Annotated in this window: 43 protein-coding genes; 27 read left to right on the top strand and 16 right to left on the bottom strand. The window is 65.4% G+C overall.

Annotation, left to right across the window (positions count from 1 at the left end; translation table 11 throughout):
* Positions 1 to 373: 373 nt before the first annotated feature.
* Together EPK82_RS23870 and EPK82_RS23865 are read right to left on the bottom strand one after the other, a co-directional pair.
* Positions 374 to 1,597, bottom strand: coding sequence for a CaiB/BaiF CoA transferase family protein (locus EPK82_RS23870; RefSeq protein WP_134678266.1), 1,224 nt, complete (start codon positions 1,595 to 1,597; stop codon positions 374 to 376).
* A gap of 57 nt (positions 1,598 to 1,654) precedes the next feature.
* Entirely contained in the window at positions 1,655 to 2,833 is a 1,179-nt protein-coding gene (locus EPK82_RS23865) for an acyl-CoA dehydrogenase (RefSeq protein WP_134678265.1), read from the bottom strand.
* Between the two features lie 180 nt (positions 2,834 to 3,013).
* Here EPK82_RS23865 and EPK82_RS23860 point away from each other — a divergent pair, with 180 nt between their 5' ends.
* From EPK82_RS23860 to EPK82_RS23820, 9 genes are all read left to right on the top strand, one after another.
* Entirely contained in the window at positions 3,014 to 3,910 is an 897-nt protein-coding gene (locus EPK82_RS23860; RefSeq protein WP_134678264.1) for a LysR substrate-binding domain-containing protein, read from the top strand.
* Between the two features lie 462 nt (positions 3,911 to 4,372).
* Positions 4,373 to 5,494, top strand: coding sequence for a Re/Si-specific NAD(P)(+) transhydrogenase subunit alpha (locus EPK82_RS23855; RefSeq protein ID WP_134678263.1), 1,122 nt, complete (start codon positions 4,373 to 4,375; stop codon positions 5,492 to 5,494).
* 11 nt (positions 5,495 to 5,505) lie between these two features.
* The gene (locus tag EPK82_RS23850) at positions 5,506 to 5,820 is read left to right on the top strand and encodes an NAD(P) transhydrogenase subunit alpha (protein WP_037054628.1); all 315 of its coding nucleotides are present in this window, start codon (positions 5,506 to 5,508) and stop codon (positions 5,818 to 5,820) included.
* Between the two features lie 2 nt (positions 5,821 to 5,822).
* Positions 5,823 to 7,259 carry an NAD(P)(+) transhydrogenase (Re/Si-specific) subunit beta gene (locus tag EPK82_RS23845; protein WP_134678262.1) on the top strand — a complete coding sequence of 479 codons (1,437 nt, stop codon included), beginning with the start codon at positions 5,823 to 5,825 and terminating at the stop codon, positions 7,257 to 7,259.
* 358 nt (positions 7,260 to 7,617) lie between these two features.
* Positions 7,618 to 7,833 (top strand): DUF1127 domain-containing protein, encoded by a 216-nt coding sequence (locus EPK82_RS23840; RefSeq protein ID WP_037054622.1) that lies wholly within the window; start codon positions 7,618 to 7,620, stop codon positions 7,831 to 7,833.
* A 225-nt stretch (positions 7,834 to 8,058) separates the two neighbouring features.
* Entirely contained in the window at positions 8,059 to 8,262 is a 204-nt protein-coding gene (locus EPK82_RS23835) for a DUF1127 domain-containing protein (RefSeq protein WP_134678261.1), read from the top strand.
* An 83-nt stretch (positions 8,263 to 8,345) separates the two neighbouring features.
* Positions 8,346 to 8,669, top strand: a complete 324-nt coding sequence (locus tag EPK82_RS23830) for a DUF2388 domain-containing protein (RefSeq protein ID WP_134678260.1) — start codon at positions 8,346 to 8,348, stop codon at positions 8,667 to 8,669.
* A gap of 143 nt (positions 8,670 to 8,812) precedes the next feature.
* On the top strand, positions 8,813 to 9,133 hold the full coding sequence (locus EPK82_RS23825) for a DUF2388 domain-containing protein (protein ID WP_037054615.1): 321 nt from the start codon (positions 8,813 to 8,815) through the stop codon (positions 9,131 to 9,133).
* The gene (locus EPK82_RS23820) at positions 9,130 to 11,085 is read left to right on the top strand and encodes a DUF7844 domain-containing protein (protein WP_134678259.1); all 1,956 of its coding nucleotides are present in this window, start codon (positions 9,130 to 9,132) and stop codon (positions 11,083 to 11,085) included. Before EPK82_RS23825 ends, EPK82_RS23820 begins: the two co-directional genes overlap by 4 nt.
* Before the next feature lie 9 nt (positions 11,086 to 11,094).
* Here the strand turns inward: EPK82_RS23820 and EPK82_RS23815 are convergent, their stop codons facing one another.
* Positions 11,095 to 11,496, bottom strand: coding sequence for a GFA family protein (locus EPK82_RS23815; protein WP_134678258.1), 402 nt, complete (start codon positions 11,494 to 11,496; stop codon positions 11,095 to 11,097).
* Between the two features lie 70 nt (positions 11,497 to 11,566).
* On the opposite strand from EPK82_RS23815, the gene EPK82_RS23810 reads away from it, so the two are divergent.
* The 3 genes from EPK82_RS23810 (at position 11,567) to prfH (ending at position 14,436) form a co-directional block, all read left to right on the top strand.
* A complete protein-coding gene (locus EPK82_RS23810; RefSeq protein ID WP_037054608.1) occupies positions 11,567 to 12,469 on the top strand; it encodes an AEC family transporter in 903 nt (300 codons plus the stop codon).
* Between the two features lie 213 nt (positions 12,470 to 12,682).
* Positions 12,683 to 13,819, top strand: coding sequence for an RNA ligase RtcB family protein (locus EPK82_RS23805; RefSeq protein ID WP_134678257.1), 1,137 nt, complete (start codon positions 12,683 to 12,685; stop codon positions 13,817 to 13,819).
* Positions 13,819 to 14,436: a peptide chain release factor H gene (gene prfH, locus EPK82_RS23800; RefSeq protein ID WP_134678268.1), complete on the top strand. Its 618-nt coding sequence runs from the start codon at positions 13,819 to 13,821 to the stop codon at positions 14,434 to 14,436. The genes EPK82_RS23805 and prfH overlap by 1 nt, the downstream gene beginning before the upstream one ends.
* Before the next feature lie 26 nt (positions 14,437 to 14,462).
* Here prfH and EPK82_RS23795 read toward each other — a convergent pair whose 3' ends face one another.
* Complete coding sequence (locus EPK82_RS23795) at positions 14,463 to 15,197, bottom strand: substrate-binding periplasmic protein (protein WP_244230099.1); 735 nt, start codon at positions 15,195 to 15,197, stop codon at positions 14,463 to 14,465.
* Between the two features lie 166 nt (positions 15,198 to 15,363).
* Here EPK82_RS23795 and EPK82_RS23790 point away from each other — a divergent pair, with 166 nt between their 5' ends.
* Positions 15,364 to 16,491 (top strand): PilT/PilU family type 4a pilus ATPase, encoded by a 1,128-nt coding sequence (locus tag EPK82_RS23790; protein WP_134678255.1) that lies wholly within the window; start codon positions 15,364 to 15,366, stop codon positions 16,489 to 16,491.
* A gap of 85 nt (positions 16,492 to 16,576) precedes the next feature.
* Complete coding sequence (locus EPK82_RS23785; RefSeq protein ID WP_134678254.1) at positions 16,577 to 18,217, top strand: Na/Pi cotransporter family protein; 1,641 nt, start codon at positions 16,577 to 16,579, stop codon at positions 18,215 to 18,217.
* Position 18,218: 1 nt separating this feature from the next.
* Here the strand turns inward: EPK82_RS23785 and EPK82_RS23780 are convergent, their stop codons facing one another.
* From EPK82_RS23780 to EPK82_RS23760, 5 genes are all read right to left on the bottom strand, one after another.
* Positions 18,219 to 19,727 (bottom strand): NCS2 family permease, encoded by a 1,509-nt coding sequence (locus EPK82_RS23780; protein ID WP_134678253.1) that lies wholly within the window; start codon positions 19,725 to 19,727, stop codon positions 18,219 to 18,221.
* Between the two features lie 115 nt (positions 19,728 to 19,842).
* Positions 19,843 to 22,401 (bottom strand): TRAP transporter permease, encoded by a 2,559-nt coding sequence (locus EPK82_RS23775; RefSeq protein ID WP_134678252.1) that lies wholly within the window; start codon positions 22,399 to 22,401, stop codon positions 19,843 to 19,845.
* Positions 22,402 to 22,573: 172 nt separating this feature from the next.
* A complete protein-coding gene (locus EPK82_RS23770; RefSeq protein WP_047585207.1) occupies positions 22,574 to 23,545 on the bottom strand; it encodes a TAXI family TRAP transporter solute-binding subunit in 972 nt (323 codons plus the stop codon).
* Positions 23,546 to 23,625: 80 nt separating this feature from the next.
* The gene (locus tag EPK82_RS23765; RefSeq protein WP_134678251.1) at positions 23,626 to 23,985 is read right to left on the bottom strand and encodes a RidA family protein; all 360 of its coding nucleotides are present in this window, start codon (positions 23,983 to 23,985) and stop codon (positions 23,626 to 23,628) included.
* 39 nt (positions 23,986 to 24,024) lie between these two features.
* Positions 24,025 to 25,263, bottom strand: a complete 1,239-nt coding sequence (locus tag EPK82_RS23760; protein WP_134678250.1) for a D-amino acid dehydrogenase — start codon at positions 25,261 to 25,263, stop codon at positions 24,025 to 24,027.
* A 128-nt stretch (positions 25,264 to 25,391) separates the two neighbouring features.
* Here EPK82_RS23760 and EPK82_RS23755 point away from each other — a divergent pair, with 128 nt between their 5' ends.
* The gene (locus EPK82_RS23755) at positions 25,392 to 26,297 is read left to right on the top strand and encodes a LysR family transcriptional regulator (RefSeq protein WP_134678249.1); all 906 of its coding nucleotides are present in this window, start codon (positions 25,392 to 25,394) and stop codon (positions 26,295 to 26,297) included.
* A gap of 64 nt (positions 26,298 to 26,361) precedes the next feature.
* On the opposite strand, the gene EPK82_RS23750 is transcribed toward EPK82_RS23755, so the two are convergent.
* Complete coding sequence (locus EPK82_RS23750; RefSeq protein ID WP_037054586.1) at positions 26,362 to 27,333, bottom strand: TAXI family TRAP transporter solute-binding subunit; 972 nt, start codon at positions 27,331 to 27,333, stop codon at positions 26,362 to 26,364.
* A gap of 173 nt (positions 27,334 to 27,506) precedes the next feature.
* Between EPK82_RS23750 and EPK82_RS23745 the strand changes: the two genes are divergently transcribed.
* The 3 genes from EPK82_RS23745 (at position 27,507) to EPK82_RS23735 (ending at position 30,160) form a co-directional block, all read left to right on the top strand.
* Entirely contained in the window at positions 27,507 to 28,535 is a 1,029-nt protein-coding gene (locus tag EPK82_RS23745) for an AraC family transcriptional regulator (protein ID WP_134678248.1), read from the top strand.
* Between the two features lie 113 nt (positions 28,536 to 28,648).
* The gene (locus EPK82_RS23740) at positions 28,649 to 29,650 is read left to right on the top strand and encodes an LLM class flavin-dependent oxidoreductase (RefSeq protein ID WP_134678247.1); all 1,002 of its coding nucleotides are present in this window, start codon (positions 28,649 to 28,651) and stop codon (positions 29,648 to 29,650) included.
* A gap of 84 nt (positions 29,651 to 29,734) precedes the next feature.
* Positions 29,735 to 30,160, top strand: coding sequence for an OsmC family protein (locus EPK82_RS23735; RefSeq protein ID WP_134678246.1), 426 nt, complete (start codon positions 29,735 to 29,737; stop codon positions 30,158 to 30,160).
* A 15-nt stretch (positions 30,161 to 30,175) separates the two neighbouring features.
* Here the strand turns inward: EPK82_RS23735 and EPK82_RS23730 are convergent, their stop codons facing one another.
* Positions 30,176 to 30,595 (bottom strand): PA0061/PA0062 family lipoprotein, encoded by a 420-nt coding sequence (locus tag EPK82_RS23730; RefSeq protein ID WP_134678245.1) that lies wholly within the window; start codon positions 30,593 to 30,595, stop codon positions 30,176 to 30,178.
* Positions 30,596 to 30,730: 135 nt separating this feature from the next.
* On the opposite strand from EPK82_RS23730, the gene EPK82_RS23725 reads away from it, so the two are divergent.
* Together EPK82_RS23725 and EPK82_RS23720 are read left to right on the top strand one after the other, a co-directional pair.
* Positions 30,731 to 31,792 (top strand): aminopeptidase, encoded by a 1,062-nt coding sequence (locus EPK82_RS23725; protein WP_134678244.1) that lies wholly within the window; start codon positions 30,731 to 30,733, stop codon positions 31,790 to 31,792.
* A gap of 62 nt (positions 31,793 to 31,854) precedes the next feature.
* The gene (locus EPK82_RS23720) at positions 31,855 to 32,085 is read left to right on the top strand and encodes a DUF1161 domain-containing protein (RefSeq protein WP_037054573.1); all 231 of its coding nucleotides are present in this window, start codon (positions 31,855 to 31,857) and stop codon (positions 32,083 to 32,085) included.
* On the opposite strand, the gene EPK82_RS23715 is transcribed toward EPK82_RS23720, so the two are convergent.
* From EPK82_RS23715 to EPK82_RS23700, 4 genes are all read right to left on the bottom strand, one after another.
* Complete coding sequence (locus EPK82_RS23715) at positions 32,070 to 32,747, bottom strand: HAD family hydrolase (RefSeq protein ID WP_134678243.1); 678 nt, start codon at positions 32,745 to 32,747, stop codon at positions 32,070 to 32,072. The two genes, EPK82_RS23720 and EPK82_RS23715, sit on opposite strands and share 16 nt — an antisense overlap.
* A gap of 59 nt (positions 32,748 to 32,806) precedes the next feature.
* Positions 32,807 to 33,772 (bottom strand): hypothetical protein, encoded by a 966-nt coding sequence (locus EPK82_RS23710; RefSeq protein ID WP_134678242.1) that lies wholly within the window; start codon positions 33,770 to 33,772, stop codon positions 32,807 to 32,809.
* Positions 33,773 to 33,888: 116 nt separating this feature from the next.
* Positions 33,889 to 34,389 (bottom strand): GNAT family N-acetyltransferase, encoded by a 501-nt coding sequence (locus EPK82_RS23705; protein ID WP_208651177.1) that lies wholly within the window; start codon positions 34,387 to 34,389, stop codon positions 33,889 to 33,891.
* A gap of 2 nt (positions 34,390 to 34,391) precedes the next feature.
* The gene (locus tag EPK82_RS23700; RefSeq protein WP_047585228.1) at positions 34,392 to 34,928 is read right to left on the bottom strand and encodes a gamma carbonic anhydrase family protein; all 537 of its coding nucleotides are present in this window, start codon (positions 34,926 to 34,928) and stop codon (positions 34,392 to 34,394) included.
* Between the two features lie 130 nt (positions 34,929 to 35,058).
* On the opposite strand from EPK82_RS23700, the gene prlC reads away from it, so the two are divergent.
* The 3 genes from prlC to EPK82_RS23685 are packed head-to-tail and all read left to right on the top strand — an operon-like array spanning position 35,059 to position 38,482.
* Positions 35,059 to 37,107 carry an oligopeptidase A gene (gene prlC, locus EPK82_RS23695; protein ID WP_134678241.1) on the top strand — a complete coding sequence of 683 codons (2,049 nt, stop codon included), beginning with the start codon at positions 35,059 to 35,061 and terminating at the stop codon, positions 37,105 to 37,107.
* Positions 37,104 to 37,391, top strand: a complete 288-nt coding sequence (locus EPK82_RS23690; RefSeq protein WP_037054561.1) for a YheV family putative zinc ribbon protein — start codon at positions 37,104 to 37,106, stop codon at positions 37,389 to 37,391. Before prlC ends, EPK82_RS23690 begins: the two co-directional genes overlap by 4 nt.
* A gap of 26 nt (positions 37,392 to 37,417) precedes the next feature.
* Entirely contained in the window at positions 37,418 to 38,482 is a 1,065-nt protein-coding gene (locus EPK82_RS23685; protein ID WP_134678240.1) for a hypothetical protein, read from the top strand.
* Between the two features lie 52 nt (positions 38,483 to 38,534).
* Here the strand turns inward: EPK82_RS23685 and EPK82_RS23680 are convergent, their stop codons facing one another.
* Entirely contained in the window at positions 38,535 to 39,326 is a 792-nt protein-coding gene (locus tag EPK82_RS23680) for an AraC family transcriptional regulator (RefSeq protein WP_134678239.1), read from the bottom strand.
* Positions 39,327 to 39,407: 81 nt separating this feature from the next.
* Here EPK82_RS23680 and EPK82_RS23675 point away from each other — a divergent pair, with 81 nt between their 5' ends.
* From EPK82_RS23675 to EPK82_RS23660, 4 genes are all read left to right on the top strand, one after another.
* Complete coding sequence (locus tag EPK82_RS23675) at positions 39,408 to 40,394, top strand: bile acid:sodium symporter family protein (RefSeq protein ID WP_134678238.1); 987 nt, start codon at positions 39,408 to 39,410, stop codon at positions 40,392 to 40,394.
* A 76-nt stretch (positions 40,395 to 40,470) separates the two neighbouring features.
* Entirely contained in the window at positions 40,471 to 41,532 is a 1,062-nt protein-coding gene (locus EPK82_RS23670) for a PA0069 family radical SAM protein (protein ID WP_134678237.1), read from the top strand.
* A 61-nt stretch (positions 41,533 to 41,593) separates the two neighbouring features.
* Entirely contained in the window at positions 41,594 to 42,499 is a 906-nt protein-coding gene (locus tag EPK82_RS23665) for an AraC family transcriptional regulator (protein WP_134678236.1), read from the top strand.
* Positions 42,500 to 42,726: 227 nt separating this feature from the next.
* Positions 42,727 to 44,037: an ABC transporter substrate-binding protein gene (locus EPK82_RS23660; protein WP_037054551.1), complete on the top strand. Its 1,311-nt coding sequence runs from the start codon at positions 42,727 to 42,729 to the stop codon at positions 44,035 to 44,037.
* The last annotated feature ends 125 nt before the right edge of the window (positions 44,038 to 44,162 follow it).

The following is a 44,162-nucleotide window of genomic DNA, read 5'->3' as shown; positions in this document are numbered from 1 at the left end:
AAGAATTTTTTCTTTCTACTCAACCACTTGCGCTTTCGATCAGAGCTTCTTCTCTCCAGCGGGAGGCGCATTCTACAGCGTTCAAAACCGCTGTCAACCACCTCTTTTCTACCGCTTTCGATCCACTTGACCGAATCACCAACAGGACTCAACCACCACCCTGTCGACCGGCGCGCATTCTACACACCCGATCCAGCTTTGCAACCCCTCTTTTAAACTTAACTTATTGATTAACAAGAAGTTTTCGAAGAGCTTCATCGCTGAAGTGGCGCGCATTCTACAGCACCAGAACGCGCTGTAAAGCCCTGATATGCAAAAAGTTGCGCAGACTGTTCCAACGGCCTGCGCCTCTTCTATATAGAGAGCGCGAAACTCAGATCACCCCCGCCTCACGCAGTGCAGCGATCTGTCCTTCGCTCATGCCCAGCACCCTCTGCAACAGCGCATCGGTGTGCTGCCCGAGCAGTGGCGGCGCCGAATGGTAGGCCACTGGCGTGTCCGACAGGCGCAGGGGACTGGCGACCTGAGGCGTACGACCGCCAAGCGCATTGGGCAGGTCGAAGCTCAACCCACGCGACTGGACCTGCGGATCGGCGAACACCTGCTGCAGATCGTTGATCGGCCCACAGGGCACACCCGCCGCTTCCAGCAAAGCAATCCATTGCGCCGTGGTCTTGAACACGGTGGCCTGGCGCAGCTGCGGGATCAGCTCGGCCCGGTTGGCCACCCGTGCCTTGTTGGTGGCATAGCGCGGATCATCGGCAAGACCGGCGATACCCGCTACCTCGCAGAACTTGCGGAACTGCCCGTCGTTGCCCACGGCCAGGATGAAGTTGCCATCGGCGCTGGGGAAGTCCTGGTAAGGGACGATATTGGGATGGGCATTACCCAGGCGCTTGGGGGATACGCCCGTCGTCAGGTAGTTCATGGCCTGGTTCGCCAGACAGGCCACCTGCACGTCGAGCAGCGCCACGTCGATGTGCTGACCGATACCGGACTGCTCGCGCTGATTGAGCGCCGCCAACACACCCACCGTCGCATACAGCCCAGTGAGGATATCGGTGAGCGCCACGCCGACCTTCATCGGCCCCGCCCCTTCCTCACCCTCAGGGCGCCCCGTCAGGCTCATCAGCCCGCCAAGCCCCTGGATCATGAAGTCGTAGCCGGCACGCTTGGCGTAAGGCCCGGTCTGACCGAAACCGGTGATGGAGCAGTAGATCAGCTTCGGATTGATCGCCTTGAGCGACGCGTAATCCAGGCCATAGGCCGCCAGGCCGCCCACCTTGAAGTTCTCCAGCAGGACATCGCACTGCGCCACCAGCTCGCGGACCAGGCGCTGGCCCTCCGACTGGGTGAAATCCAGGGTCAGGGACTGCTTGTTGCGATTCGCGCTCTGGAAATAGGCGGCCTCGCGCGAGTCGTTACCCTCGGCATCCTTTATATAGGGAGGCCCCCAATGCCGGGTGTCGTCCCCCGCCCCCGGTTTTTCGACCTTGATCACCTCGGCCCCGAGGTCGCCCAGGATCTGCCCGCACCAGGGCCCGGCAAGTACCCGGGACAGGTCGAGCACGCGAATATGGGAAAGAGCACCGGACATGGAGATCCTCCGCATGGCGCGCCAAGCGCGCCATGGATCAGTGAGAGGCGCGAGCCTTTAGAAGAACGCCTGGATGCCGGTTTGCGCACGACCGAGAATCAGCGCGTGCACGTCATGCGTGCCTTCATAGGTGTTGACCACCTCGAGGTTGACCAGATGACGGGCGATGCCGAACTCGTCGCTGATGCCATTGCCGCCCAGCATGTCGCGGGCCAGGCGCGCGATGTCGAGCGCCTTGCCGCAGCTGTTGCGCTTCATGATCGAGGTGATTTCCACCGCGGCGGTGCCTTCGTCCTTCATCCTTCCCAAGCGCAGGCAGCCTTGCAGGGCCAGGGTGATTTCGGTCTGCATGTCCGCCAGCTTCTTCTGGATCAGCTGGTTGGCCGCCAGCGGACGGCCGAACTGGTTGCGATCCAGCACGTACTGCCGCGCGGTGTGCCAGCAGAACTCGGCGGCGCCCAGCGCCCCCCAGCTGATGCCGTAACGCGCAGAGTTCAGGCAGGTGAACGGGCCACGCAGGCCACGCACGTCCGGGAAGGCGTTCTCTTCGGGACAGAACACATTGTCCATGACGATCTCGCCGGTGATCGAGGCGCGCAGCCCGACCTTGCCGTGAATCGCCGGAGCGGAAAGCCCCTCCCAACCTTTCTCCAGCACGAAGCCACGAATCTCGCCGGCATCGTCCTTGGCCCAGACCACGAAGACGTCGGCAATCGGGCTGTTGGTGATCCACATCTTGCTGCCGCTCAGGCGGTAACCGCCCTCGACCTTCCTCGCACGCGTGACCATCGAACCCGGATCGGAACCGTGGTTCGGCTCGGTCAGGCCGAAGCAACCGATGTATTCGCCGCTGGCCAGCTTGGGCAGGTACTTCTGCTTGGTCGCTTCATTGCCGAACTCGTTGATTGGCACCATCACCAGGGAGGATTGCACGCTCATCATCGAGCGATAGCCCGAGTCGATGCGCTCCACTTCCCGGGCGATCAACCCGTAGCAGACATAGTTCAGGCCACTGCCACCGTAGGCCTCGGGAATGGTCGCGCCGAGCAGCCCGGTCTCACCCATCTCGCGGAAGATTCTCGGGTCGGTCTGCTCATGACGGAAGGCCTCCAGCACACGAGGTGCCAGCTTGTCATCGGCGAACTGTTGGGCGCTGTCGCGCACCATGCGCTCTTCTTCGGTCAGTTGCTGATCGAGCAGCAGCGGGTCGATCCAGTTGAAGCTTGCCTTGGCCATTGCGAGAAACCTCGAAACGATGAAGTGAGCGGCCGGCGCAACCGACCCCGTATAAGCATGATCCTAGGACGACCTGGCATGCAGGACAAACGCAGAATTCGCACAGACCTGTGCTTTTTCCTCACTTCGAGATAGCTTAACCATTAATTAACGCCACTTCCGTGTGAGGCTTTCGCATAAATGCGCCGTAAGATCCCCAGTACCGCCGCCTTGGTCGCCTTCGAGTCCGCAGCACGTCACCAGAGTTTCACCAAGGCGGCCGATGAGTTGAACCTGACGCAGAGCGCCATCTGCCGGCAGATCGGCGGGCTGGAAAGCTTCCTCAACGTCGAACTGTTCCGCCGCTCGCGCCGAGGCGTGGTGCTGACCGAGGCCGGCATCGCCTACAGTCGCAAGGTGGCTGCCCAGCTCGATGCCGTGGAACGCGACACCCTGGCCCTGATGGGCAACCAGGGCACCACCAGCATCGAGCTGGCGGTGGTGCCGACATTCGGTACCCAGTGGCTGTTGCCACGCCTGCGCGCCTTCCAGCGGCTGCACCCCGAGGTCACGGTGCACCTGACCAACCGCACCCGCCCCTTCCTGTTCGCCGACACCCACTTCGATGCCGCCATCTACTATGGCGATGCCGAATGGTCAGGCACCGAGGCGCACTTCCTGATGCCCGAGCACCTGCTGCCGGTGTGCAGCCCGGCGCTGCTGGAACAGGGCGAGATCGATGCGCAGCGTATCGCCACCCTGCCACTGCTGCAGCAGACCACCCGCCCCTATGCCTGGCGCCAGTGGTTCGCCGCGCAGGGCATGAGCGTCGCCCGCGACATGACCGGGCCTCGCCTGGAGTTGTTTTCCATGCTGGCCCAGGCTGCCCGCCATGAAATGGGTGTCGCCCTGATTCCCCCCTTCCTGATCCAGCGGGAGCTCGAAGAAGGCAGTCTGGTGATCGCCATGGACGCGGCCGTGCCGGACAACGACCGCGCGTACTACCTGATGGTACCGGAGCGCAAGGCCGAGTCGGCGGCGCTCAAGGCCTTCCGCGACTGGCTGCAAGGCGAGGCACGCGCCTACCGAGCCGAGTAGCCCTGCATCGACTTTTTTCGACCACGCGCAACGAAACAGAAGCCGGATTGAACACGTAGGGCGCTATCGGTCACACTACACGGCATTCTGCCCGATTCATTCACAAAAGCCCCTGCCTCCGGGGTGTTGCGTGATTTTGAACGCCTCGTTCATTACTTTTCACACCCCAGCCGATTCGACCAACGGTCATTCCGCTCATGAATACCGGCATGGCCGCCAAACCTGCATGAAACCTGCTGCCGACCGGGCGCCACGCGGGCTGCGCGCAGTATAAAAATCCCTCATAGACCCATTACTTGTAGTAATGCATTTTTTTTACTCCATAACTTCTTGTAAGGGTTTGCGTTCGACTGCACAATCGCCGCGCCCGCCATTCACTATCGGGTTATGTGCTGATCCCCAATCGCCGGCGCGCCAGCGCAGTGCACCGGTTCACAAAAAAGATCACGCAGGAGATTAGAAGTGCACATTGGTGTTCCTCTCGAAACCCATGCAGGGGAGACGCGGGTTGCCGCGACCCCCGAGACCATCAAGAAGCTGGTCGGCCAAGGTCATCAGGTGACCGTGCAAGCCGGTGCCGGCGTCAGCGCCAGCATTCCGGACAGCGCGTATGAGGCCGCTGGCGCAGCCATTGGCAACGATTCGGCCGCCTTCGGCGCCGACCTGGTGCTCAAGGTGGTCGCACCCACCGACGCCGAACTGACTCACATGAAGTCCGGCGCCGTGCTGGTTGGCATGCTCAACCCGTTCTGCAATGAAACCATTGCGCGCATGAATGCCCGTGGCATCACCGCCTTCGCCCTGGAGGCCGCGCCGCGTACCTCTCGCGCACAGAGCCTGGACGTGCTGTCGTCCCAGGCCAACATTGCCGGCTACAAGGCAGTGATGCTGGCGGCCAACCACTACCCGCGCTTCATGCCCATGCTGATGACCGCCGCCGGTACCGTTAAGGCGGCCCGCGTGCTGATCCTCGGTGCAGGTGTCGCCGGCCTGCAGGCCATCGCCACCGCCAAGCGTCTGGGTGCCGTGATTGAGGCATCGGATGTGCGTCCGGCAGTGAAAGAGCAGATCGAGTCGCTCGGCGCCAAGTTCGTCGACGTCCCCTTCGAGACCGACGAGGAGCGCGAGTGCGCGCAAGGCGTGGGCGGCTATGCCCGGCCGATGCCGCAATCCTGGATGGAACGTCAGGCCAAGGCCGTGCACGAGCGCGCCAAGCAGGCCGACATCGTCATCACCACTGCGCTGATTCCGGGCCGCAAGGCGCCGACGCTTCTGCACGAAAGCACGGTGACCGAGATGAAGCCGGGCTCCGTGGTCATCGACCTGGCTGCCGCACAAGGCGGCAACTGCCCGCTGACCGAGGCCGACCAGGTCGTGGTCAAGCACGGCGTCACCTTCGTCGGCCACACCAACCTGGCCGCGCTGGTGCCGGCAGATGCCTCGGCGCTGTATGCACGCAACCTGCTGGACTTCCTCAAGCTCGTGATCGACCAGGAAGGCCAGTTCCAGCTCAACCTCGAAGACGACATCGTCGCCGCCTGCCTGATGTGCAAGGACGGTGAAGTCGTGCGCAAGAACGGCTAAGGAGTAGGGACATGGATCTGATTTCCGACGGCATCTACAACCTGATCATCTTCGTGCTGGCTATCTATGTCGGCTACCACGTGGTCTGGAACGTCACCCCGGCCCTGCACACCCCGCTGATGGCGGTCACCAATGCCATCTCGGCGATCGTCATCGTCGGCGCCATGCTGGCGGCCGCACTGACCGTCACGCCGCTGGGCAAGGCCATGGGCACCCTGGCCGTGGCCCTCGCCGCCGTCAACGTCTTCGGCGGCTTCCTGGTCACCCGACGCATGCTGGAAATGTTCAAGAAGAAAGCGCCGAAAGCACCTGTGGAGAAACACTGACCATGAGCATGAACCTGATCACTGTTCTCTACCTCGTCGCCTCGGTGTGCTTCATCCAGGCGCTCAAGGGTCTGTCGCACCCGACCACGTCGCGGCGCGGCAACCTGTTCGGCATGATCGGCATGGGCATCGCGGTGGCCACCACCGTCGGCCTGATCTACAAGCTCGGCGCCGATCTGGCCGTGCAGGGTATCGGCTTCGTGGTCGTCGGCCTGCTGGTCGGCGGTAGCGTCGGCACCGTCATGGCCAAGCGCGTGGAAATGACCAAGATGCCGGAGCTGGTCGCCTTCATGCACAGCATGATCGGCCTGGCTGCCGTGTTCATCGCCATCGCCGCCGTGGTCGAGCCGCAGTCGCTGGGTATCGTCGCCGCCCTGGGCGATGCGATCCCGTCCGGCAACCGCCTGGAGCTGTTCCTCGGCGCGGCCATCGGTGCCATCACCTTCTCCGGTTCGGTGATCGCCTTCGGCAAGCTGTCGGGCAAGTACAAGTTCCGCCTGTTCCAGGGCGCCCCGGTAGTATTCAAGGGCCAGCACCTGGCCAACCTCGCGGTCGGCCTGGCGATCCTCGCCCTGGGCCTGTACTTCACCTTCACCGGCAACATCACCGCATTCGCAGTGCTGGTGGCGCTGGCCTTCGTCATCGGCGTGCTGATCATCATCCCGATCGGTGGCGCCGACATGCCGGTGGTGGTGTCGATGCTCAACTCCTACTCGGGCTGGGCGGCTGCCGGTATCGGCTTCTCGCTGAACAACTCGATGCTGATCGTCGCCGGCTCGCTGGTCGGCTCCTCGGGCGCCATCCTCTCGTACATCATGTGCAAGGCGATGAACCGTTCGTTCTTCAACGTCATCCTCGGCGGCTTCGGTGCCGACGCAGATGCCGGTGCGGCAGGCGGCAGCCAGGAGCAGCGCAGTGTGAAGTCGGGTTCGAGCGACGACGCCGCCTTCCTGCTGACCAACGCCGACACCGTGGTGATCGTCCCCGGCTATGGCCTGGCGGTTGCCCGTGCCCAGCACGCGCTGATGGAACTGGCGGAGAAGCTGACCCACCGTGGCGTGACCGTGAAGTACGCGATCCACCCGGTTGCCGGCCGCATGCCGGGCCACATGAACGTCCTGCTGGCCGAGGCCGAAGTGCCGTACGAGCAGGTGTTCGAAATGGAAGACATCAACTCCGAGTTCGGCCAGACCGACGTGGTCCTGGTGCTCGGCGCCAACGACGTGGTCAACCCGGCCGCGAAGAACGATCCGAAGTCGCCGATCGCCGGCATGCCGATCCTCGAGGCCTACAAGGCCAAGACCGTGATCGTCAACAAGCGCTCGATGGCCAGCGGCTACGCCGGCCTGGACAACGAACTGTTCTACATGGACAAGACCATGATGGTCTTCGGCGATGCCAAGAAGGTCATCGAAGACATGGTCAAGGCCGTGGAATAAGCCCTGACCAGTCAGACAGGAAACCCGGCCTCGCGCCGGGTTTTCCGTTTCTGGAACCGGTAAAAAAGCTGAATTTCAGGTCAAGCGCTACGGCAAGTCAATTTGCAACTGTACTGCTCGAAAGACCATGACGAACGGGTTGCACCTAGTTAAAAATCTCGCATAAATGGGTTGCACCCAGTTTTTTAACTTATGGCCAGTACAGTTCATTCATTTCCTGACCGAACAGTTACAAAGCAACCTATCTAATAGCACAACAATTTCATCCAGCTGTGACTACTGGACCACGCTCGCGCTCGGGATAATTTCCCCATCGAAAGCAAACACCAGACCCGCCACAAGCGGAAGGATGACCACCATGGAACGTACCCTCAGTTCCGCCCTGCTCCAAACTCACAGCGTTGCCAGTGACAAGTCTGCCTGGCCCCTGCGCCTGATCGCCACCCTCAGCCTGTGGCAGCGCCGCATCGTCAGCCGTCGTCAACTGGCTCGACTGGATGCCCGCCTGCTCGCTGACGCCGGCATCACCGAAAATCAGCGTTTCGTCGAACTGCAGAAGCCGTTCTGGCGCTGATTGACCGCTTTGCTCCATCCCAGAATTGGGATCTTCTGAGAGCTCCACCGTCTCTGCTGCGGTGGGGCTTTCGTTTTATCTGGAACAGTCGTCGCTCTGACGAGCAGTACAGTTGCCAGGTAATAGACACTGCCCCTGCACAATTCCCCCCGTTTGTATCTGCTCCTCGACAACCATTGGCGAGATCATGGACTGCCACACCTTGTCTCTGGACAGGAGCACGCCATGGACCGCACGCACTCCCCGCTCTCGCAGCGCGCACATCCCCATGCCCTGGACTCCCTGCGCCTCTACGCGCTGCTGCGCCATTGGCAGCGCAACCTGCGCACGCGCCGCCAGCTGGCCCAGCTGAATGCACAGCAGCTGGCCGACGCGGGCATCAGCCCGGCCCAGCGCGAGCAGGAACTGGCCAAGCCCTTCTGGCGCTAGGCCAGCAATGGAGTGCACAGGCCTTCTGGGCTAAGCTGCGGACGCGGGCAGTACCTTGTCCCGTAACCTCGGAGTGACCCCAGATGCCTCTCAACAAATCCTTCAGCGCTGCCCTGCTGACGATGCTGCTCGTCGGCAGTGCCAGCGCCAGTAGCCTGGTCGCCACCACGGATACCCTGGTGGGCGCCCTGGCCGGCACGGCCGAAGGCCTCTCGGATGCGACCAGCTCCCTGCGCGACATGAAGCAGATACGCGCCGCTCGCGAGGACGCCGCCAGCTTCGTCGCCAGCGACGGCGCCATCCGCAGTGCCAGGCTGGAAGCCGCCCTGCTGCAGATTCGCAGCCATGCCAGCAAGCTGGCGCAGGCCGATGACCTGACCCTGGCACAAGCCATTCTCAGCCTGTAGAAGGCTCCACGCCCCTGCCGGTCGACTCACTGCTGACCGGCTTCGCCGCGCCCCGTACACTTCCCCGAGCGACCGCGCACGGGGAACCGCGCAGGCTTGCCCACGTCAAATCGTCCGTTCTGCAGTTCTCGGAGCTACTCATCATGCGTCGTTCACTCGTCATCGCCCTTACCGCTTGTGCCCTGTGCAGTGGCCTCGCCCAGGCACAGACCCTGGTCGCCACCAGCAACATCGTCGTGCGCGCGCTGGATCGCAGCATCAACTTCACCTCCGATACCACCACCTCGCTGCGCGACATGAAGGCCGTGGTACAGGCCCGTGACGACGCGGCCAGCTTCGTTGCCAGTGCCGGCGAAATCCGCGGCGCGCAACTGGAAGCCGCCCTGCAGACCATCCGCCAGCAGTTGCCAGAGGCCCGACAAGCCAGCGACCTGCAGCTCGCCGAAGCCATCCTCGCCCTGTGACTCGCCTCGCCGCCTGGTGCTGCGGCGTTCTGCTGACGCTCGCCACGGGCCTCGCCCAGGCACAGCTGCGCCTGCTGCTGGACGACGACGCACTCGCTGCGGCCGAGCGCCAGGCCAGCCAGACACTGCTGGACGAGGCCATGGCGGCGTTACCGCCAAGTTTCATCGCGCGGCTGGATCGCGTGGTCGCTGTCAGCTGGCGTGCCGACATGCCGGCCGACGTCTACGGTCAGGTCGGGCGTTTCAGCGGTATCGAGCTCAATGCCGCGCTGCTGCCAAGGCTGGTGGACGGTTCGGCGGCCCGCAATCGCACCGGTCGCGCCCACGGCACCCAGCGCCAGGAGCTGCTGGCCACCCTGCTGCACGAGCTGACCCACCTCTACGATCGCGCCCGGCTCTGGCCCACCGCCGAGCGCCAGCGGATCAACCAGTGTCGGCAGCATGCCAGGTCGACCGGCCTGGTCGGGCTGGCGGACGAGTGCCGTGGTCAGACCGAGCGCCGCTTCACCCTCAGCGACGACCCACGTCTGCTCGACCTGGCCGGCTGGGCGCAGCGGGTCGGCAGGCGCGGCGCACGCGACACGGACAACGGCCAGGTGGCGCGCAGCCCGGACGACTACGAACTGCGCAACGCACTGGAGTTCGTTGCGGTCAACCTCGAATACTTCCTGCTCGATCCGAGCTACGCCTGCCGTCGCCCGTCACTGGCTCGCTACTGGCGCGAGCACTTCGACTGGACGCCAGCGACCGCGACCTGCGCCAGCGATTACCCCTACCTCAACGCCGGGCGCGACTTCGCCCGCCAGCCGCTGGGACGCCTGGACCCGGAGCGCGTGTACGAGGTCGACTACCTGCTCGCCGAAGCCAACGATGCCTGGATGAGCCGCTGGGGCCACAGCATGTTGCGCCTGGTGGTCTGCGCACCGGGCAGGCCGCGTGGCCCGGATTGCCGGCTGGATCTGGACCAGCACCTGGTGCTGTCCTATCGCGCCTTCGTCGGCGACCTGCAGCTCTCCAGCTGGGATGGCCTGACCGGCGTCTACCCATCGCGCCTGTTCGTCCTGCCACTGGAGCAGGTGATCGACGAGTACACCAAGGTCGAGCTGCGCAGCCTGGCCTCGGTGCCACTGCGCCTGTCACGCGACCAGCTCGAGCAACTGGTGACCCGTGCCTTGGAGCAGCACTGGAGCTATGACGGCGACTACTACTTCATCTCCAACAACTGCGCGGTGGAAACCCTCAAGCTGCTGCGCAGCGGCACCGGCAACCCGCAGCTGCAGGCGCTCGACAGCATCCTGCCCAACGGCCTGCTGCAATTGATGGACGCCCGCGGCCTGGCCGACACCTCGGTGCTGGACGACCCGCGCGAAGCGCTGCGCCTGGGCTACCGTTTCGACTCCTTCCGCGAGCGCTACCAGGCGATGTTCGGCGTGTTGCGCCAGCGCCTGCCGATCCCGCAGGGCAGCGTCGAAGCCTGGCTGGAACAACCCGCAGAGGAACGCCGCCAGTGGTTCAGCCAGGCCGATCTGCGTGCCAGCGCCGCCCTGCTGCTGCTCGAACAAGCCGCCTTGCGCCGCCAGTTGCTGCTCACCCAGGACGAACTCAAGCAGCGCTACCTGAGCGGGCGTGCCGCAGGCGACCCCAACCTGAACAAGGCCGGCAGCGCGCTGGAACAGATTCTCGCCAACAGCGGCTTCCTCAGTCGCCCCGCAGAATTGCTCGACGGAGGTTATGGCCTGCCGCAGCACAGCGAGTGGCAGGGGCTGGAGAACCGCAGCCGTGAGCGGCAGCAGCAGCTGCGCCAGCTAAGCGACGAACTCGATGGCGAGGTGCGCAAACTGCTGGAGCCCGGGCGTCTGCTCGAACTGGAGGCCAACGAGGCCAACCTCCTCGCCCTCGGTGAGCACCTGCGCGCGCTGCACAAGGCCAGCGGAGGCCTGGAGCTGCCCTGACGCCCCCCGCTACAGCAGCTCCTCATCTTCCTCCGGCAGCTGCGGATCGACGCTGAGCCATGGCAGACGCCTGCCCACCCAGATGTGTCGATTGGCCGGCGCTAGTTCCGGCGCATCGAGGGTGGCAACTGTCACGTCCAGCGTCTGCGGACTGAGCGTGGTGAACAACGCCAGGTGCGCGCCACAGTCAGCGCAGAAGTAGCGCGAGCAACTGGCCGATGAAGCGAAGGTGCGTGGCTGTCCCTGCAACCACTGGAAGCTCGTCCTGGGCACCGTGACCCAGGTGGTGAGAATGCCGCCGCTGCTGCGCCGGCAGATGGCGCAGTGGCAATGCGCACTGTCCGACAGGGACGCCTCGATCCGGTAACGCAGGGCACCGCACTGGCAGCCACCTTCATGCTGCTCGCTCATCTCTTCACTCCGTCTTGCATTGCCATGCGCCGCTGACCAAGATAGGCCCTCACCACCGTCGGGGGTTACCGTGATAGACCTGCTGCTGGCCTTGTGGCCGCTGTTCGCCATGATAGTCGCCGGCTACTGGCTGCGCCTGCGTGAGTTCCCCAGCGAGGCCTTCTGGCCCGGTGCCGAACGCCTCAACTACTTCATCCTGTTCCCCGCGCTGCTGTTCTCCAGCCTGGCCCGGGCGCCCCTGAACAACCCCGCCCTGCCGCGCCTGGCCCTGGCCGTCCTCCTGGCCCTGGGCATCGCCTGGATCGCCCTGCTGCTGGTACGCCGCCTGCGTGGCTGGCCGGCCGGGCGCTTCGGCGCCTTCAGCCAGGGCATCCTGCGCTTCAATACCTACCTGGGACTGGCAGCGGTGGGCAGCCTGTTCGGCCAGCAAGGCCTGACCCTGGCCGCGCTGATGCTGGCCCTGATGGTGCCGACGGTGAACGTGCTGTCGGTCTGGTCGCTGACCGCCGAACGCGGTGTCAGCGCCCGCAGCCTGCTGCTGCCCATCGCCAAGAATCCACTGATTCTCGCCTGTGTCGGGGGTGCCCTGTTCAACCTCACGGGCATCGGACTGCCTGGCGGCACGGATCGCCTGCTCAGCCTGCTGGCCGCCGCCAGCCTGCCGCTGGGCCTGCTCTGCGTCGGCGCGGCACTCAAGCCCGAGCAACTGGGCGCCGAGGTGCCCGCGCTGGGCTGGAACAGCGCGCTGCGCCTGCTGGTCATGCCCGTCCTGGCCTGGTGCGTGGCCTGGGCACTGGCGCTGCCGGCCATGGAGAGCGCCGTGCTGGTGCTGTTCTTCGCCTTGCCCACCGCCCCCACGGCCTACGTACTGACCCGCCAGCTGGGCGGCGACAGCCAGCTGATGGCCGGAATCATCACCCTGCAGACCCTGCTGGCAGCGGGCAGCCTGCTGCTGGTCATGACGCTGCTGTGAAATCCGCACTTGCGTGCATCCTACCTCCCGGCCTAGGATGCGCGCCTCTTCCCATCCACCGACAGCAAAGGAGAACCATCATGCGACTGCTGATCACCCTTTGCAGGTCGAGTCTGGTCTGACCCATCCCGCTGCCACCCTGGCGGCATGAGCTGACCGGCCCGGTCCTGCCAAATCCGAAATCTTTTCGTTTCAACCCATTTGGATTGGACCATGGGCACTCATATTCGCAATTTGTCTTCCGGCGTGACACTGGTCGCCGGGGATGACACCTGGATCGAAGGAAAAGCGATCCAACAACTCGAAACCACTGCACGCCTGCCAGGCATGCAACGGGTAGCCGGCATGCCGGACCTGCATCCGGGCCGCGGCTATCCGGTCGGCGCCGCATTCTTTTCCACACAGCGGCTATACCCGGCGCTGGTAGGCAACGACATCGGCTGCGGCATGGCGCTGTGGCGCAGTGATCTGCCAGTCGCCAAGCTGCACCTGGACAAGCTGGAAAAACGTCTGGGGAACCTCGACATACCGCTGGACGAGGACTGGGCCGAAGCGATCGCTGCATTCAACCTGCCGGCCAGCGGCCACGAAAGGGCGCTGGGCACCATTGGCGGCGGCAATCACTTCGCCGAGCTGCAACAGCTGGACCAGGCCTATGACACCGATGCCCTGAACAGGCTCGGTATCGACGGCAAGCACCTGCTCCTGTTGGTACACAGCGGTTCACGCGGTCTGGGCGAGGCGATCCTGCGGGAACAGGTCGATCAGTTCGGCCACGCCGGGCTGGAAGTCGACACGCCAGCATGCGCGCACTACCTCGAACGTCATGACGATGCGCTGCGTTTCGCCGCGGCCAATCGGCAGCTGATCGCCCGACGCATGCTCGAGCGCCTGCGCGCGAACGGTGAGCCGTTGCTGGACATCAACCACAATCTGGTTTCAGCGGCCCGCATCGACGGCGTGGACGGCTGGCTGCATCGCAAGGGGGCAACACCGTCCGATCAGGGCACACTGGTGATTCCAGGTTCGCGCGGTGACTACAGCTACCTGGTGGAGCCGTTGGCCGATCCACGCAGCCTGAACTCACTGGCGCATGGCGCTGGCCGCAAATGGATGCGTAGCGAGTGCAAGGAACGCCTCGCCAAACGCTACAGCGTCGAGCAACTGAGCCGTACTGCACTGGGTAGCCGGGTCATCTGCGCCGATCGAGGGCTGATCTACGAAGAGGCCCCCGAAGCCTACAAGGCCATCGATTCAGTGATTGGCGCCCTGCGTGACGCGGGCCTGCTGCGCGTGCTGGCACGCCTCAAGCCAGTGCTCACGTACAAGACGCGCGGGGGGTGCTGTTGATGCTGCTACTGCAACTTTCCGCGGGCCAAGGCCCGGCAGAGTGCGCACTGGCGGTTGCCAAGGCCGTGCCGATCCTTCATCGCGAGGCGACAGTACTGAAGGTGCGGTTGCAGCTCCTCGAGGAGGAAACCGGGCCACGGCCCGGCACCCTGCGCTCGGTATTGCTTGGCCTGCACGGTGAACAGGGCAAGGCACTTGCGGCAGCCTGGAGCGGCACAATGCAATGGGTGTGCCCCAGCCCCTTTCGCGCAGGCTACGGACGCAAGAACTGGTTCTTCAGCGGCACGCTTTACGAACTGCCTGAAGCCCTGCCGAACAGCCAGGTGCGTTTCGAGACCCTGCGCGCCTCTGGCGCTGGTGGACAGCACGTCAATACCACCGACTCGGCGGTACGTGCGACTCACCTGGCCACAGGCATCAGCGTCAAGGTCCAGAACGAACGCAGCCAGCATGCCAACAAGCGCATCGCGCTGATGCTGCTGGCCAAGCGGCTGAAAGACCTCGGCGAGCAAGCCAGCAATACGGCGCGAGCCGAGCGGCGCCTGCAGCATCATCAACTCGAGCGCGGCAACGCAATACGCAGCTTTCATGGGCCTGGCTTCGACGAGCGCAGCTGAACCGGGTGGTCGTCCTCGACGACCACCTATTCCACGTAACGGTCGACGATGCGCTGGTACTCACCACTCGCCTTGAGCGCGTCGAGGCCGTGGTCGAAGCGCTCGATCAGCTCCGCCGCCCGTGGATGGCGTCGAGGCACGATGAAATGCAGGGTGTTGCTGCCCAGGGCGTGCGAGCGGTGAAACCGCTCCGCACCGACACCGGTCGAGCTGAGGGCGCTTTCCCCCAGATTGCGGTCGGCGATGAAGAGGTCGTCACGCTGCAGCAGCAACAGCCGTGCACATTCCTTGAGGCCGAGCGGTGAATGGCGCCTGAGCGCGCCCTGGTCGATCAGGCGCTGGATCGCGACGGGAGGCTGCCAGCCCAGCGGATAGCAGAGACGAAGCCCCTTGTGGCGCGACAGGTCGTCGAGTTCGAGCGAGTCGCCGACGCGACTGAACAGGTGCTGTTCGGCCTTGTACAGAGGGGCCGAGTAGAGGAAGTCCTGCTCGCGCTGGGTGGAGTGCACGTAGGGAAAGGTGGCGTCGTATTCGCCGCGTGAGGCATTGAGATAGCCACGGTTCCAAGGCTGCCAATCGAGCGTCATGGCCAGCCCTTGCTCGGCCAGCGCGGCCTGCACCACCTGGGTGAGCATGCCCTGCCCCGGCAACGCCTTGCCCGTGAATGGCGCGTACTCATCCCCCGTGACCAGGTGGAGAACCTCGGCACGTAGCGATGTGCACAGCAGCAGCCCCAGCAGGGCAGCCCTCCAGAATCCCACCACCTTCCTCCCGTATCCGACGTTCAAGCACCAGGCCGTGCCGCAGTGTGGCCGGACGGCGATCCAGCTATAAGGCGACCAATCATCCCGCTCTCTTGATACAAAGCAATGGGCGTGTGCGGACGCCGACTATCCTTGCTGCAACGCCACGAACTGCGACCCGCCGATGAACGACACCAGCGCCGAGCAACCCGACGTCTTTCCCTATCTGCAGCTGATGCACCAGCATGCGGGCTCGGACCTGTTCTTCAGCGTCGGTGCACCGCCGCACATGAAAGTCGAGGGGCACAGCCAGCCGGCCGGCCAGCACGTGCTCAAGGCCGGCGAGGTGCAGCAGCTGGCCTACCAGCTGATGACCCAGAAGCAGATCGCCGAGTTCGAGCGCGACCTGGAGATGAATCTCGCGGTCAGCCTGCAGGGTGCCGGGCGCTACCGGGTCAATGTCTATTACCAGCGTGGCGAGGTGGCCATGGTGGTGCGTCTGATCAAGAGCCGGATTCCGGGCGTCGAGCAGCTCGGTCTGCCCAGGCTGCTGGAAAAGCTGGCCATGCAGGATCGCGGGCTGATCCTGGTCACCGGCGCGGCAGGCTCCGGCAAGTCCACCACTCTGGCAGCGATGCTGGACTTCCGCAATCGCCACAAGAGCGGCCATATCGTCTGCATCGAAGACCCCATCGAGTTCCTCCACAGCCACCAGCGCTCGATCATCGATCAGCGCGAAGTCGGCCTCGATACCCACAGTTTCGACGACGCCCTGCGCAACGTTCTGCGCGAGGCGCCGGACGTGATCATGCTCGGCGAAATCCGTGACGCCGCGACCATGCAGCACGCATTGCATTACGCCGAGACCGGCCACCTGTGCGTCGCCACCCTGCATGCCACCAGCAGCAGCCATGCAATCGAGCGGATCGCCCGTTTCTTCCCCGACGAGGCGCGCAAGCAGGTACTGGCCGACGTGGCGCACAACCTCCTCGCCGTGGTGGGCCAGCGCCTGGTCCCCGGCATCGCCCAGAAGCGCGTGGTAGCGGTGGAGCTGATGCTCGGCACGCCCTACATCCGCGACCTGATCCAGCGCGATCAGCTGGACGAGTTGCGCGAAGCCATCGCACGTGCGGCGGAACAGGGCCTGCAGACCTTCGACCAGCACCTGTTCGCCCTGCTCGAAGCCGGGCGCATCAACCTGGCCGATGCCCTGAAGTTCGCCGACTCGCGCACCGACCTCAGTCTCAAGTTCAAACTCGAACGCGGCTTCTCCGCCGACGACGCCGAACTCAAGGTGCTGCGCGACGGCTGACTGGCTTTCTGAACGATTTCGGCCGATGCTCAATACAGGCCGAAAGCATAATTCCTCATCGGCCGTCTTTCAGGGGGGCCGATTCATGCTGACCCTGCTGCATTTGCTGTCAGCCATTGCCTTGCTGGTCTGGGGCACACACATCGTACGTACCGGCATCCTGCGCGTGTTCGGCTCGCAGTTGCGCAAGGTACTCAGCCACAACGTCAGCCGACGACCGCTGGCCTTCGTCGCCGGTATCGGCGTCACCGCGCTGGTACAGAGCAGCAACGCCACCGCCTTGCTGGTCACGTCCTTCGTCGCCCAGGGGCTGATGGCCCTGGCACCCGGCCTGGCGATCATGCTCGGCGCCGATGTCGGTACCGCACTGATGGCGCGCGTGCTGACGCTCGACCTGAGCTGGCTGAGCCCTCTGCTGATCTTCATCGGGGTGATCTTCTTCCTCTCGCGTCGGCAGACGCGGGCGGGCCAGCTCGGCCGGGTAGCCATCGGCCTCGGCCTGATGCTGCTGGCACTGGAGCTGATCGTCGCCGCCGCCACGCCGATTACCGAGGCGCGCGGCATCCGCGTGCTGTTCGCCTCGCTGACCGGCGACCTGCTGCTCGACGCCCTGGTCGGCGCCCTGTTCGCCCTGCTGACCTATTCCAGCCTGGCCGCCGTGCTGCTCACCGCGACCCTGGCCGGCGCCGGCATGATCAGCCTGCCGGTGGCCATCGGCCTGGTCATCGGCGCCAACATCGGCAGCGGCCTGCTGGCGTTTCTCACCAGCAGCCTGCAGAACCCGGCCGGACGTCGCGTGGCGCTGGGCAGCCTGATCTACAAGCTGATTGGCCTGCTGCTGGTCCTGCCGGTGCTGCAGCCACTGGCCAACTGGCTGGACAGCCTGAACTGGCGGCCAGCCGAGCTGGTGATCTTCCTCCACCTGTTCTACAACAGCCTGCGCGCCCTGCTGATGCTGCCCAGCGTCGGGCTCATGGCGCGCTTCTGCAACTGGCTGCTGCCGGACCGCCACGACGACAGCGGCGTCGCCCGCCCGCGCCATCTCGACCCGACGGCGCTGGCCACGCCGAGCCTGGCACTGGCCAATGCGGTGCGTGAAACCCTGCGCGCCGGCGACCTGGTCGAGAGCATGCTCGGCCACCTGGGGCCGGTGCTGGAACACAACCAGCCGGCGCTGACCAAGGAGCTGCGCAGCCTCAATGACGACGTCGCCAGCCTGTGCCGGGCGATCAAGCTGTATCTCGCGCAGGTGCCCCGCGAGGCACTCAGCGACCACGACAGTCAGCGCTGGGCCGAGATCCTCGAACTGGCGGTGAACCTGGAGCAGGCCGGCGACCTGATCGAGCGCATGCTGGGCAAGATCCAGAGCGAGAAGACCGCGCAACGCCGGGCGTTCTCCGAGAAGGGCCTGGAGGAGCTGACCCACCTGCACAGCCAGCTGAGGGCCAACCTGCGCCTCGGCCTGAACGTCTTTCTCAGTGCCGACCAGGCCAGCGCCAGCCAGCTGCTGCGCGAGAAGCGCCGTTTCCGCGCGCAGGAACGGCGCCTGGCGCACGCACACATCGGCCGGCTGCAACGCCAGGTGGTGCAGAGCATCGAGACCAGCTCGCTGCACCTGGAGCTGATCGCCGACATGAAGCGGCTCAACTCGCTGTTCTGCGCCAGCGCCTACGTGGTGCTGGAAAGCCGGGACACCGGCGCCCTGCAGGCCGATGGCGGCGAGTGACTCAGTCCGCGCCGGGCGCCTGCGCCGGCTCTGACGGCGCCACCCCGCGCCAGGCGTACCAGGCGAAGAACAGCGCCATCAGCAGGTAGCCGTGGACGAAGTCCGGTGCGGCGTACCAGGCCAGCTTCGGCGCATGCATCAGGCCGACGAAGGCCATGCCGGCGGCCACCAGGGCGAAGACGGTGGCCTGGCGGAACTGTCGGTCGATCACCGTGACGCACATGGCGCCGAGCAGGATGGCGCTGAACATGGCGCCCTGCCCCAGCGCGCCGATGGCACTGGAAATGCCCTCGACCACCTCGGGCGCGCCGCGGTTGAAGCGGGTCATCAGGTAGTTGGCGAAGTACGGCAGCATCGCCAGCGCCACCGCCGGGTAGTAGCGCGCCTGATTGCTGTGGAACGCCGTGGCGATCATCGACATGCCGACGAACACCAGGATCGGTGCCACCACCGAGACCGGAATCAGCGCAGCGATGAAGGCGATCAGGCCGAACATGGTCGCCAGACCGTACACCGCGCCATTGAGCAGGCTGTAGCCACGCCCGGCGCCCATCCATTTCGAGCCGACGGTGGCGATGTACACGGTGGTCGGGAACACACCGCCAAACAGCGCGCCCAGCAGGGTGCCGACGCCATCCACCGCCTGGCATTCGCGCACGCTGTAGGTATCACCCGCAGCGCTCATGGCTTCGACGTTGTTCATGGTTTCGATGGCGTTGTACAGGGTGATCGGCAGGATCACCGTGATCAGCGCCAGCAGGCTGGTGAACAGCAGCCCCAGGCCTTCGTACCAGGCCAGGTTGGGCAACAGCGGGTAGAAGCCCAGGTGGGTGAAGGCATCGGCGAACTTGCCGCTGTCCGCCGCGCCGACCAGGTAGGCCAGCGCCGTGCCGACGATGATGGCGAACAGCGAGGCAGGCAGACGGAACGGCATGCTCACCCGCGCCACCAGGCCGACGATCATGATGGCCAGCACCAGCAGGCCGATCATGGGGATTTCCAGGGTCTTGAACAGCATTTCACCGGCGATGAACGTCAGCGCGACACCGGCCACGGCGCCGAGCATGGCGGCGCGCGGCAAGGAACGCTGGACCCAGTTGCCGATCAGGCTGATCGCCGCCTCGATGGCGCCGCTGATGAAGCAGGCGGCCACGGCCACCTTCCAGGCCAGCTCGGCATCGCCGGTGAGGTTCTTCGCCGGCAGCAGCACGCCGAACAGAAAGACGAACATCACCGGCGTGCTGATGCCGTAGGACAGCGCGGTGACATCCGCGCGATTCTCCTTGCGCGCCAGCCGCGCCGCGCTCCAGGCGTAGTAAAAATTGCCCGCCATCACCGCCACGGCCGCCCCCGGCAACACCTGGCCAAACACGATCTCGGCGGGAAAGCCCATGCCCAGCATGCTGATGGCGATGATCACGAAGTTGGCGATGTTGTTCTGGAACAGCGCGAAGAAGGCGTCGGTGTCCTCCTTCTTGTACCAGGGGTAATGCACGCGCGGCGTCGACATGACGGGCTGAATCCTTGTTGTCCGAATGGTCAGGCCGGCGAGTCTATCAACCTGGCCATCGGCCATAAACGAACAAGGCAGCCGAAGCTGCCTTGTCGTGGTCGGGTCGAGCCGGTTACGCCGCCTGCGGCACCTGGCGACGACGCTGCAGGAGCACGATCAGGCCGAACAGCAGGAAGGCCGGAATCCACATCAGCTCCTTGACCCAGCGGTCGGTCGGCGCACGCACCTTGAGGATCTGCTGATCGAATTCCAGGCCGGCATCGGCCGCCATGCTGCCGAAGGCGACGCTGTCGACCAGCACCTTGCCGTCCTCCTCGTAGAGGTTCAGGCCCAGCTTCTGCAGGCGTTCCTCACCCGTGGCACCGTCCGGTACCGGCAGCAGCAGGCTGAACTCGCGGGGATCGCCAACGGCATCCTCGCCACGGATACGCAGGCGCAGCGAGCTGCCATCTTCGACGCCATCGAGCGCCTGGGCCAACTGCGCCGGCGGGATGTCCTGATAGGGGTCGTGGACCATGTCCATCCAGAAGCCGGGGCGGAACAGGCTGAAGGCGACCACCAGCAGCAGCACGCTCTCGTACCAGCGGCTGCGTACCAGGAAGAAGCCCTGGGTGCCGGCGGCGAAGATCAGCATGGCGATGGTCGCGACGATGAAGATCAGCACGCCGTGCCAGAAGTCCACGTCGATCAGCAACAGGTCGGTGTTGAAGATGAACAGGAACGGCAAGGCGGCGGTCCGCAGGCTGTAGAAGAACGCCACCAGGCCGGTCTTGATCGGGTCGCCCTTGGACACCGCCGCCGCGGCGAACGAGGCCAGCCCCACCGGCGGGGTCACGTCGGCCATGATGCCGAAGTAGAAGACGAACAGATGCACCGCGATCAGCGGCACGATCAGACCGTTCTGCTGCCCCAGCGCCACCACCACCGGCGCCAGCAGGCTGGACACCACGATGTAGTTGGCCGTGGTCGGCAGGCCCATGCCGAGGATCAGGCTGAACACCGCCACCAGCATCAGCATCAGCAGCAGGTTGCCCATCGACAGCAGTTCGACCAGATCAGCCAGCACCAGGCCCACGCCGGTCTGCGAGACCGCGCCGACGATGATGCCGGCAGCAGCGGTCGCGATGCCGATACCGATCATGTTGCGCGCACCGGCGATCAGGCCTTCGCGCAGATCGACCACGCCGTCGACGAAGGTGCCGTGGTCATGGCTGCCATCGCGGCGCATCCAGCTCAGCAGCGGACGCTGGGTGAGCAGGATGATGATCAGCATCACGCTGCCCCAGAAGGCCGACAGGCCGGGCGACAGGCGCTCGATCATCAGGCACCAGACCAGCACCACCACCGGCAGCAGGAAGTGCAGGCCGGAGAGCAGCACCGCACGGGTCTGCGGCAGCTCTTCCAGCGGCGCGTTGGGGTCTTCGGCCGGCAGCACCGGCACACTGGCGGCGACTTTCAGCAGGGCCAGGTAGACCACTGCCAGCAGCACGCCGATCACCGGCAGGGCGTACTCGCCCAGCGCCGGCTTGAGCCAGCCGAGCCCGTAGTAGACGGCCAGCGACAGGCCGCTGATCAGCGCCGCACCGAAGGCGAACCCGGTCAGGCGACGCAGCCACGGCTTGGGCTGGTGCCCACCGATGGGCTGCAGGCCGAGTTTGAGCGACTCCAGGTGCACGATGTAGAGCAGCGCGATATAGGAAATCGCTGCCGGCAGGAAGGCATGCTTGATGATCTCGACATAGGGCATGCCGATGTACTCGACCATCAGGAAGGCCGCCGCGCCCATCACCGGCGGCATGATCTGGCCGTTGACCGACGACGCCACCTCGACCGCGCCGGCCTTCTCCGAGGAAAAGCCGGTGCGCTTCATCATCGGGATGGTGAAGGTGCCGGTGGTGACCACGTTGGCGATCGACGAGCCGGAGATCATCCCGGTCAGGCCGGACGCCAGCACCGCGGCCTTGGCCGGACCACCGCGGAAGTGACCGAGCAGGCTGAACGCCAGCTGGATGAAGTAGTGCCCGGCCCCCGCGCGTTCCAGCAGCGCGCCGAACAGCACGAAGAGGAAGACGAAGCTGGTCGACACACCCAGCGCGATACCGAACACGCCTTCGGTGGTGATCCACTGGTGGTTGGCCAGGGCATGGAAGCTCACTCCACGGTGCGCCAGCAGCCCCGGCATCCAGGGGCCGGCCACGCTGTAGACGAGGAACACCAGGGCGATGATCGCCAGGGGTGGGCCCAGCGCGCGGCGGGTCGCCTCCAGCAGCAGCGGGATGCCGATGCAGGCGGTGACCAGGTCGCCCGTGGTCAGGCTGCCGGGGCGCAGGGCCAGCTGCTGATAGAAGATGAACAGGTAGGCGGCGCTGGCGGCGGCGACCAGACCGAGGGCGATATCCAGCAGCGGCACGCGATCACGTGGCGAGGCTCTGAACGCCGGGTAGGCGAGAAACGCCAGCAGCAACGCGAAGGCCAGGTGAATGGCGCGGGTCTGGGTGTCGTTGAGCACACCGAAACCGAAGATGAACGGCAGGGGTGAGGCGATCCACAACTGGAACAGCGACCAGAGCAGCGCCAGGCCCGTGATCACCTGGGCCATCGGGCCGACGGGCAAACGCGCGCCGACGTCCTGGGCGATCAGTTCCTCGGTGGAGAGTTGTTTTTCGGCCATAGGGAGGTACACCTACGTTGTCATTCTGATAAAACGGCGAGCCCCTCGTTGACGGAGGGGCTCGGTTTTTCGACCCTGTGAACGGGTCTCTAGGCACGCAGTTTACCTATACAAACTCAACTGCGCCCGTTATCGAAGAGTTTAGAGCTCTGCCAGGTTCTCTCCACCCGGCCTAGAGCCAGCCTTTCTCCTTGTAGAAACGCAGTGCGCCCTCATGCATCGGTGCCGTCAGCCCCGCGCTGATCATGTCCTCGGCACGCAGATCGGCGAAGGCCGGGTGCAGGCGCTTGAAGCGCTCGAGGTTGTCGAATACCGACTTGACCAGCTGATAGACGACCTCGGGATCGGTCTTTGCCGACGTCGCCAGCACGGCCTTGCCACCGATGGACGCAATGGCCTCGTTGACGCCAGGGTAGAGGCCGGCAGGAATGTCCGCCCGGGTGAAGTAGCTGGCCTCGGCCAGGAGCTTGTCGACTCCCGGGCCGGTGACCGGAATCAGCCGCGCATCGACCGTGGCCATTGCCTCCTGAATGGCGCCGCTCGGATGGCCGACCACATAGGTGATGGCATCCAGATTGTTGTCCCCCAGGGCCGCCGCCATCTCTGCCGGTTTCAGCTCGGCCGCGAGCGCGAAGTCGGACTTGCCCCAGCCATTGGCCTGCATCACCTCATCGAAGGTGTCGCGACTGCCCGAGCCTGGCACGCCGATGTTCACCCGCTTGCCCTTGAGGTCCGCGAAGCTCTGAATGCCGCTGTCGGCACGGGCGACCACGGTGAGGATCTCGCTCTGCAGCGAGAACACCACGCGCAGGTCCGCGACCGCGCCGTCCTTGTCGAACGGCGCCTGGCCCGTCAGCGCCTTGTTCTGGTGATCGGACTGAATGAAGCCGAAGTCATAGTCACCGCTCTTGATCGAGGCGATGTTGCTGACGCTGCCCGCGGAGGATGGGGCGTTGCACTTGATGCCGTGCTCGGCACCGCTGCGGTTGAGGAAACGGCAGATCGACTGACCTGCGGTGTAGTAGACCCCGGTCTGCCCGCCCGTGCCGATGGTCACGTAGCGCTCTTCGGCGACCAGGGGACTGGCCAGCAGACTGCTGCCCAGCACGCACGCCAACAGACCCATGATTCGATGTTGCTGCATATCAACGTCCTCGTGTTTTTGTTTTTCGAACGGCAGACGGGCCGGCAGCGCCGGCGCCATCGATGGAACCAATGCGGCAGTTACGCGGGCTTGCGCACCGCTGTCAGCATGATCTCGACCAGTACGTCGGCGGAGGCCAGACGCGCTTCGACCGTAGCACGCGCCGGCGCGCAGCCGGCCGGCAGCCAGCGGCTCCAGACCTCGTTCATGGCGGCAAAGTCCTTCTCGATGTCTTTCAGCCAGATCTGCGCACTGAGCAGCAGGCTGCGATCCGAGCCGGCCTCGGCCAGCAGGGCATCGATCTTGTCCAGCACCTGGACCGTCTGGCCCGCGACATCCTGGCTGCGATCGGTCGGCACCTGACCGGAAAGAAACACCAGGTCGGCGAAAATCGTCGCGCCGGAAAGGCGCGCATTGGTCTGGATGCGTTGCACGGGCATGGCAAACTCCTACGGGGTCATGGGGTTGTTCAGGGGTTCTCAGGAGGCCAGCTTCATCCCCTCGAGAGAGATCGCCGGGCGCTGCCGGCCTATCAGCTGGGTCACGGCCTCGGCGCTGCCGCAGGCCAGGGTGAAGCCCAGGCTGCCATGGCCGACGTTCAGCCAGAGGTTGTCGATACCACTGGCGCCCAGCAGCGGCGTACCCTCCGGCGTCGCCGGACGCATGCCCGCCCAGGTCTCGGCGGCGGCATAGTCTCCCGCAGCGGGGAAGCTGGCCTGGGCCAAGCGCTGCAACGCGGCCAGCCGCCCCGGATCCGGGCTGGCGTCCCAACTGCCGATATCGACCATCGCCGCGACCCGCAGGCGCTGACCGAGACGGGCGTAGACCACCTTGTTGTCGTAGTCGGTGACATTGGTCTCCGGTCCCGCAGCGCGGTCGGCCAACGGCAGGGTGAGGCTGTAGCCCTTCAGTGGATAGATCGGCAGGCGCAGTCCCAGCGGGCGAAGCAGCTGGACACTGCCGATGCCCGCAGCCACCACCACCTGATCGACCGCCAGTTCCTCGCCCGCCAGCGCCACGGCCCGGACCCTGCCGCGCTCCAGCGGCAGCCCGCTGACGCGTTGCCCGGTATGCAGGCGGAACGTCGGATGGCCGCGCAGCTTGCGCAGCAGTTGGCGGCAGAACTGATGACAGTCACCGACCTCGTCGCCGGCGGCGAAGATGCCACCCTTGAAGCGTCCGGCCAGCGCCGCCAGGGCAGGTTCCAGCTCGATGCACTGCTCCGCACCGAGCAGACGCTGATGGGCCGGGTCGACCCCGGCCTGCGCCTTGTGCAGACTCGACGCGTTGCGATAGATCACCAGCTTGCCGTTGGCGCGCCAGGAGAAGTCGTCCAGCAGCTCGTGCTCACGCCATTCCTGCAGCACCGACTGGCTGTACAGCGCCAGGCGCAGGAGGTGCTCGGCATTGCGCTGGTTCACCGAGCGCCGGCACGCCAGCAGGAAACGCAGGCACCAGTGCCACTGACGGGGGTTCAGGCTGGGCCGGAAGCGCAAGGGGGCATTGCCCTGAAGCATCCACGACAACGCCTGCAGCGGCACGCCGGCATCGGCCAGCGGCGCAACGTAGCGATAGCTGAGCTGACCGCCATTGGCGAAGCTGGTCTCCAGCGCCACTTCATCACGCTGCTCGATCAAATCGACCCGATAGCCCTGGCGCACCAGCGCATAGGCGGTGGTCAGGCCTATCACGCCACCACCGATAACCGCGACCCGCATCATCCATCTCCCGCATCTGAATGGAATTCAGGGTATGGATGCCTGGCGCGGGCGACCAATGAAAAGATAGTGGCAGCCCATAACCCCAGGTTATGCTCCAGCCGGTCTCGCTGGAGCACGAACGGATCATGCGCCTACGTCATATCGAGCTGTTTCAGGCGGTCTTGCAGACCGGCAGCCTCACGGCTGCCGCCGAGCTGCTGCACATCTCGCAGCCGGCCGCCAGCAAGATTCTCCAGCATGCGGAGCAGCAGCTGGGGTTCGCACTCTTCAGCCGCGTGCGCGGCAAGCTGCTGCCCACCGCGGAAGCGCGGATACTGCAGCAGCAGACCGAGCGGCTGTCTGCCGAGTTGCAGGACCTGCGGCGGCTATCGGCCAGCCTGCGCCGTGGAGAAGAACGGGCGCTGCGCCTCGTCTGCACGCCCACCCTGGCGCAGACCCTGCTGCCCGATGTGGTGTGCGGCTGGCGCGCCGAGTATCCACAGACCCGCTGCGACCTCGCGACCCAGCACACCAGTGAAATCGTCCAGGCCCTGTTGCTGCGCGAAGCCGACCTCGGCCTGACGCTGCAACGCGTCGAGCACCCGGATCTGCATACGGAGGTCCTGACGCAGGGCCGGATGATGGCCATCGCGCCGCCGGGCTGGTGGAGCGACGCGGCCTGCTCGACATCGATACGCCTGCAGGACATGGCCGGCCTGAGCCTGATCGGCCTGGACACGCGAGACGCGCTGGGCGGTCTGTTGCGCGGACACATCGAGGAACTGCAGCCGCCCGCGCGCATCGATATCTCGGTGCAGACCTACCAGCTGGCCCGCATGCTGGTGGCGGCGGGACAGGGGCTGGCGCTGGTCGACCCCTTCACCGCACTGTCCGGCAACCTGGGCGATGTCCAGGCCCGCCCGCTGGAACCCAACATCCCGGTGACGCTGTACCTGCTGCGGCGTGTCGATGAAACACCCTCGGCCGCGCAGCAGGCACTGCTGACGCGCCTGCAGAGTCTGGCGACCGACCTGCTTGCCGCACAGGGCTGAAGCAGGTGCCGGAAAACGAAAAACCGCGGCCGAGGCCGCGGTTTTCGTTAGCCGCCAGGCAGGCTTACAGCCAGCCACGCTCCTTGTAGTAGCGTGCGGCGCCCTCGTGCAGCGGGGCAGTCAGACCGACCTTGATCATGTCGGTTTCCTTCAGGTCGGCAAATGCCGGGTGCAGGCGCTTGAAGCGATCGATGTTGTCGAACACCGACTTGACCAGCTGGTAGACCACTTCCGGGTCAGCCTTGGCGCTGGTGGACAGCACGGCCTTGCCGCCGATGGACTGAGTCGCCTGATCGTTGCCCTTGTACAGGCCACCCGGAATCTCGGCCTTGGTGTAGTAGGTCTTCTCGGCCAGCAGCTTGTCGATCTCGGGGCCGGTCACCGGAACCAGAACGGCGTCGGTGGTGGTGGTGGCTTCCTGGATCGCGCCGTTGGGATGACCGACGAAGTAGGTCATGGCGTCGATGTTGTTGTCACCCAGGGCGCTGGCCTGCTCGGCCGGCTTCAGCTCGGCAGCCAGGGCGAAGGCGGAGCGGTCCCAGCCTTTGACGGCGAGGATTTCTTCCAGGGTGTCGCGCTGACCGGAACCCGGGTTGCCGACGTTGACGCGCTTGCCCTTGAGGTCATCGAAGCCTTTGATGTTGGCGTCGCGACGGGCGAGGATGGTGAACACTTCGCTCTGCAGGGAGAAGACGGCGCGGATATCGCTCATCGCCCCTTCGGCTTCGAACGGTGCAAGGCCGTTGAGCGCCTTGTACTGGTGGTCGGACTGCATGATGCCGAAGTTGAATTCGCCGCTGCGAATGCCGTTGACGTTGGCGACGCCGCCGCCACTGGCCGGCGCGTTGCACTTGATGCCGTGCTCAGCCGAGCCACGGTTGAGGAAGCGGCAGATGGACTGACCGGCCACGTAATAGACGCCGGTCTGGCCGCCGGTGCCGATGGTGACGAATTTCTCTTCGGCCTGTGCCATGCCACTCAGGGCAGTACCCGCGAGCGCGGCGGACAGGACCCATGCCAAGGATTTGCCTTTCATGGGATATCTCCTTTTTTTCTCTGTTGTTTTGAGCGAGCGCGCCTTGTGAGCGACGTCCGGGTGGGAAGTCTAACCGCTCGCGGCGAATATGCACGCGCTGTCGAACAATCGCTGGTAACGGCGTGTGTGAAGCCGGGCTATCGCCCACTGCCGGCATTGGGCAGAATCGACGGATGTCGAACCCGTCCAACGCCCCCACGCAGGCCTCGGTCAGCGCCAGCCTGACCCAGGCGATCCTGCACGCCGCCACGCGCCTCGGCCTCGAGCGCCAGCCCCTGCTGGACGCCTGCGCACTGCACGACGAGCAGCTCATCGACCCCGATGCGCGCATTCCCTTCGCCGCCCAGCAAGCGCTGTGGCTCGAACTGGACAGGCGCCTGCAACATCCGGAACCGGGGCTGCTGCTGGGACGCAACCTGACGCCCGGACCCTTCAGCGTCCTCAGCTACCTGCTGCAAAGCAGTGCGACGCTGGGCGATGCGCTGACCGCCGCGCTGCGCTACCAGCGCCTCGGCGGCGAGGGTGGCGAGCTGCAGGTCGAGGAGCAGGACGACACGCTCTCGCTGCTCTATCGCCCGCTGTACCCCCAGCACCCGGCGACCCGCATCCGCGTGCTGGCGATGATGGCCTGCTGGGTACAGACCACCCTGCCGCTGCTGGACGGCTTTCGCCTGCTCGACGTGCGTTTTCGTCATCCGCAGCCGGACGACCTCGCGCCCTACGACGATGTGTTCGACTGTCCGCTGCACTTCACCTGCGACGACTACGCCATCGTCCTGCCACGCGACCTGTGCCAGTTGCCGCTGATCCAGGCCAACCCGCCGCTGCAGCAGTTGCTGCGCCAGCATGCCGAAGCCCTGCTCGCCCGCCTGCCCAGCGCCAGCCTGAGCGCCCGCGTGATCGGACTGCTGGGCGAACAGCTGGCCCACGGCGAGCCGGACCGCGCCGAACTGGCACGGGCACTGGCTCTCAGCGAGCGCACCCTGCAACGCCGCCTGGCCGACGAAGGCTGCAGCTACCAGCAACTGCTCGCCGACACGCGCCGGCAACTGGCCGAGCAGCACCTGCGTGACGGGCGCCTGCCCGCGACGGAAATCGCCTGGCTGCTCGGCTACTCCGAACCCAGCGTGTTCTTCCGCGCCTTTCGTCAGTGGACCGGCCTGACGCCGGGCGAGTATCGCGCCCGCTACGGCGCCGGGTGAGGTGACGCCCCGCTGCGCATCAGCCACGTCGATGATGACTATGCCCCCGCGTGGCGTGCGCCCCCGCAAACCGAGGGGTTAGAGTAGCCGGCCACGCATTGAGGAGACTCCCCATGAGCCGCTTGGCCTCGATCAAGCTCTCCACCCTGGACCTGGCGCCGATTCGTGACGACGGCGACGCTGCCCAGGCCCTGCACAACTCGCTGGCCCTGGCCCGGCATGTCGAACGTCTCGGCTTCGAACGCTTCTGGGTCGCCGAGCACCACAACATGGACGGCATCGCCAGTTCCGCCACAGCGGTACTGATCGGCTACCTGGCCGCCGGCACGTCGCGCATTCGCCTGGGCGCCGGCGGCGTGATGCTGCCCAACCATGCGCCACTGGTGATCGCCGAACAGTTCGGCACCCTGGCCACGCTCTACCCCGGCCGTATCGATCTGGGCCTGGGCCGCGCGCCCGGCGCCGACCAGTACACCGCCCATGCGCTGCGCCGCAGCCGCGATGGCAGCGCGGAAGACTTCCCCAGGGACGTCGAGGAGCTGCAGGCCTACCTGGGCCCGCGCGAGGAGGGCCAGCGGGTGATCGCCATGCCCGGGAGCGGCACCGAGGTGCCGATCTGGCTGCTGGGCTCCAGCCTGTTCAGCGCGCAGCTGGCCGGGATGAAGGGCCTGCCCTACGCCTTCGCCTCGCATTTCGCACCGCGCTACCTGCATGAAGCGATCCGGATCTACCGCAACCACTTTCGCCCGTCGGCGCTGCTGGACAAACCCTACGTGATGCTCGGCGTGCCGCTGCTGGCCGCCGACAGCGACGAACAGGCGCAGTACCTGGCGACCTCCGCCTACCAGCGCATCCTCGCCCTGGTCCGTGGCCAGAGCCTGGTGCAGCGCCAGCCGGTCGCCAGTATGGAGGGCCTCTGGCTGCCGCACGAACGCCAGGCCGTCGGTGAATTCCTCGGCCTGGCCGCCATCGGCGGTCCGGACACGGTGCGCCAGCGCCTGGAGCAGCTACTGGAGCAGACCGAGGCGGACGAGCTGATCTTCACCTGCGACATGTACGACTTCGCTGATCGCCTGCATGCCTTCGACATTCTCGCGCAGTTGCAACGCGACTGAGTTCGAACTTGTGCGCATGCGCGCCCTCTGAATGCAGGAAGGCCGCCAGACCGGCGGCCTCTTGCAGGCAATGGGAGAGCGCACATGAAAAAGACTGCATCGGCCCACTGGCAGGGCGGCATCAAGGACGGCAAGGGCACCCTTTCCACCCAGAGCGGCGCGCTCAGGGATTCGCCCTACGGCTTCAACACCCGCTTCGCCGACCAGCCCGGCACCAACCCCGAGGAACTGATCGGCGCGGCCCACGCCGGCTGCTTCTCCATGGCGCTGTCCAAGGAGCTGGGGGACGCAGGGATGACCGCACAGAGCATCGATACCCAGGCAGAAGTGACGCTGGACAAGGTCGATGGCGGTTTCGAGATCAGCGCCGTGCACCTGTCGCTGCGGGCGAAAATCCCCGGCGCCGACCGCGCCGCCTTCGAACAGGCCGTGGCGACCGCCAAGAGCGGCTGCCCGGTGTCCAAGGTGCTCAACGCCAAGATCACGCTGGAAGCGGTGCTGGAGGACTGAGCCAGCCGCTTGCGGCTAGATCCCTGTGCCGCAGCGCAGCACCTCGCCTCGCGCCAGCACGTTGCGCTGATCGTCGTACAGCCAGGCCTGCGCCTTCATCAGCAGCGGCCTGGCTTCGACACGGTAGCGCTGGCCCGGCGCGAAGCCGTCATAGCGCAGACGAATCTCGCAGGTCATGCGCAACGGCTCGCTCTGCATGCCAAGCGTGCCGCCGCGCACCTCGAACTGAAAGCGCGTTTCCAGCTCGTGCTTGCCGGGCGTGACCTGGAAGTAACGACCATCCGGCCAGCGCTCGCCGTCCAGGCGGTCGGCCATCAACAGCGTATCGGCGGTGGCGTACAGCTCGACCCAGGCCTGCTGGGGATCGGGCTTGGGCAACGGCGAAGCACAGGCTCCGAGTGTCAGCAGAACGGGAACAGCCAGCAGGGCGCGCATGTCGACCTCCATCTTGGGTTCGGGCACCAGCCTAGCGTGCGCGGGCCGGTCCCGGGGAAATAGTAGAGCCATCTGTCGCGGCGCTTTTCATCCGGAGCCTAGGCACCGACCATCCGGATCGGCTAGCGTGAGCGCATGCCCGACACCTTCTCCATCGACATTCTGCGCCGCCTCGCGGTTCCGCTGCTTGCCCTGCTGCTCGGCGGTTGCTCGACCCTGGACTACTACGCCCATCTCGGCCAGGGCCAGTGGCAGTTGCTGCAGGCGCGCGAGCCCGTCGAGCGACTGCTGCAGGACCCGCAGACCACACCCGATCTGGCCAGGCGCCTGGCGCTGTCACAGCAGGCGAGGGACTTCGCCAGCGCCAGCCTGCGCCTGCCGGACAACCGCAGCTACCGGCTCTACGCCGACCTCAAGCGCCCCTTCGTGGTGTGGAACGTGTTCGCCACGCCCGAGTTCTCCCTCGACCCGGAGCTGCACTGCTTCCCCATCGCCGGCTGCGTCGCCTATCGCGGCTACTACCAGCAGGGTCGCGCCCGTGGCGCCGCCGCGCTGCTCCGCCAACAGGGGCTGGACACCTACATAGGCGGCGTCGAGGCCTACTCCACCCTGGGCTGGTTCGATGACCCGCTGCTCAACAGCATGCTGCGCTGGGACGACGAACGCCTGGTCGCGGTGATCTTCCACGAACTGGCGCACCAGCAGTTCTACCTGCCGGGCGATACCGCCTTCAACGAGTCCTTCGCCACCTTCGTCGAGCGCGAGGGCCTGCGCCAGTGGCACACATCCCGTGGGGAGACGCCCCCCGCCAGCGACGACCATCAGCGCCAGCAGTTCGTCGAACTGGTCCTGGCCAGCCGCGAACGCCTGCGCCTGCTCTACGCCCGCGACCTGCCGGCAGCGGCCATGCGCAGTGCCAAACAGGCCGAATTCGCCCGCCTGCGCCACGACTACCACAGGTTGCGCCAACGCGAGTGGGGCGGCCAGGGCCGCTATGACGCCTGGATCGACGCCCCGTTGAACAACGCCAAGCTGCTGCCCTTCGGCCTCTACGACCAGTGGGTGCCCGCCTTCGCCGCGCTGTTTGCCCGCGAAGGCCGCGACTGGCCGGCCTTCTACGCCGCCGTCGCCGCTCTGGGCCAGTTGCCCGCCGAACAACGCCATGCGCAACTGACCGCCCTGCAGGGTGACGACTAGAACTGCCGGGCAATCTGCCAGTCCAACCTCACAGGTCACCCACAACCCTGGAGATACGCGCGATGCAACGGATGATCCCTGCCCTGGCCCTGCTGATGCTTGCAGGCGGCGCGCTGGCGGCGCCCAAACCCTGCGAGGAGCTCAAGCAGGAAATCGAAGTGAAGATTCAGGCCAACAATGTGCCCAGCTACACCCTGGAAATCGTTGCCAACGACGAAGTCCAGGATCAGAGCATGGTGGTGGGCAGCTGCGACGGCGGCACCAGGAAGATCATCTATCAGCGCAACGACTGAGCCACCCCGGGGGCGTTGCCCATGAAGGCTCCATGCAGCGCCTCCAGCGTCTCGAAATGGAACGCCGGCGCCTCGCCCAGCAACTCCTCACGGCTGCCGAAACCGTAACCCACCGCCACCGCCTGCACGCCGTTGCTGCGTGCGCCGATCAGGTCGTGCTTGCGGTCACCGATCATCAGCGCCGAGCCCGGTGCCAGGCCCTCCGACTCCAGCAGATGCGCCAGCAGCTCCACCTTGTTGGTACGCGTACCATCCAGCTCGCTGCCATAGATGCGCTTGAAGTAGCGGTCGAAACCGAAGTGCCGGGCGATCTCCTCGGCGAAAACCGTGGGTTTGCTGGTGGCGATGTACAGCGTGCGCCCCTGCGCCTGCAGTGCGTCGAGCAGGCTCGGTACGCCTGCGAACATCCGGTTCTCATACAGCCCGGTGACCTTGAAGCGCTCGCGATAATGGTTCACCGCCTGCCAGGCGGTGGCTTCGTCCAGCCCGTAGCTGGCCATGAAGCACTGCAGCAATGGCGGGCCGATGAAATGCTCCAGGGCCGCCAGGTCCGGTTCGTCGATGCCCAGCTTGGCCAGCGCGAACTGCACCGAACGGGTAATACCCTCGCGCGGATCGGTGAGCGTGCCGTCGAGGTCGAAAAGAACGGTGGAATGATGCATGACGAGCACCTCTGGGAAAGCGGAAAGCCGGGAAGGATACTCGCCTGCCCCCCGACAGTTCACCCCTGTACAGGTTGCGCCCGATAGCCCCAGCGCAGCCCGAGGCGGCTGAACGGCCAGAGCAGCGCCAGTTGCACGAGGCCAAAGAGCAGCAGCAGGTCGGAGACACCCACCACCAGCAGCAACACCAGCATGATGATCGCGCACAGCAGCGCACCAGCGATCCATAGCGACAGCGTGATCAGCGCTGCCAGCGCCAGCCGCCCGCCCCTGAAACCACGGACCTGCTCCGGCAAGGCCGAGCGCGCGGCGAAGAACGCCACCAGCATGTAAACGCCGCCATGGAGCAGATTGATCACGCCGGCCCAGCTCTCCAGCTCGAACCCGTAGAACGCACCGTCCATCAGCTCGAGCGCCAGGCCCATCACCTGCAGGTATCCCACCATGATGGCCAGCGCGAAACACCAGGCCAGCGACGTAGCGGCCATCTGCAGGTCACCGTCGGTCACCTCGGCGCTGCGCCGGAACAGCTGCAGCAGCAGCCAGAGCGGCACCAGCACCTCCAGGCAAAAGCTCAGCAGGCCAATGACCGACCAGCCCAGGCTGGTCAGCAGGCGTCCGCTGTACTGATCGTCCAGTAGCTCGTACAGCCACATGTACAGCTGGCCGGAGACGAAACCGAGCCCCCAGGACAGCAGCAGGTAAACCACGCCATAACTCACCAGCAGTCGCGCCGGCTGCCGGTAGCCGGCCAGGCGATGACGTTCCAGGTATGCGCTCGTCAGCCAGTAGACACCCAGTCCCGCCATGAGCAGGTGATTGACCCAGTAAGGGGCGACGTAGCTCAGCCAGACGCTGAAATCGTTCTCGAGATCGCTCCTCCACCAGCCGATCATCGACAGCAGCATGGCGATGACGCTCATCGACAGGGCCACGGCCACCAGATGCCCTGGTAGTGCCGGCAGCGGGCGGGGCGCAGCGGATGGAACGAGCGGGTCGGCCGCGAAGGGGTTGGTTTGAGTCATGGCAATCCTTGTCGGTGCAGGCATCCTGTTCGGTCTGGCGAGCTTAGCCACCCTGCATGGCGGACAAAAGCGCCCGCATGCAGAACTGTGCTGTCGACACGCCCGGCGCGGGCGGCTCAGGTCAGGCTGCGAAACATCACATGGCAGTCCACCAGCCCCAGTCGCGCATGCCGGTAGGCCTTGGGCAGGGTGCCGACGATGGCGAAGCCGAGCTTCTGCCACAACGCCACGGCCACCGTATTGCTCGCCACCACGCTGTTGAACTGCATGGCGCTGAAGCCCAGCTCGCGGCCGACCTGCAGCGAGTGCCGGCACATGGCGCTGGCCACGCCCTTGCCGCGCGCGGCAGGGGCGGTCATATAGCCGCAGTTGCACACATGATCGCCGGGACCGGCGGCGTTGGCCTTGATGTAGTAGGTGCCGAGGATCTGCCCGTGCTGCTCGACGACGAAGGTGGCACGCGGCAGCTCGACCCAGGTTTTCCAGGCCGTTTCGCGATCCATGTCCGGATCGAAGGCGTAGGTTTCCTGCGCCTGCACCACGCCTTCGATGATCGGCCAGACCTGGTCGAAATCGGCGGCCTCGAGAGGACGAATGCGCAGTTCGGCATCACTCACGGCTAGTAGCCCTCGACCAGATGCAGGTCCTTGAGCTTCACGTAGTTGCCCGCCGTGTAGCTGAAGAAGGTGCGCTCCTTGTCGGTCAGCGGCCGTGCCTGCTTGACCGGGCTGCCGACGTACAGGTAGCCGCTTTCCAGGCGCTTGCCCGGCGGCACCAGGGAGCCGGCGCCGATGATCACCTCGTCCTCGACCACGGCGCCGTCCATGACGATGCTGCCCATGCCGACCAGGATGCGGCTGCCCAGGGTGCAGCCGTGCAGGGTGACCTTGTGCCCGACGGTGACCTCGTCGCCGATGATCAGCGGGTAGCCCTCCGGATTGAACGGCCCGGCATGGGTGATGTGCAGCACGCTGCCGTCCTGCACGCTGGTGCGCGCGCCGATGCGGATCTGGTGCATGTCGCCACGGATCACGGTCATCGGCCAGACCGAGCTGTCGTCACCGATCTCGACGTCACCCAGCACCACGGCGCTGGCATCGACGAATACCCGCTCACCGAGCTGCGGAGTGAATTGCTGGTAACTGCGAATCGCCATGATAGAAATCTCCAAGGCTGCGGGAAGGCTTGATTGTAATTAATATGGCCCCCATGTCGGTTGTTATCGTGCCGCCTCGCTGCGCTGCCACGCTCTCAACCCAATCTCCCTTCGTTACAGGTGCCTCGTCGTGACCGCGAACAATCCCCTGCTGCAAGACTTCGACCTGCCGCCTTACTCGCAGATCAAACCCGAGCACGTCGAACCTGCCGTCGAGCAGATCCTGGCCGACAGCCGCGTCGCCATCGCCAAGCTGCTCGAGCGCCAGCAGGCCAATCCGAGCTGGGACGGCCTGGTCCTGGCGCTGGACGAACTGGGTGCGCGCCTGGGCCGCGCCTGGAGCCCGGTGAGCCACCTCAATGCCGTGTGCAACAGCCCGGAACTGCGCGCCGCCTACGAGGCCTGCCTGCCCAAACTGTCGGAATACTGGACCGAGATGGGCCAGAACAAGCCGCTGTTCCAGGCCTACGAAGCGCTGTCGCTGAGCCCGCAGGCGGCCACTTTCGACGTGGCGCAGACGACTATTCTCGAGCACGCCCTGCGTGACTTCCGCCTGTCGGGTATCGACCTGCCGGCCGAACAGCAGAAGCGCTACGGTGAAATCCAGATGCGTCTGTCCGAGCTGACCAGCAGGTTCTCCAACCAGCTGCTCGACGCCACCCAGGCCTGGACCAAGCAGGTGACCGATGAAGCGCTGCTGGTCGGCCTGACCGATTCGGCCAAGGCGCAGATGCAGCAGGCGGCTCAGGCCAAGGGCCTGGACGGCTGGCTGATCACCCTGGAGTTCCCCAGCTACTACGCCGTGATGACCTACGCCGACGACCGCGCCCTGCGCGAAGAGGTGTACGCCGCCTACTGCACCCGCGCCTCCGACCAGGGTCCGAACGCCGGGCAGAACGACAACGGTCCGCTGATGAGCGAGATTCTCGACCTGCGCCAGGAGCTGGCCCGCCTGCTCGGCTTCGCCCACTACAGCGAGCTGAGCCTGGCCAGCAAGATGGCGGAGTCGACCGATCAGGTGCTGAGCTTCCTGCGTGACCTGGCGGTGCGCAGCAAGCCCTTCGCCGAGCAGGACCTGGCCGAGCTCAAGGCCTTCGCCGCCGAGCAGGGCCTCTGCGACCTGCAAAGCTGGGACGTCGGCTACTACAGCGAGAAGCTGCGCCAGCAGCGCTACAGCATCTCCCAGGAGGAAGTGCGCGCCTGGTTCCCGGTGGACAAGGTGCTCAACGGCCTGTTCGCCATCGTGCAGAAGCTCTACGGCATCCAGATCCGCGAGCTGCACGACTTCGACACCTGGCACCCGGACGTGCGCCTGTTCGAGATCAGCGAACACGGCGAGCACGTCGGGCGTTTCTTCTTCGACCTCTACGCCCGCGCCAACAAGCGCGGCGGCGCGTGGATGGATGGCGCCCGCGACAAGCGGCGTGATGCCTCCGGCAAGCTGATCGCCCCGGTCGCCAACCTGGTGTGCAACTTCACCCCGCCGGTCGGCGGCAAGCCGGCGCTGCTGACCCACGACGAAGTCACCACCCTGTTCCACGAATTCGGCCACGGCCTGCACCACCTGCTGACCCGCGTCGAGCACGCCGGCGCCTCGGGCATCAACGGCGTGGCCTGGGATGCGGTCGAGCTGCCCAGCCAGTTCATGGAGAACTGGTGCTGGGAGCCGGAAGGCCTGGCGCTGATCTCCGGCCACCATGAAACCGGCGAAGCGCTGCCACAGGCCATGCTGGACAAGATGCTGGCGGCGAAGAACTTCCAGTCCGGGCTGATGATGGTGCGCCAGCTGGAGTTCTCCCTGTTCGATTTCGAGCTGCATGCCACCCACGGCGACGGCCGCAGCGTGCTGGACGTGCTCGAAGGCGTGCGCAGCGAGGTCTCGGTGATGCGACCGCCGGCCTACAACCGCTTCGCCAATGGTTTCGCGCACATCTTCGCCGGCGGCTACGCAGCCGGTTACTACAGCTACAAGTGGGCCGAAGTGCTCAGTGCCGATGCCTTCTCCAAGTTCGAGGAAGAAGGCGTGTTCAACAGCGCCACCGGCAGCGCCTTCCGCGAGGCCATCCTCGCCCGTGGCGGCTCGCAGGCGCCGATGGTGCTGTTCGTCGACTTCCGTGGCCGCGAACCGAGCATCGACGCCCTGCTGCGTCACCTCGGCCTGAGCCAGGAGGCCGCATGAGCGATGCGCCTGTGAACAGCACGCCGAAACGCTTCATCGCCGGCGCCGTGTGCCCGGCGTGCAGCGAGACCGACAGCATCAAGATGTGGAACGTCGATGGCGTGCCGCACCGCGAGTGCGTCAAGTGCGGCTACGCCGACACCCTCGACGCCCGTGGCAACTCGGTGCCCAGGGAACTGCCCACGCGGGTCAACGTCAGCGGCCTGAAGCCCAAGGCGGCCGATCCGAACGTGCAGGCGGTGCAGTTCTTCCCCAATCCTAAGCTGAAGAAGCCCAGCGAGTAGTCCCACTTCTGGCCATGGAGGGCCGTATGCGTTGTCTACCCCTGTTACTGCTCAGCGCCGCATTGCCGGTGGCGGCCGAGCTGCGTGTCGAGAACCAGGAAGCCAAGCGTAGCGAGTGGGAAGCCTACCGTTTCCCCCTGTTCAACGGTGACAGCCCTGCCATCGGGCGCATCAATACCTACCTGCATGCGGTCGTGCTGAACGGCCTGCCTGGGCGCTTCGAGCGCTCGCCATTCGAACGCATCTGGCCCAAGGAGGGCGAAATCTGGGGGACCAACAACATCGATTACATGATCGATGGCCAGGGGCCGGGTTACCTGTCCCTGAGCGTGACTGGCGAATACACCGGCGCCTATACCAGCATGGGTACTTTTACCTACCCCTTCGACCTGACCAGCGGCCGCCCCATCGGCCTCGAGCAGTTGTTCACGCCAGCGGGCCTGCAACGGCTGGGCGAACGTGTGGGCCATGAACGCGGCCAGCGCATCGAGGCATTTCTCGCCGAATTGCCGCCTCCGGCCGACGCCACGGCAGAGCTGGACGAGGATGACGAGCGCCTCGAAACCCAGCGTTCGATGTATCAAGAGTGCTTGCCCAGACGCAGCAACAGCGATCTGACATACAACCGGGTGGAGCTGGGTCGCGATAGCCTGAAGCTGATCGCCGAAGGCTGCGCACCGCATGTCGTGCTGGCACTGGACGACCTGAGCGAGTACAGCAACAGCATTCCCTATGCGCAATTGGCCGATGACTTCAGCCCCTACGGTCGCTGCCTGCTGCTGGAGCAGCGCAGCGACTGCCAGCGTCCTGCCGATCTGCGTGCCGGTGGCGCCTACCGAGGCAAGATCGATGGCCGCTACGCGATCAGCCTGGTGCTGGAGGGCAACGTCTATGCCTCCAGCAGCTACTTCTACGAGCGTTACGCCCGGCAGATCGAACTGAGCCAGCGGACCATCAGTGCTAATCAGGTTCGCCTGTACGAAGGTGGCGACAACCCTGCCATCTTCGACCTGCACTTGCAGCCGGACGGCTCACTAACCGGCACCTGGCAGCAGCAAGGCGGCAAGGCGCTGCCCGTGGAACTGCGCTGATCTGCTCACTGACTGCGCAAGGCAAGTGAAGATTCATCCCGCAAGTTACACGCTACTCGCGAAAGAACTCTCCTGGAGTTGCGCCAAACTGGCGGCGAAAGGCGGCGATAAAGGCCGATAGCGAGTCATACCCGCAGGCCAGCGCCACATCGGTGACACGCTCGCCCTGCTCCAACGGGGTAAGCGCATCGAGCAGGCGTTGGCGCTGGCGCCACATACGAAAGCTCAGGCCCGTTTCGCGCAGGAACAGGCGACTCAAGGTTTTCTCCGAAACCCCCAGCCGCTCGCCCCATTCACCCAGGCCCAGTTGGCGCAGCGTCGCATCCTCCAACCCCTGACACACGTCGCGCAGCCGTGCGTCCTGCGGCAACGGCAGCATCAGCGCGACATCCGGGGCAGCGCGCAGTTCGTCCAGCAGCACCGCGGCCAGCCGGCCCGGCGCGCCCTGCTCATCGTACTCCGCGGGCAGTGCACTGAAACCACGAATCAGCTCGCGCAGCAGCGGGCTGACCGCCAGCACACGGCAGTCGGGCGAACCCCAGGGCACGGCACTACCGTCGATGTACAGGCTGCGCATCTCGGTACGAGGCGAGCTGAGCACCTGATGTTCGACACCTGCCGGCACCCACACCGCGCGCTGCGGCGGGGCGACGAAGCGGGCCCCAGCGGTCTGCACCTCGAGCACCCCGGCGATGGCATAGGACAGCTGCACCCAGGGGTGGGTATGACGGAAGGTCAGCGCACGGTTGGTCAGCGACTCGACCCGGCCATAGAGCGGCCGAGGCAGGCTGGGCAACTCGGGCAGGCTGCGATGCAGGGTAGCGGGATGTCTGCTTAGCGACACTTGCTGGCTCTTTAGCGTTAGCCGGAAATTTTCGACGACGATAGTCTGACGCCCTCCTGTATCGCAAGTCCGAGATTCGCCATGTTCCTGCGCCGTCTGCTGCCTGACAACTTCACCCTGACCCTGCTCGCCGTGGTACTCGCCGCCACGCTGCTGCCCGCCAGCGGCCAGGTCGCCACCGCGTTCGAATGGATCACCAACCTGGCCATCGCCCTGCTGTTCTTCATGCACGGCGCCAAGCTGTCACGCCAGGCGATCGTCGCCGGTGCCGGTCACTGGCGCCTGCACCTGCTGGTATTTTCCTGCACCTTCATCCTCTTCCCGCTGCTCGGGCTGGCGCTGCGCCCTGCCCTGGAGCCGCTGCTGGGCAGCGAGCTGTTCATGGGCATGCTCTACCTCTGCGCGCTGCCGGCCACGGTGCAGTCGGCCATCGCCTTCACCTCCCTGGCACGCGGCAATGTCGCGGCGGCGATCTGCAGTGCGGCGGCCTCCAGCCTGCTGGGCATCTTCATCACGCCGCTGCTGGTGGCAGTGCTGATGGGCGTGCACGGCGACAACGGCTCGACCCTCGACGCCATCGGCAAGATCAGCCTGCAACTGCTGCTGCCGTTCATCCTCGGCCAGATCGCCCAACGCTGGATCGGCGGCTGGGTGACGCAGAACAAGAACTGGCTGAAGTACGTCGACCAGAGTTCGATCCTGCTGGTGGTCTACACCGCCTTCAGCGCCGCGGTGATCGGCGGCCTCTGGCAGCAGGTGCCGCTGGTCACGCTGCTGGCGGTGGTCGTCGCCTGCTGCGTGCTGCTGGCCCTGGCGCTGCTGCTGACCCACCTGCTCGGCAAGTGGCTGGGCTTCAACCTGGAGGACCGCATCACCATCCTCTTCTGCGGGTCGAAGAAGAGCCTGGCCACTGGCGTGCCCATGGCCCAGGTGCTGTTCGCCGGCAGCGCCATCGGCGTGCTGATCCTGCCACTGATGCTCTTTCACCAGATCCAGCTGATGGTCTGCGCGGTACTGGCGCAGCGCTACGCCCAGCGCAAGGACGGGACGCAACCGGCGACCGCCTGAGCGGCGCCGCGACAAAAGGGACTTGCCCGGGCGCCAGATGACTGTATTTTTATACAGTATTCTCAGGAGCCCGTTCATGTCCGTCAGCCTGCCGCCACGAGGCCGTGGTACCGCCAGCAACCCACACAACCGTTATGCACCGACCCGTTCGGAGCAGCAGGACGACGGCTGGTATCAGGAGGAAACGCCGCCGAGCCGCGCCACCGAGGTGCGCAAGGAAAAGGCGAAGACGGCCATCACCCGCAACAACTCACCGGATGTCGGCTTCGATCGCTCGGTGAACCCCTACCGTGGCTGCGAGCATGGCTGCATCTACTGCTTCGCCAGGCCGACCCATGCCTACTGGGACATGTCACCGGGCATCGACTTCGAGACCCGCCTGATCGCCAAGACCAACCTGGCCGAGCGCCTCGAAGAGCAGCTGCAGAAACCCGGTTACGTGCCGCAGCCCATCGCCCTGGGCATCAACACCGACGCCTACCAGCCCATCGAGCGCGAACAGCGCCTGACCCGCCAGGCGCTGGAAATCCTGCTGCGCTACAAGCACCCGCTGCACATCATCACCAAGGGCTCGCTGATCCTGCGCGACCTCGACCTGCTCGGCGAACTGGCCAGCCACAACCTGGTCAGCGTGGCCTTCAGCCTGACCACCCTGGACGACGAGCTCAAGCGCATCATGGAACCGCGCACCGCAGCACCAGCGGCGCGCCTGAGGGCCATGCGCACGCTGCACGAGGCGGGTGTGCCGGTCAGCGTGCTCTGCGCACCGATGATTCCCATGATCAACGACATGGAACTGGAAGCGCTGCTGGAGGCCGCCCGGGATGCCGGTGCCCGCTCGGCCGGCTATGTGCTGCTGCGCCTGCCGCTGGAAATCGCCGACCTGTTCGAGGAATGGCTGCAGGTGCACTTTCCGGAGCGCGCCGCCCATGTGATGAGCCTGATCCGCCAGAGCCGTGGCGGCAGGAACTACGACAGCCGCTTCGGCAGCCGCATGCGTGGCGAGGGGCAGTTCGCCGACCTGCTGGAACAGCGCTTCCGCCTGGCGCGCCGCAAGTTCGGCCTGGACCGCCGGGGCAGCGTGGTGCTGGATTGCACGCAGTTCTGCCCGCCGGGTGCGCAATTGAGTCTGCTCTGACTTGGCAGCGGGCGCCGATATGTTAAAACGTGGTCAACCGAGGCATTGACCGGCGCACCCCATGACCCGCACATCCCGCGTAGCCGACCCGTCCTACGAACTGATGGACGACCATGAAGGCCATTCGCTGATCTACCGTCAGCACGGTTTCCCTTCGCCACTGGTGCGCTGGCATTTCCACAAGGAATACGAGCTGCACCTGATCGTCGCCAGTTCGGGCAAGGTGTTCATCGGCGACTACATCGGCAACTTCTCCGCCAACACCCTGTTTCTCACCGGCCCGGGGCTGCCGCACAACTGGATCAGCCAGGTCGAGGAAGGCGAACGGGTGGAAACCCGCGACATGCTGGTCAACTTCACCGACGAGGTGCTGGAAAGCGGCACCGCCGTGTTCGCCGAACTCAAGACCCTGCAGCCCCTGCTCGCCCGCGCGCAGTTCGGCATCGAGTTCCGCGACCCGCAGCTGATTCGCGAAGCCGCCGTGCTGCTGGGCAGGATCGCCAGCAGCCGTGGGATCACCCGCCTGGGCCACTTCTTCATCCTCATGGAGCTGCTCGCCGGCAGCGAGGACTACCAGCTGCTCTCGGCCGTGACCTCGTCGGAGCTGGGCGACGAGCAGCACGTCGAACGCATCAACCGGGCGGTGGACTACATCTTTCAGCACTATGCACAGGGCATCAGCCAGGAGGAGGTCGCCGAGCACCTGGGCATGACACCCACCTACTTCTCGCGCTTCTTCAAGCAGGCCACCGGGCGCTGTTTCGTCGAGTTCGTCAATCGCCTGCGGGTGAGCAAATCCTGCGAGCTGCTGAGCAAGAGCGACAAGCCGGTGACCGAGGTCTGCTTCGAGTCCGGCTTCAGCAACATCTCCAACTTCAACCGCCGCTTCCAGCAGCTCAAGGGCATGACGCCCTCCGGCTATCGCAAGCTGGCGGTGCAGCGCCTGACCGAGCAAAACCTGTACTGAATCGGCAGCGCCCCTGTCCCCCGATATCGCCACAGCCCCTCATCTCAGGCAGTTCCGCTGCTCGCCAGGCGGGTTGAGCATTGCCCATCGAGTGCAAAAAAGTATCGGCCACTGTGCGCTCAAGGATTTGTCCGCGCGGCCCAGCGGGGGTGTAATCCGGGCCGAGCGAAACAAAAACAATAACGTTCTTCCGTAGCCGTACCGGCGCGGGAGAGGAGTTCACAAGCATGAACAACTCGATCAAAGCCCTCGTTGCAGCCTCTTGCCTGTCCCTCACCGTCGTCGCCCAGGGCGCCGAAACCCTGACCATCGCCACGGTCAACAACAGCGACATGATCCGCATGCAGCGCCTGTCGAAGACCTTCGAAGAACAGAACCCGGACATCAAGCTCAAGTGGGTGGTGCTCGAAGAGAACGTGCTGCGCCAGCGCCTGACCACCGACATCGCCACCCAGGGCGGCCAGTTCGACGTCCTCACCATCGGCATGTACGAAGCCGCACTGTGGGGCGAAAAAGGCTGGCTGGAGCCGATGACCGATCTGCCGGCCGACTATCACCTCGACGACGTGTTCCCCTCGGTGCGTGAAGGCCTGTCGGCCAAGGGCACGCTGTACGCCCTGCCGTTCTACGCCGAAGCTTCGATCACCTATTACCGCAAGGACCTGTTCGAGCAGGCCGGCCTGCAGATGCCGGAGCAGCCGACCTGGGCACAGCTCGCCGAGTTCGCCGGCAAGCTGCACCAGCCGGAGCAGGGCGTCTACGGCCTGTGCCTGCGCGGCAAGGCCGGCTGGGGCGAGAACATGGCGCTGATCACCACCCTGGCCAATGCCTACGGTGCGCGCTGGTTCGATGAGCAATGGCAGCCGGAATTCACCGGCAGCGAATGGAAGAACGCGCTGAACTTCTACGTCGACAACATGAAGAAGTACGGCCCGCCGGGCGCCTCGAGCAACGGTTTCAACGAAAACCTGGCGCTGTTCAACAGTGGCAAGTGCGCGCAGTGGGTCGACGCCAGCGTGGCCGGCTCGTTCGTCACCGACCCGTCGCAGAGCAAGGTCAGCGACGCGGTGGGCTTCACCTTCGCGCCGACCCAGGTCACCGACAAGGGTGCTTCCTGGCTGTACTCCTGGGCACTGGCGATTCCCACCAGCTCCAAGTCCAAGGCTGCCGCCAAGACCTTCAGTGCCTGGGCCACTTCGCAGGCCTACGCCAAGCTGGTGGCCGACACCGACGGTGTGGCCAACGTACCGCCTGGCACCCGTGCCTCGACCTACAGCGATGCCTACATGCAGGCGGCGCCGTTCGCCAAGGTCACCCTGGATTCGCTGAAGCAGGCCGACCCGGCCAACCCCAGCGCCAAGCCCGTGCCCTACGTGGGTATTCAGCTGGTGACCATTCCCGAGTTCCAGGCCATCGGCACCAGTGTCGGCAAGCTGTTCGCCGCCGCGCTGACCGGCCAGATGCAGCCGGAGCAGGCCCTGCAGGCCGCGCAGCAGAGCACGGCGCGGGAAATGAAGCGCGCGGGATACCCGAAGTAAGTCACGCGCAGCGTCCCGGTGTGGGTCAGCGCCGTCGCAGGTGAAGCGCGGCGCGCCACCCGAGCAGGCAAGAGTCGGCGTCGCGTCGCTGCTCCACCGGGCGCCCACCCCACCCGACGCAACGC

Source organism: Ectopseudomonas khazarica, from assembly GCF_004521985.1.
In the GTDB taxonomy this organism is placed as follows: Bacteria; Pseudomonadota; Gammaproteobacteria; order Pseudomonadales; family Pseudomonadaceae; genus Aquipseudomonas; species Aquipseudomonas khazarica.
This window is presented reverse-complemented; position numbering and strand designations above follow the sequence as displayed.

Excerpts from the sequence above, each read along its gene's own strand:
- EPK82_RS23845 (WP_134678262.1), top strand. The coding sequence starts at position 5,823 with ATGAGCATGAACCTGATCACTGTTCTCTACCTCGTCGCCTCGGTGTGC.
- EPK82_RS23740 (WP_134678247.1), top strand. The coding sequence starts at position 28,649 with ATGAGCCGCTTGGCCTCGATCAAGCTCTCCACCCTGGACCTGGCGCCG.
- EPK82_RS23830 (WP_134678260.1), top strand. The coding sequence starts at position 8,346 with ATGCCTCTCAACAAATCCTTCAGCGCTGCCCTGCTGACGATGCTGCTC.
- EPK82_RS23755 (WP_134678249.1), top strand. The coding sequence starts at position 25,392 with ATGCGCCTACGTCATATCGAGCTGTTTCAGGCGGTCTTGCAGACCGGC.
- EPK82_RS23790 (WP_134678255.1), top strand. The coding sequence starts at position 15,364 with ATGAACGACACCAGCGCCGAGCAACCCGACGTCTTTCCCTATCTGCAG.
- EPK82_RS23735 (WP_134678246.1), top strand. The coding sequence starts at position 29,735 with ATGAAAAAGACTGCATCGGCCCACTGGCAGGGCGGCATCAAGGACGGC.
- EPK82_RS23665 (WP_134678236.1), top strand. The coding sequence starts at position 41,594 with ATGACCCGCACATCCCGCGTAGCCGACCCGTCCTACGAACTGATGGAC.
- EPK82_RS23785 (WP_134678254.1), top strand. The coding sequence starts at position 16,577 with ATGCTGACCCTGCTGCATTTGCTGTCAGCCATTGCCTTGCTGGTCTGG.
- EPK82_RS23760 (WP_134678250.1), bottom strand. The coding sequence starts at position 25,263 with ATGCGGGTCGCGGTTATCGGTGGTGGCGTGATAGGCCTGACCACCGCC.
- EPK82_RS23730 (WP_134678245.1), bottom strand. The coding sequence starts at position 30,595 with ATGCGCGCCCTGCTGGCTGTTCCCGTTCTGCTGACACTCGGAGCCTGT.
- prfH (WP_134678268.1), top strand. The coding sequence starts at position 13,819 with ATGCTGCTACTGCAACTTTCCGCGGGCCAAGGCCCGGCAGAGTGCGCA.
- EPK82_RS23745 (WP_134678248.1), top strand. The coding sequence starts at position 27,507 with ATGTCGAACCCGTCCAACGCCCCCACGCAGGCCTCGGTCAGCGCCAGC.
- EPK82_RS23690 (WP_037054561.1), top strand. The coding sequence starts at position 37,104 with ATGAGCGATGCGCCTGTGAACAGCACGCCGAAACGCTTCATCGCCGGC.
- EPK82_RS23870 (WP_134678266.1), bottom strand. The coding sequence starts at position 1,597 with ATGTCCGGTGCTCTTTCCCATATTCGCGTGCTCGACCTGTCCCGGGTA.
- EPK82_RS23865 (WP_134678265.1), bottom strand. The coding sequence starts at position 2,833 with ATGGCCAAGGCAAGCTTCAACTGGATCGACCCGCTGCTGCTCGATCAG.
- EPK82_RS23675 (WP_134678238.1), top strand. The coding sequence starts at position 39,408 with ATGTTCCTGCGCCGTCTGCTGCCTGACAACTTCACCCTGACCCTGCTC.
- EPK82_RS23805 (WP_134678257.1), top strand. The coding sequence starts at position 12,683 with ATGGGCACTCATATTCGCAATTTGTCTTCCGGCGTGACACTGGTCGCC.
- EPK82_RS23685 (WP_134678240.1), top strand. The coding sequence starts at position 37,418 with ATGCGTTGTCTACCCCTGTTACTGCTCAGCGCCGCATTGCCGGTGGCG.
- EPK82_RS23840 (WP_037054622.1), top strand. The coding sequence starts at position 7,618 with ATGGAACGTACCCTCAGTTCCGCCCTGCTCCAAACTCACAGCGTTGCC.
- EPK82_RS23725 (WP_134678244.1), top strand. The coding sequence starts at position 30,731 with ATGCCCGACACCTTCTCCATCGACATTCTGCGCCGCCTCGCGGTTCCG.
- EPK82_RS23750 (WP_037054586.1), bottom strand. The coding sequence starts at position 27,333 with ATGAAAGGCAAATCCTTGGCATGGGTCCTGTCCGCCGCGCTCGCGGGT.
- EPK82_RS23835 (WP_134678261.1), top strand. The coding sequence starts at position 8,059 with ATGGACCGCACGCACTCCCCGCTCTCGCAGCGCGCACATCCCCATGCC.
- EPK82_RS23670 (WP_134678237.1), top strand. The coding sequence starts at position 40,471 with ATGTCCGTCAGCCTGCCGCCACGAGGCCGTGGTACCGCCAGCAACCCA.
- EPK82_RS23775 (WP_134678252.1), bottom strand. The coding sequence starts at position 22,401 with ATGGCCGAAAAACAACTCTCCACCGAGGAACTGATCGCCCAGGACGTC.
- EPK82_RS23715 (WP_134678243.1), bottom strand. The coding sequence starts at position 32,747 with ATGCATCATTCCACCGTTCTTTTCGACCTCGACGGCACGCTCACCGAT.
- EPK82_RS23860 (WP_134678264.1), top strand. The coding sequence starts at position 3,014 with ATGCGCCGTAAGATCCCCAGTACCGCCGCCTTGGTCGCCTTCGAGTCC.
- EPK82_RS23780 (WP_134678253.1), bottom strand. The coding sequence starts at position 19,727 with ATGTCGACGCCGCGCGTGCATTACCCCTGGTACAAGAAGGAGGACACC.
- EPK82_RS23770 (WP_047585207.1), bottom strand. The coding sequence starts at position 23,545 with ATGCAGCAACATCGAATCATGGGTCTGTTGGCGTGCGTGCTGGGCAGC.
- EPK82_RS23765 (WP_134678251.1), bottom strand. The coding sequence starts at position 23,985 with ATGCCCGTGCAACGCATCCAGACCAATGCGCGCCTTTCCGGCGCGACG.
- EPK82_RS23710 (WP_134678242.1), bottom strand. The coding sequence starts at position 33,772 with ATGACTCAAACCAACCCCTTCGCGGCCGACCCGCTCGTTCCATCCGCT.
- EPK82_RS23815 (WP_134678258.1), bottom strand. The coding sequence starts at position 11,496 with ATGAGCGAGCAGCATGAAGGTGGCTGCCAGTGCGGTGCCCTGCGTTAC.
- EPK82_RS23720 (WP_037054573.1), top strand. The coding sequence starts at position 31,855 with ATGCAACGGATGATCCCTGCCCTGGCCCTGCTGATGCTTGCAGGCGGC.
- EPK82_RS23850 (WP_037054628.1), top strand. The coding sequence starts at position 5,506 with ATGGATCTGATTTCCGACGGCATCTACAACCTGATCATCTTCGTGCTG.
- EPK82_RS23700 (WP_047585228.1), bottom strand. The coding sequence starts at position 34,928 with ATGGCGATTCGCAGTTACCAGCAATTCACTCCGCAGCTCGGTGAGCGG.
- EPK82_RS23660 (WP_037054551.1), top strand. The coding sequence starts at position 42,727 with ATGAACAACTCGATCAAAGCCCTCGTTGCAGCCTCTTGCCTGTCCCTC.
- EPK82_RS23825 (WP_037054615.1), top strand. The coding sequence starts at position 8,813 with ATGCGTCGTTCACTCGTCATCGCCCTTACCGCTTGTGCCCTGTGCAGT.